We start from the raw sequence: 56012 nt of genomic DNA, 5'->3' as shown, positions 1-56012 counted from the left end.
GCCAAGGCCGTGGCGGCAGGCCTGACGGAAGAACAAGTAGGAGCCTTCCTGGCCTCCACGGTCAGCCCCATTCCGGCCGGTACCGTTCGGATCGAGACCAACGACTACCCTGTGCAGATCGGTGAGGGCACGCGCTTTACCAGCATTGCCGCAGTTCGGGCACTCCAGCTTCCCACAGCCCGTGGCGGCGTGGCACTGGAGACGATTGCCGCCGTCGAGCAGGTTGACACCCCGGTGTCCATCACCAGCAGCAACGGGCAGCGAACCGCCAAAGTGACCGTGACGCCGTCCGGATCCAACCTGGGCAGTGTCAGCGCAGCGGTGCAGGAGCGGCTGGCGGCTGTGGACTTGCCTGCGGGGGTCACCGCCACCATCGGTGGTGCCACAACGCAGCAGGCGGAGTCTTTCCGGCAGCTTGGCTTGGCCCTGCTGGCGGCAATTGCCATCGTCTACGTGATCATGGTGGCCGCCTTCAAGTCCCTCATCCAGCCGCTCATCCTGTTGGTTTCTGTACCGTTCGCCGCGACCGGCGCCGTGGGACTGCTGTTGATCACCGGCGTTCCCTTGGGGCTGCCGTCACTGATCGGCATGCTGATGCTGGTGGGCATCGTGGTGACCAACGCCATTGTGTTGATCGACCTGATTAACCAATATCGCAAGCCACATGACGGCTCTCCGGGCATGAACGTTGCCGATGCCATCACACACGGTGCGCGCCGGCGCCTGCGGCCCATCCTCATGACCGCCTTGGCGACGGTGTTCGCCCTGACTCCCATGGCTTTAGGCCTTACTGGTGGCGGCGGCTTCATTTCCCAACCCCTGGCAATCGTGGTGATCGGTGGCTTGGTTTCGTCCACGGCCCTGACGTTGGTCCTGGTTCCGGTGCTCTACAAACTCGTGGAGGGGCGCCGGGAAAAGAAGGACCTGCTGAAGGCTTTGCAGGACAAGTCCACGGCTGCTCCCGGCGACGGACCCGGTGGGAACGGCGGCTCCGCATCGGGAGATTTCCAGGACTGGACCACGGGCATGATTCCACGCGTCACTGGCCGCCGTGCGGCCCATAATCCCGCAGAATAGCGGGCTCCCCCAACAGAAGCACTGGTAGTGGACAGGCCCGGGAACAATTCCCGGGCCTGTCCTGTTACAGGTATCGATACATGCAAATGCATCTAGTTTGAGGTACACTGTTTACAGAGCCCGGGACTTCGGGCAGGGAGAAAGGCACATCATGCAGATCGGCGTATTCAGCGTCAGCGACATCACCACTGACCCCACCACGGGCCGCACGCCCACGGAAAACGAGCGCATCAAGGCCTCCGTCGCCATCGCCAAAAAGGTCGAAGAAATCGGCATGGATGTGTACGCCCTGGGCGAGCACCACAACCGGCCCTTCTTCTCCTCCTCCCCCACCACCACCCTGGCCTACATCGCAGCCCAGACCGAGCGCATCACGTTGTCCACGGCAACCACCCTGATCACCACCAATGATCCGGTCAAGATCGCCGAAGACTTCGCCATGCTCCAGCACCTCTCTGATGGCCGCGTGGACCTGGTGCTCGGTCGTGGCAACACAGCTCCGGTGTACCCCTGGTTCGGAAAGAACATCCAGGACGGCATCGAGCTGGCTATCGAGAACTACAGCCTGCTCCGCAAGCTGTGGGACGAGGACACCGTCAACTGGTCCGGCAAGTTCCGCACACCCCTGCAGAACTTCACCTCCACGCCGCGTCCGCTCGACGACGTCGCCCCCTTCGTGTGGCACGGTTCCATCCGCACGCCTCAGATCGCAGAAGTGGCCGCCTACTACGGCGACGGTTTCTTCGCCAACAACATCTTCTGGCCTAAGGAGCACTACCAGCAGCTGATCGGCCTGTACCGTGAGCGCTACGCACACTACGGCCACGGAACTCCGGAGCAGGCAATCGTTGGCTTGGGCGGACAGTTCTTCATGAGGAAGAACTCGCAGGACGCCGTGAAGGAATTCCGGCCATACTTCGACAACGCGCCCGTCTACGGGCACGGACCGTCCCTGGAGGACTTCACCTCGCAGACTCCCCTCACCGTGGGCAGCCCGCAGGAAGTCATCGAGAAGACGCTGACCTTCCGCGAGGCCTTCGGCGACTACCAGCGCCAGTTGTTCCTGATCGACCACGCCGGACTGCCGCTGAAGACCGTCCTGGAGCAGTTGGATCTCTTCGGCGAAGAGGTGTTGCCGGTTCTTCGAAAGGAGTACGCCGCCATGAAGCCTGCGAATGTGCCGGACGCACCCACGCACGCCTCACGGGTTGCCGCCGCGTTGGAGGCCAAGGTCAGCGCGTCCGCTACTGCTGGTGCTGGTGCTGCGGGGCAGGACGCCTGATGTCCAGCCTTTCGGCATCCTCCGCCGTGCGCCTCGCCGCCGAAACCTGGGAGTCGTTGTTCCGTTCCCAGGTGGCGGTGATGCGGAAGCTTCAGTCCGGGCCGGCGTTCAAGGCACTTCCTGTCAAGGAGTACGACGTCCTGTTCACGCTTTCCCGCTGCCCTTCGGGCCAGCTGCGCCTGAATGAGATCAATGACAAGGTCCTGCTCAGCCAGTCCAGCTTAAGCCGCTTGGTGGACCGCCTGGAGAAGCGCGGCCTGGTGGAGCGGACCATAGCGCCCGACGACGGCCGCGGAGTCCTGCTCTCACTCACCGAAGCCGGAAGCGAGCTCCAAAAGGCCATCGGCCGCGAACATGTCCGCGACATCGCCAACTTGGTGGCGCCCGCGCTCACGGCCGAGGAGCAGCAGGAGCTTCTGCGGCTCACGGAGAAACTCCGCGCCTCGGTGGCCGGACACTAGCGCAAGCTGATGAGCTCCCGGGGGTCCTCCACCGGGAGCTCCCCGTTGACCGATGCGCTGACCTTGAGCGTTTTGAGGGTCAGGCTGCCGCCCACGGTGGACAGGAAGGCCGTATCCGAGGAGTCCCGGCCTGCGGTGATGCGAAGCATGGATTCGCGGGGCGCGAGACCAGTGGGATCAATGATGTGCCAGGCGCCGTCGATGTGCGCCTCCGCAACAGCATGGAAATCCATGGGACTTAGCCCGGGGGCGTACACCGCCGCCAACCGCGCGGGAACATCCTTGGACCGCAGGAGGGCAATGGCAAGGTGTGCGAAGTCGCGGCACACACCTTTGCGGTGCAGCAGGGTTTCCACGGCGCCGTCTGTCCCCCGGGAGGACCCACTGACGTAACGCAGTTCCCCGTTGACCCAATTGCGGACGGCATGGAGCAGCTCGGCACCGTGCAGGCTTCCAAACTCGGCATAGGAGGTAGGCAGCAGCCTGTCCGACTCCGCATACCGGCTGGGCCTGACGTACCTGATGAGTTCCATCGGACTGGATGTATCCGGCTCCCCAAAGCCATGAACCGTTGCCCGGTAGTCCACAGTCACCTCGCTCGGCTCGCTGAATTCCAGGTAGTGAAAGCGGCCGCCGTGGTGATCGCTGAGTTCAGCAAAGGGGACCTCGGCACCACCGCTGGTGATGGACAGGTTTTCGTTCACAGAGCGGTAACCACGATTATTGGCCACGGCTATGGCCATGGCCACCTTGGTGTTGGCTGCAGTCTTGAACACGAGTGAGGCAGCAACATTGCGTTCCATTGATCTCCGGGGTGGGTTGCGGCGGACAGCCCCCATTGCCGCCATTTATGTGAATCAGCCAATCGCAGAGCTACAGATTAACCTTCAGCGACAGTAGCATCCGCTGGACATTGGCGAATTCAGAACCGTGGACCGCATACTTTGCAGCCAGGTCCAAGGTATCGAAAGACTTGGCCGGTGCCACCTTCTCATCAGCGGCAAAGGCATGGATGACCGGGACATCCCCAAAGGTGATGTCGCCCTTGCCGGCTGGGCCCTGAACCCGGTTCCTCAGTTCGCAGGCCTGTCCGTCCACTCCCGCCACCATATTGGTGATGCCGTAAGAGCCGAAGAACTTGTAGCCCTGAACCACGCGGAAGACTACTCGCGGATCAATGGTGTCCTGGCCATCCGAGTGGGGAATGTCCAATGGCACACTGCTGATCACCACATAGGGGCGTGCCTGACCGGCCGGGCAGGCGGCAGGCGACGTCGTAGGCAACCCGGTGTGTAGCGTGGCTATGTACCGCCCCTCGGCATCCTTGACCTCCACCTTCACAGCGTTGGCCAACGATCCCGCCTCCGGCGTTACCGACTGGGCTATCCACTCCTGAGGTAACTCGAAGCTGACGGTTTTGGCGGAGTCCGTGTACGTCTTCCAGGACACCGCCGTCGCCACCGGGCTTGACCCGGGGCTGGCCGAAGTACTCCCGCCGGTGCTTGGAGTTTCGCCGGTGCCTGTCGCCGGCGTCGTGCTGCCCTGTGTTGCCGTTCCCGATTCCGAACTATTTGGTTGGGAGCCGGTAGTGGAGTTGACTTGCGGGCCCTTGTTCTCGGCGGAGCAGGATGCTGTGCCGGCGAGGACTGTGACCGCCACGGCAAACACGGCAAGCCGCATCGGATTGCAGCGCAGGTTCAGGATGCCCTTCATGCCCACAGCCTATCGGCGGCAGTCCTGCGACACGCACAGGACTAGGCTGAGTGTATGGCTCCTGACCAGAAGGACTATTTCGAAGACGACATTCCCGCCATGTCAGCTATTGATATTGCTGATTGGCGCCTGCGGACGTTCGCCCTCTACGACAAAGTGCGCCAGCTCGCGGCCACCAACCCGTTCGACGCCCACGTGTTTTGGCGGCAGGAACGGGACCTGATGTTCGCTACGCATCCGGCTTCAGCGCTCACCGCCGATATGAAGGCTTCCTTCTCCGGACTGCCAACAGCTGACTACGATTCCTCCTTCCGGAGGTACGCCGCCTTGTCACCCGAGGGAGCCGGCCAGGAAATGAACGTTGAGACGGGGACTGACGGGTTGGTGCCATTCGTCCGAATCGGCACTTTCGACCTCCCCGGGCTGGGCTCGTTGGCGGCCTGGAAGCTCAGGAGCTACGGGGGCGGGATCTTCGTGCCGTTCCGCGACGCCACTGCAGGCAAGGACGGCGGAAGCTACGGCGCCGGACGGTACTTGGTGGACACGGTCAAGGGTTCGTTCCATGGGACGCGGGGATCCGGCGCAGACCAAGAGTTTGTCCTGGACTTCAATTTCGCGTACAACCCATCTTGCGCCTACAACGAGGCCTGGGCGTGTCCGCTGGCGGGACCAGCAAACCGCCTGGCTGCCGAGGTCCCAGTGGGCGAACAGTATCTCGGCTAACCAAACACCCCTCCGGGGCCGACAACTGCGAGGGCCGCAATGGCCGCCACTATTGTCAGCGGCGCCACCATCAGGCCGAAGACCGCGTACCCCCTCCACTTGATCAGTACATTCATCCGCACCAAGCGGTCGTGCCATAGCAAGGTGGCCAAAGAGGCCCACGGAGTGATCAGGGGTCCCGCGTTCACCCCCACCAACAGCGCAGCCATCCTGGTAGGAGTTCCGGCCAGTGGCTCGGCCAGAAGGTAGGCCGGCAGGTTGTTGACGACGTTTGAGCCAAGGGCGCCTGTCATGGCCAGCCTCAGCAGCTCAAGGAATCCGTTCCCCTGCCCTGCCACCTGGCCAAGCAGCACTGATGCGCCAAGATATTGCGTTGCTTCCACTACAAGGAAGAGGCCGCAGGTAAAGAGCAGCAGGGACCACGGGATCAAGGCCACCTTGAGCACCTTGGGTCGGCGGACGGCGAAGGTCACGGCGAGTATCGCGGCAGCCAACGCGGCGGGAATCCAAATGGCGACTCCGGATACCAACGCCGGCAACAGCAACACCAGGACGATCGCACTGACCAGGAGCAGGACTTTGTCCGGCGCTGCCGTGGATGAGGTGGTCGGGGCCGGACGGGCGGAATCGAGCGCGTAGGTTTTGCGAAGCTCCCGCCGGAAAACCACAGCAACAAATGCCAAGGGCACCACAATTGCCGCGAGCGAGGGCGCCCACATCAGTTGCGCGAACTGTGCCGGGCTGATGCCACCGAGATTGTGCTGCGCCAAAAGGTTGGTCAGGTTGGAGATGGGAAGCAACAAGCTGGCAGTGTTGGCCAGCCAAACCGTGGTCAGGGCGAAGGGCAGAACGGGGAGGCCCGCCTGGCGGGCCACGGTGACCACCACCGGGGTGAGCAGCACCGCCGTCGTATCCAGTGACAGGAAAATGGTACTGAGTGTGGCAAACAACGCCAACAGCAACCACAGCATGACACTGCGTCCACGCCCCCACCCCCGCACATGGCGGGCAATCCACTGGAAGGCGCCGGCCTCACTGACAAGTTCCGTAACCACCGTCATGGCAATGACAAAACCCAGGATGGGTGCCACCCGGTCTGCAAGGACTGCCACCTCCTGCCAGGGCAGGACACCCGTAACCACTGTGACCCCACCAGCCACAAGGAGGACCAACCCTATAATCGCCAGACGCATGGAACGGATTCTAAGCCCGGGTCCTGTGTTCATCCTGCACGGCGCTTCCTTCTGCACAGGAGTTCCTTCCACGGCACTGGAAGAAGGCGTCACCGGCCTGTAAGCAAAAGAACCCCCAAAGCCCTGCCGCGAAGCCTAACTTTGAAGCATGAACAGACTGCAGCGCATGATCCGGGCCCACAGGATCCTTGCGGTTGTGGCAGGGGTGGTGGTCCTTTCCGTAGTGGTTGTGGGGGCCGCCCTGTTCCAGCCGTGGCGCATCTTCACCAGCAGCAGCGTCTACGAAGCCCTGCCTGCCGCGCCCGCTCCCGCGAGCGCACAGGCTCCCGCTCCCGCGAGCGCACAGGCTCCGGTAACGCCCCCACCCGCAACTCCCGAGGCACCGGTGGTTCTTGGCTCGGGCACTTTCCAATCCCAAGAGCATGAGACCACAGGCACTGCCCAGTTGGTGAGACTTGCAAATGGCAGCCATCTGCTGCGGCTCGAGGACCTGGCCAGCAGCGACGGCCCGGACGTCAAAGTCTGGTTGAGCAGCCTGCCGGCCGGCGGCGACTGGTTCAAATACCGGTCCGGCCGATACGTGGATCTCGGTGCGGTCAAAGCCACGCACGGCAATCACAACTACCTACTTCCGCCAGGAACGGACATCACGGGGCTGACATCCGTGGTGCTGTGGTGTGACCGCTTCAGCGTGGCATTCGGATCCGCGCCCCTCACCTGATGCGTTGTGAGGCCCGCTCTGCTCGCTAAGGGAGTGGCAAAGCATGCAGAGCGGGCCCCACAACGCAAACCACCGGCCAGGAAGGACGTAGGATGTCATCATGACTTCGCCTTTTTCCCGTCGCATCGCCCGAGTCCGGCCCGTCCCGATCGCAACTGCCACCGATCAAACTTTGGCCCGCCAGTCTCCTGACGAGCAGTTCTTTGTGGCCAACGACGCCCGGGATTTCGACTCGGTGGAAGGCACACAGTGGACTGTGGTGGAGTCCCCCTTCCCGACGTCGAGGGCCAATGCCAGCAGCCCGGCCAGAAACGGGTGGGAACCCGGGGCGGTGGTCAGCCAGGATGCGTTCACTTTTCTGGCCCCCTCGGTACCTGCAAACGTCTTCGGCATGGCGCACAACACCGGGCAGCCTGGCCGGGACCTGCCGCCACAGGCCTTCCACAAAGCAGCATCAAGCGTGATCGGACCGGGCGAAGCAATTCAGTTGAGCTCCACCGTTGGTTACGTGGACCCGGAGGCTGAACTGACGGTCGTCGTCGGCCGTGCCTCCCGAGGCCTGACCTTGGAAACAGCGAGGTCGGCAATTCTCGGATACACCATCGGTAACGACGTCTCCGCCCGCGACCTCCAGAAGTCCGACGAACTCTGGATCAGCGCCAAAAGCCAGGACACCTTCACTCCCGCAGGTCCGTGGATAGTCACCAGCCTGGATGACTCAAACCTGGAGATCGGGATTGTGCATAACGGCAAGGAGCTGCAGACTGCGAGTTCAGCGGACCTGGGCTGGAAAGTGGACGAAATCATGGTCTATCTGAGCTCACTCATGACGCTCCACCCCGGCGACCTTGTGCTCACAGGGTTCCCCGCGGAGTGCGCACGAATCCAACCGGGAGACACCGTGGTGTGCCGCGTGGAAGGAATCGGCGAGCTTCACAACCCCGTCACCGGTGCTTCATGGGAGCAGCAGCCTGCATAGTGTGTCAGGCTTAACCCCATGGAGATAGCTGCGGAGGCCACTGAGCTACGCCCGTCTCCCTCTCAAAAGCCCCCGCGTCAACGCAAACGGCACCGCGGCGTCCTGAAGTACCCAGTTGTGCGGCAATTAATCCGCTTCACCGGAGTCGGAGTGGTGTGCACGGCGAGTTCGCTCGCCATTTACGCTGTGCTGCGTCCGTGGATCGATCCCCAGCTGGCCAACGCCGTTGCCCTTGTTCTGACGTCGTTGATGAACACGGCCCTGAATCGACGGTTGACGTTCAAAATCACCGGCCGCAGGAAACGTGCGCAAGACCACCTCAGTGGGGTTATTGTGATTGGCATCGCGCTGATCATCACCGGCGGGAGCCTGGGTGTTTTGCATCTTCTTCGGCCCGAAGCCACGGTCACCGAAGAGTTGTGGACCACCACGTTGTCCGGTTTCGTGGCCACGGCGGTCCGGTTTACCCTGCTGCGGCATTGGATTTTCAGGCGCGCGCGGCACGTGTGATCACCCAGGTAGTAATTACTGCTTTTCTTGCGGGACAGCCAGGTTCCGGACGCGTCCGACGGCGGTTTCCACGGCAACGGCTGCCTGTTCCAGTTCGGCGTCGGTGACAGTTGAGGTGAAGCTAAAACGCACCGCCGTCTGGGCCGTTTCAGGGGCGATACCCAGGGCCAGGAGCACCGGCGAGGGTGCGTCGGATCCCGCCGCGCAGGCCGATCCACTGGAACACACCACGCCGAGCCGCTCCAGCTCAAGCAGCACAGACTCGCCGCTGGTTCCGGGGAAGCAGAAAGAAGCTACGGAGGGCAGGCGTTGGATGGGGTGTCCGGTGAGCAGGGCGTGAGGTACGGTGGCGAGGATCCGCTGGATGAACTGATCCCTGAGATCCGAAACGCGCGCTGCTTGATGGGGCTGCTCGGCGTGGGAGAGCTTGAGCGCCGTGGACAACGCAACAGCCCCTGCCACGTTCTCTGTGCCCGAGCGCTTTGCCTTCTCCTGGCCGCCACCGTGCACCAGGGGCTCCACCCGAAGCCGCCCCTTGGTGAACAGGACACCGGATCCCTTGGGCGCACCAAGTTTGTGTCCGGAAATACTCAACGCGTCCACACCGAGCGCTTTCACGTCCACCGGCAACCACCCAGCGGCTTGCACTGCGTCCGTGTGGAACGGCACTCCGTGTTCCCGGGCCACTGCGGCCAAGGCTGCAATGGGCTGGACGGTTCCGACCTCATTGTTCGCGTACATGACACTCACTAGAGCGGTGTGGGGGCCTATGACCGACCGTAAGCCATCAATGGAGACCAGACCTTCCCCGTCCACGGGGAGCACATCCACGGTGAATCCATGCACCCGTTCCAGGTAACGGGCTGATTCTTCCACTGCGGGATGTTCGATGGCACTGATCACCACACGGTTCAGCGACGGATCAGCCGCCTGCCGCGCCAACGCTATGCCTTTGACGGCAAGGTTGTCCGCTTCCGTGCCGCCGGAAGTGAAGGTCACCTCGCCGGCACGGCAGTTCAGGACCTTCGCGACGCCGGAACGGGCTTCGGCAAGCGCACCCGCTGCCGTTTCGCCCAGGCTGTGGTGGCTGGAGGGGTTGCCGAACTCGCCGCTCAGGTAAGGCCACATGGCTTCAAGGGCCTCACGGCGAACCGGAGTGGTGGCTGCGGCGTCAAGGAAGATCATGGGATGGTCAGGCTGTCTCTAGAACGACGTCCAGCCCCAGGTCGAGGGCGCTCACGCTGTGGGTCAGGCCACCAATGGAAATAACGTCCACGCCGGCGGAAGCGATCTCGGTGACGGTATTGATGTTCACGTTGCCGCTGGCTTCCACGATGGCCCGTCCGTCCACCTGTTTGACCCCGGCACGGAGCTGTTCGATGGAGAAGTTGTCCAGCATGATGGTGTCCACACCGGCAGCCAGCACGGGTTCAATCTGCTCGGCCCGGTCCACTTCCACCTCGAAGTGGGTGGTGTGGCCAAGCTGGGCTTTGGCTGCAATCAGCAGTTCGGTCAGTTTGCTGGAGTCGCCTCCAGTCATGACGGCCAGGTGGTTGTCCTTGGCCAGCACGGCGTCGGAGAGGCTGTAGCGGTGGTTGGCTCCCCCACCACAGCGCACCGCATAGCGCTCCAGCACACGAAGTCCGGGGGTGGTCTTGCGGGTGTCCGTGATCCGGGCGCGCGTCCCTTCCACAAGCCGCACGAATTCCGCCGTTTTGGTGGCTATGGCGCTCATCCGCTGCACCAGGTTCAGGCCCACCCTTTCGGCGAGGAGCACCGAGCGGGCGCTGCCGCTGACCCGCGCGAGGTGTGTTCCGGCGTCGAACGCTTCACCGTCGGCGAGGAGCAATTCCACGTCCGTGTCCGGGTCCACGAGCTTCATGGCATCACGGAAAACGGGACCGCCGCTGAAGACCCCGGGGACTCGCGCATTCAACACTGCAGTTGCCCGGGCGTCGGCGGGGATCAGTAGCTGCGAGGTGATGTCGCCGCTGGGCGCGTCCTCCGCGAACGCCCGTTCCAGGATGTCCCGGACGGGGGCAGCGGGGAGGGTCAGGTTAGTCATGGACGAGGCTCACTTTCCGGCTCATGGTGTAACGCTTGTCAATATCTTCGACGACTCCGGGGTCCTCCCAGCTGTCGCTGCGGTAATGCGCCCCCAAGGACTCACGCCGTTCCCGGGCAGCATGCACCAGCAACTGCGCCGCCAACAGAAGGTTGGAATCCTCATGCTCCCGGACGTCAAAGGAATCCGGCACGTTCAAGGGAACGACAGCCTCTTCCCATTCCCCCAAGGCCTCTGCGGCCTCAGCCAACAACTCCCCGCTCCGGAGCACGCCGGCCTTGGCGGTCATCAGCCGCCGAAGTGCCTGCCTCGAGAACCCGTCATGACCGGCCATGTGAGCGGACACATGCCCTTCCACCTCAACCAGCGGGGCCGGAGGTTCCGACAGCGCCGTTGTCGCGTGAGCGCCCGAACCGGCCGCCGAGCCTGCGAGGCGATCGCCGGTACGAGGCGCGAGCGCAGGCGCCAAGGGGCCTGCGGCGTCGCGGTCACCAAGGAGCAACGCTTCAACAGCCCGTCGCCCGAACACGAGGCCCTCGAGCAGGGAATTGCTGGCCAGCCGGTTGGCACCTTGCACCCCGGTACACGCCACTTCGCCGGCGGCCAGTAGCCCGGGAACAGAGGTGCGGCCGTAAAGGTCGGTGACCACGCCGCCCATCCAGTAGTGGGCCGCGGGTGCTACAGGAACAAGCTCGGTGGTCCAGTCAACGCCGGTTTGGCGGGTGCGTTTGCTGAGGGTGGGGAAACGTTTGGCCAGGAAGCCTTTTCCTCGGCTTTCCTCAATCACGGTGGCGTCCAGGAACACGTGGCCGTTGGGGTCGCCGAGTTTTGTGAGGTGAAGGGCGATGCTGCGGGAGACGACGTCCCTGGGTGCGAGTTCGGCATCAGGGTGGTAGTCGGGCATGAAGCGGTGACCGGTGGCATCTACCAGGATGGCGCCCTCGCCCCGTACCGCTTCGGAGATAAGCAGGGGGTCGTTGTTGCCTTCTGCTTCCCGTGCCTCAGTCGGGAGAACCATGCACGTTGGGTGGAATTGAAAGAACTCAAGGTCTGCCACAGCCGCCCCAACACGCCACGCCAGGGCCAGGCCATCCGCTGTTGCCACTGAGGGATTGGTGGTTTGGGCGAACAGCTGGCCGGCTCCCCCGGTGGCGAGCAGCACAGAGTCGCCGTGGACGCCGAGGTGGCGGCCATCGTGGAGGAAGTTCGCTCCCACTACACGGCCGCCGCCCGGTCCCCCCAAGGAGAGCGATGTCACGTGGGCGTGCCCTATGACCTGGACCTTTCCTGCGGCTTGGAAGTCCAGCACGGTTTTGATCAGCGCGGCCGCCACTCCGGCTCCTGTAGCGTCGCCACCGGCGTGGAGGATGCGGGGAGCTGAGTGGGCGGCTTCTAGACCCAGCGCGGGATCACCGTCGTCGTCAAGGTCGAAGTGGACGCCGAAACGTGCCAGTCCTGCGATGTCCAACCGTGCCTCGGTGCACAGCACCCGTACTGCTTCTTCATTGCAGTGGCCGGCCCCGGCTTTAAGTGTGTCCGCGATATGGGCTGCCACAGTATCGCCGGGGGCCGGCTCGTCCAGCACAGCGGAAATCCCGCCTTGGGCGTAGTAGGTGTTGCTGTCTGCGAGCGCACCCTTGGTCAGCAGCACCACTTCCGCGCCGGCATCGGCAGCAAGAAGGGCTGAGTACAGTCCTGCGATGCCGCTTCCGACGACGACCAGCCTTTGGGGGGCGGCCCCGTCGGTAAGGCTCTCTGTAGTCATATGAGGCTCGATTCGGCTAGACGGGTGTTGATGTGCCCGGACGGTGATGCCGGCTTTGTGGTGCCGTCGGTTTTAGGCAGGTTTGGCTGCCAGCATGCGTTCGAGCGCAATTTTGGCGTTGTCCTGCACGGAGTCGTCAACGGTGATGCGGTTGACGATGCGTCCTTCCACGAGTTCCTCCAGGACCCAGGCGAGGTATCCGGGGTGGATGCGGTACATGGTGGAGCAGGGGCAAATGACGGGATCGAGGCAGAAAATGGTGTGCTGCGGATATTCGGCGGCGAGCCTGTTCACCATGTTGATCTCGGTGCCGATCGCGAACGTGGTGGGTTCGGTGGCGGCGGCGATGGCCTTCTTGATGAAGTCGGTGGATCCTGCGGAGTCTGCGGCGTCCACTACTTCCATGGGGCATTCGGGGTGGACAATCACGTTGACGCCCGGGAAGTCCTGCCGGGCTTTCTCGATCTGGCCCACGTTGAAGCGCTTGTGGACTGAGCAGAAGCCGTGCCAGAGGATGACCCGGGAGTCCTGCAGTACCTGTTCGTCATTGCCGCCAAGTTCCTTGCGCGGGTTCCACATGGGCATCTGCTCAAGCGGGACGCCCAGTGCCTTGGCGGTGTTGCGGCCCAGGTGTTGATCGGGGAAGAACAGAACGCGCTGACCGCGTTCGAACGCCCATTCCAGAACCACTTTGGCGTTGGACGAGGTGCAGACGATCCCCCCGTTGCGGCCACAGAACGCCTTGAGTGCTGCAGAGGAGTTCATGTAGGTGACAGGGATGACGGGTACCCGGCCGGAGCCATCCGGGTCCGTGCCGAAGATTTCTTCAAGCTGCTCCCAGCATTCCTCCACGGAGTCTTCATCTGCCATGTCAGCCATGGAGCATCCCGCGGCAAGGTTTGGCAGGATGACGGCCTGTTCGGGCGTGGAGAGGATGTCCGCTGTCTCGGCCATGAAGTGCACACCGCAGAAGATGATCGCTTCGGCGTCGGGCTTGGTCAGGGCAGCGTTGGCGAGCTGGAAGGAATCGCCCACGAAGTCCGCGTACTGGATGACTTCGTCACGCTGGTAGAAGTGGCCCAGGATGACGGCCCGGTCCCCGAGTGTCGCTTTGGCGGCCCGGATGCGGGCGTCAAGTTCGGCGTCGGTGGCTTTTTTGTACTCATCGGGCAGCTGGCCCTGGCGCGGTGTGGCTTTGGGAGCGACATCCTCGCTGGAAGCACCCGGGCCATAAGCAGGTTCGCCGGCAAGTGCTTCGGCGAGGTCGTACTCCCATGGGCCCCTGGCCAAGGCCGGGCTGCACGTGGCCCCTGCGCGGGAGAGGCCTTTCTCGGCTTCTTCGCGAGTGATCAGCTGGACGGCAGTGTTAACGCTGCTCATGGTGTACTCCTGTTATCTGGCCCGAGGCCGGGCGTGCCGGTGAAGCGGTAGAGGCGTGGCGGGCGGTGTTTTCCGCCTTGAAGGTATTCACCGGTTTCTTCGATTTCCGGTGTTGCCTTGACGTGCCTGCGAAAGTTAGCGGGATCGAGCTGGCGGTCCAGCACGGCCTCGTAGACTTCGCGGACCTGGGCGAGGGTGAAAAACTCTCCCAGCAGGTGGTAGGCGATGGTCCCGTAGGCCATCTTGTTGCGCAGCCGCCACAGGGCGTAGTCCACGATTGCGTTGTGGTCGAAGGCCAGTTTGGCGAGCTTGTCTGCCCGGAACCAGCGCACATTCTCGGACTCGTCAGCGAGGGCAGCTTCAGTGGGTTGCACCAGTGCCCAGTACACGATGGAGACCACTCTTTGGGTGGGCGATCTATGGAGGCCGCCGAAAGCGTAGAGCTGCTCAAGGTAGTGAGGCGCCAGGCCGGTGGTTTCGCGGAGGTTCCGCGAAGCCGCATCCTGGAGGGATTCGTCGTGGGCCAACGGTCCACCCGGGAGCGCCCACATGTCTTTGTAAGGCTCACGGATACGCCGTACCAACGGCAACCACAGGGTTGGGCGCCCGGATGTCTCGCTGGGGCGGAGGGCGAAAATCACCGTTGAAATAGCCAGCGACGGCGGTGCAAGCCGCCGCTCGGCAACGTTGGCTGAGTTGGTGTTCACGGCGTTCACCTCGCTTCATCGCCGTCCGAAACGCTCCCCGGTCAGTGAAGCGCTAGTTAAAGTCATGTTGACTAGAACTAATGGTACGGCTCGATCGACGCGGAGCAAAATGCTTTACGTCACACTGGCTTGGCGGCAGCTTCCATCAGCGGGAGCGTGCGGCCTTGGATGTGGCTGTTCAGGACGATGACCGACGAACACCGGACCACGGACTTGGTGGCGATCATGGCATCAAGGACGCGTTGCATATCAGGGTTGGACCGCGCGGCGATCCGCACCATCAGGTCCGAATTTCCCGTGACAGTGTGAACCTCGATAATTTCCGGGATGGCACTGAGGCTTTCGATGATGGCATCGTGGCCGATTTCCTGGGTGATGGTCACCGAGCAGAACGCCACCACCGGAAAGCCGAAGTTGGCGGGATCAGGCTGGGGAACCCAGGAACCGATGACCCCGTTTTCAATCATTCTGTCTATCCGGGACTGCACCGTCGCCCTGGCAACCCTGAGCACGCGGGAAGCTTCCAGCACTGAAGATCGCGGTGAATCAGTGAAGAAACGTACAATTTTTGCATCAAGCGCATCCACCAGCATCAAAGTTCCTGTCCCCGGGGTAACTTACCCATCACATCGCTACAGCAAAAAGTGATGTATCTTACAAACTGCGAGAATTATTCCACGGCTCTTGCTGCGTCGTCGACGCCCGCGTGCCAAACCCATGAGGCCAGCACGCCAAACCAGCATGTAATCCATAGAAGGTAGACACGTATGACAACGAAGTCCATCGCGGCTCCTGCGCCAACATCCGGCCTCGGCCATTCGCTCAAGCCGCGCCAGCTCACCATGATGGGGCTAGGCAGCGCGATCGGCGCGGGCCTCTTCCTCGGCTCGGGGGCAGGCGTTCAGGCGGCCGGTCCGGCAGTCCTTATTTCCTACCTCGTCGCCGGTACGCTGATCATCCTGGTCATGTGGGCCCTTGGCGAGATGGCGGCAGCCAACCCGAACAGCGGCGCGTTCTCCGTGTACGCGGAGAAGGCCATGGGCAAGACCGCCGGCGGAACCATCGGCTGGTTGTGGTGGTTGCAGCTGGTAGTAGTCATTGCAGCCGAAGCCATCGGAGCAGCCGGTCTGCTGTTCTCGATCTGGCCCGTCATCCCCGTATGGGTCCTAGCGTTGGTCTTCATGGTGGTCTTCACGGGCATCAACCTTGTGGGCGTCCGCAACTTTGGTGAGTTCGAGTTCTGGTTCGCCATCCTCAAGGTCGCAGCGATCGTGATCTTCCTACTGATCGGCGCAGCCCTGCTCTTGGGTTGGCTGCCTAACGTGCCCTCCCCCGGGTTCTCAGCGTTCAGCGACTTTGCCCCCAACGGCATCGGCGGCATCGCGGCCGCCTTGTTCGTCGTGATCTTCGCCTTCGGTGGAACCGAGATCGTCAGCGTCGCCGCCGCCGAAACCGAGAACCCCGCCCACAGCGTAGGCAAGGCCATCCGTACAGTTGTTTGGCGCATCCTGGTCTTCTACATCGGCTCGGTGTTCGTAATCGCAGCCGTCCTTCCGGTGGGATCGGAAGGATTGAAGTCCCCATTCGCCGGAGTTCTGGACCTTGCCGGAATCCCCGGCGCCGGAGCGGCCATCACCCTGGTAGCCGTCGTCGCCCTGCTGTCCGCCCTCAACGCCAACCTCTACGGCGCCTCCCGCATGATTTTCTCCCTCTCAGAGCGCGGCGAAGCTCCACGCTTCCTGTCCCGCCTGAGCGGTTCAAAGGTTCCCGTCGCCGCAGTCGGCATCTCAGTTGCCTTCGGCTTCATCGCCACGGTCCTTGAGTTGCTGTTTCCGGAGAAGATCCTGCCGGCTCTGCTGAACCTTGTGGGATCCACATGCCTCGTGGTGTGGGGCACCGCACTGGTCTCGCAGTTCATCCTTCGCCGCAGGGCTGACCGGGACGGCACCGAGCTGCCGCTGCGCATGAAGGGATTCCCCTTCCTCACCATCGTTGGCCTTGTCCTGCTGGGCCTCATCCTGGTGGTGGGCTTCGCCAACCCGGAAAGTGCCGGGCAGCTGATCGGAACGTTCATCCTGATCATTCTCATCGCCGCCGGCTGCTTCCTCAACGCCAGGGCCAAGGCTGGCAGGCAGACCACGCCGGTCGAGTAGCCAGCTGCTCATCCTCATCAAGAAGCCCTGCACAGTTTGTACTGTGCAGGGCTTCTTTGTGTGCCCAAAATGTACAAAGTGTGCCGCTAGAACTGCACTGATTGCGCACAGGCGCAGTGGGTGACTAGGGTCACAGCCATGACTACCAAAGCCGTGCTGGCCGCCGTCGATGATGACGCGGCCCCGCTCACCCACCATCAACTCCGTGAGCTGTACACCCTGATGGCAGCCGTCCGGCATCTGGACACCTCAGCCGTCGCCTGGCAGCGCCAAGGCATCATCCCGGGATACGCCCCGGAGCTCGGCCAGGAGGCCGCCCAGGTAGGCAGCGGCTACGCCGTTGACCGGACCCGTGACTTCGTCTTCCCCACCTACCGTGAGATGGGCGTTGCCCGGGCGATGGGCCTGGACATGGTGGGCTACATGTCCACCCATAAGGCCACGTGGCACGGTGGTATGTACAACCCGTTGGAATCCAGGTTCGCACCCATTCAGGCCGTGGTTGCGGGCTCCGTCCTGCACGCTGTCGGCTGGGCCCATGGCCAAACCCTTTCCGGCCACGCGGAGGGTGAAACGGGCGTTGCCATGACGTACTTCGGCGACGGCGCCTCCTCGCAGGGCGACGTCCACGAAGCCATGAACTTCGCGGCAGTCATGAAGGCTCCCGTGGTGTTCTTCATCCAGAACAACGGCTGGGCCATCTCCGTCCCCACGGAACGCCAGGTAGCCGGCGGATCGGTCGCGGCTCGCGCTGCCGGGTACGGAATCCCGTCCCTGCAGGTGGACGGAAATGACGTGGTAGCTGTTTTCGAAGCCACTCGTTCCGCTTTAGCGCACTGCCGCGCCGGCAACGGACCCGTGGTGATTGAAGCCATGACCTACCGCCGCGGGCCGCACTCCACCGCCGACGATCCCGGCCGCTACCGCACGCTGGACGAGGAACGCACCGACGCCGGCGAGGATCCGCTGGAGCGCTTCAGGCAGCGGCTGCTCGACGAAGGGGTTGCAGACGAGGCTTTCTTCGCCGAAGCGCAGCGGAAGGCCGAAGAAGAAGAGGAAGCCATCCGTACCGGCATCGAAGACCTGGGCCCCCGACCCGGCGCCGAAATGTTCGGCCTGGTTTTCCAGGAACCAACGCCCGCACTTCAATCCCAGGCCACCGCGTGGCGCGAGGAGTCCGAACATGTCTGAGACCATGACTGCCTTGCCAGGCATTGAAGCTGCCGCAGCTGGCGTTCAGCAGCTGTCCATGCAGCAAGCACTCAACCGTGCCCTCGATGAGATCCTGGCCGGGAACCCCAAGACGGTCATCTTCGGCGAGGACTGCGGCCAGCTGGGCGGCGTCTTCCGCATCACCGACGGCCTCCAGGCAAAACATGGCGAGGACCGCGTCTTCGACACCCCGCTTGCCGAATCCGGCATCCTCGGCATGTCCGTGGGCCTGGCCATGGCAGGCTTCCATCCCATCCCCGAGGTCCAGTTCGATGGCTTCGCCTACCCGGCCATCAACCAGATCGTCTGCCAGATCGCCCGCATGAACTACCGCAGCCGCGGGACCCTGCCCATGCCCATCACCCTGCGCGTGCCCAGCTTTGGCGGTATCCGTGCACCCGAGCACCACGGAGAGTCCTTGGAGGCGCTCTTCGCCCACGTTCCGGGGCTCAAAGTGGTATCACCGTCCACCCCGAACGATGCCTACCACCTGCTCAAGTACGCGGCAGCTCGACCGGACCCGGTCATTTTCATGGAACCGAAGTCCCGCTATTGGCAGAAGGGACCGGTGGACCTCACCTCGGTGGATGCGGCCACTGCAGCGCACGACGGCGGAGCGGACAACTGCAGCAACCTCACCGGCGCCCGCGTGGCGAGGGAAGGCAGGCACCTGACCCTCGTGGCGTGGGGCGCCATGGTGGCCCGTTGCCTGCAGGTTGCCGAACTGGCGGCCGAAGACGGCATCGACGTCGAAGTCCTGGACCTTCGCTGGCTGAAACCGATCGACGCGGAAGCGTTGGCGACCTCCGTCGGGAAGACGCGCCGCGCCGTCGTCGTCCATGAAGCGCCGCTGACCTCAGGCCTGGGCGCCGAAGTGGCCCAACTCATCACGCAGAGCTGTTTCGCGACGCTCAAAGCGCCGGTGGAACGCGTGACGGGCTTCGACGTGCCCTATCCCTCCGGAGACCTGGAAGACGAATACATCCCCAACATCGACCGCATCCTCTTTGGGATCCAACGCGTACTGGAGTACCGCCGTGGCTGAAATTTCCTTCCCCCTTCCGGACCTCGGCGAGGGCTTGATTGAGGCAACAGTGCTGGACTGGCTCGTGGAGCCCGGTCAGCAGGTGGAACGCAACCAGGCGATCGTGGAGTTGGAAACCACCAAGTCGGCCCTCGAATTGCCCAGCCCGCAGGCGGGTAAAGTGGTGCGTATTCACGGAGCGCCCGGTGACACCATCAACGTTGGCGAGCCGCTGATCGTGTTCGAGGTTCCGGATGACACTGCCGGGATCGTGGGCACTGTTCCGAAGGACGAAGCACCCAAGCGCCGGGTCCGCCTGAGCGCCGTACTGGATGAGGACTGACGTGATGACCGGAAGGCACACCATGGAACAGCACGGGCACACAGTGGAGGGCACCGACCCCGGACTGTTCGTGGAAGTCCATGAGCCGGCTACCGACGCCGGGCTGCGCCCCGTCCTGCTGATCCATGGCTTCTCTTCCTCCACGAAACTGAACTGGGTGGACAGCGGTTGGATCACCACGCTTCAGGACGCAGGGCGCCGGGTCATCACCGTAGACCTGCCCGGTCACGGCCGGAGCCACTCCCCTGAGGACCTGGATTCGTACACGCCCAGCCGCATCCGCGCCGACCTTCTCCAAATAGTGACCGACGCCGGCGCCCGGCCCCTGCGCGAAGGCGATCCTTCCACGGGACTGGACGTCATTGGCTACTCGCTCGGTTCCAGGCTGGCGTGGGAGTTCGGCGCCACCCAGCCGGACCTCGTTCACCGCATCGTCCTGGGCGGGCCGAGCTCGGCGGATCCGTTGGCAGCTTTCGACCTCGTGGCCGCGCAGCGGCATCTGGCCGACGGTACACCCATCGAGGACGGGTCCACGGCAGGCCTGCTGAAGATGGCCCAAATGCTTCCAAGCAACAACCTGTTTGCCATGTTGTCGCTCATCGAAGCCATCAAGGGCGAACCTTTCGATCCTGCAGAGGCCGCCCCTCACATGCCACTGCTGCTCGTGGCAGGAGAGAAAGACGAACGGGCAGCCACCATGCCGGAGCTGGCCTCCATTGCCGGCAAGCGTGGCGGCATGGTGGAGACCCTGGTGATCCCGGGACGCACCCACACCAATGTCATTACTAGCCGGGCTTTCAAGGAAGCTGCGGTCGAGTTCCTCGGCGTGTAGGTCTCAGCGGGCCAGTCGCTCCGCGTTCAGGCTCATGCGCTCCAACACGCTCAGGGCCATCGCGTACTCGTCAATGCCTATGCCCATGGACAGGTCCTGACGCGCATCTTCCACCAAGCGCTGGGCCTCGTGGTATTTCTCGCGGCCCCGGTCGCTCAGCGCCAGCCTGTCGTCGATCATGATGATCATTCCCCGCCCCACCAAGGCCGCAAGTTCGCGTTCGCGCAGCCGGGAATCGCCGCCCCACAGCGGCTGCAGGATGTCCTCCAATCGATCCGGCCGCATGGCACCCTCCGATAGCGTGCCCAAGGTGTGCCATTGGCGCCGGGTGAGTTTGATCCTGGCCAGGGTGGCGTCCAGCTGTATTTCCAGTGCGGCGTCGAGCCTCTTGATCCAATATCCGATGGGCTTGTTCACAAGGCCATGCTTTCAGTGGGCGCGCCACCGGGCAAGGTGTGGACTGTAGGCTTGGGAGTGCAACGAATTACGTGGAAGTGGAGCAGATGGGCATGCGTTTCAAGGACCGCGCGGAAGCCGGTCGACGCCTGGCTGAAGCACTCCCCCAACTGAGGGAACGGCCAGACACCATCGTCCTGGGCCTGGCCCGTGGTGGAGTCCCGGTAGCCGCAGCCGCGGCCGCAGAACTGTACCTGCCGTTTGGCGCCATGCTGGTCCGAAAATTGGGGATCCCCGGCCGTGACGAGACCGCTTTCGGGGCGCTGGCGTGGTCGCAGGGCGACGTCCTGCGAATGGTCAACAGGCCCCTGAAGGAGCTCATTCTCGCGCACGGAATCTCCCAGTCCGCTTTGGATGCCGTGGAAACCCATGAACGTTCCGAACTCATCCGCCGTGCCCACAAATACCCCGGCATCGAGCACGATCTTCGCGGAAAAACAGTGGTGTTGGCCGACGACGGACTGGCCACCGGCGCCACCATGCGGGCAGCCGTGGAGGCCGTCCGGGCCGGCGGGGCCGGCACCGTCATCGCTGCAGTGCCGGTCGCCTCCCTGGAGGCCTCAACCTCCTTGGCCCGGGTCTGCGACGTCGTGATCGCGTTGCACACGCCCGGCAAGTTCCATGCAGTTGGCGCATTTTATGAACGCTTCGAGCAATTGTCCGACGCCGACGTCGTAGGCCAGTTGGAAGGTGCCGGTGCCAGCGGCCGTAAGTAGCCGCCGTCGTAGTCTGAACGCAAAGACGGGCGCGGTCCCTGTGGACCACACCCGTCTTTTGTTTGCCATTTGTTAGTGGTGGACGCTGTACCCCAGCGGACGGCCACGGGTTTCCTTGGCCAAAATCACGCCAATTGCGGAGATCACGCAGAGAACCATGATGTAGATGCCCACCGATCCGGACCACTTGGTGGTATCCAGGAGAGCTTGGGCAATGAGCGGAGCGAAAGCGCCGCCCAGGATTGCACCGAGCGCGTAGCCGATGGAAATTCCCGAGTACCGGACCTGGGCCGGGAACATCTCCGCATACATGGCGGACATTGGACCGTAGGACAGACCCAGTCCGATAGTGAGGACGAACAGTGCAGTTCCGTAAAGCACGATGTCCTTGGAATCGATCAGCACGAACATGGGAATCATCCACGCGAAGACCAGGCCATAACCGATCAGGAACGTCTTGACGCGACCAATCTTGTCCGACAACCAACCGCCCACCATGGTGAAGATGAGCCACCCGAAGGACGCAATGGTGGTGGCCAGCAAGACCTGAGGCGTAGGCATCTTCAAGGTACGTGTGGCGTAGGAGATGAAGAAGGCGATCAGCAGGTAGCCGGCAGCGTTGTTGGCGATGAAGATCAAGGCAGCAAGAACAACTTCTTTCTTGTTCTTACGGAACAGTTCACCCAGGGGCGCCTTGCTTTCAGCCTTGCGCTGGGCGATCTCCTTGAAGACGGGGCTCTCACCAACGGCGCGACGGATCAGGTATCCCACCACGATGAGGACCACGGACAGCAGGAACGGCACACGCCATCCCCAAGAGGCAAAGTCTTCCTTGGACATCCCCGACTGCAGCAGGAACAACAGCCCCGTGGCCAGGATCATGCCGATCGGAACACCGATCTGCGGGTAGGCGCCGAAAAGCCCGCGCTTCTTCAGAGGTGCATGCTCCACGGCCATCAGCGCAGCACCGCCCCATTCCCCACCGGCCGAGAATCCCTGGACAACGCGCAGGGTGATCAGCAGGACGGGGGCCCAAAGGCCAATAGTGGCGTAGGTGGGCAGTAGGCCGATCAGCGCAGTGGCAGCACCCATCATCACCAGCGTCATGACAAGCACAGCCTTGCGGCCCATCCTGTCGCCGAGGTGTCCGGCCACAAAGGCCCCGAGGGGACGGAACAGGAAGCTGATGCCGATCGTGGCGAAAGACAGGAGCTGGGCTACTCCCGGGTTGGACTTCTCCAAGGGAGAAAGGAACAACGGCGCCAACAGGGTGGCGGTGAGCTGGGCGAAAATGAAGAAGTCGTACCACTCAATGGTGGTGCCCACCAACGTCCCGGCCAGTACCCTGCGCTCCTCGCGCTTGCTGCTGGGTCCTGACGGAGAGTCGACAGTGGAAGTTGCGGTCATTGGAACTCCATGGGGTGAGAGTGACTGGTCGGCGCTTGACTTGCATTAACCGACAGAACGGTCAGTTAGGAAAGAATACTACAACCTGTGAGCCAAAGCACAGACCCCTGCGGTGTGGGCCACCATAGAATGGTTCGCATGAACCCCCGCAGCGACGTCAAGGGCCCAACGGAAGCACCAACGCAAGCTCCGCCGTCGCAAACCCTCTCACGCGGAATCCGCGCGCTGGAGATTCTGGCGGCCGCCGAAAGGCCCCTCAGCATCGCCGAACTCACCGAGGCCCTTGGCGTACACCGTTCCGTGGCCTACCGGATCCTGCGGACGCTGGAAGACCACTCGCTGCTGGTGCGCGACGACTCCGGGCGCGTTCAACCCGGCCCGGGCCTGTCCGTCCTGGCCCGCGGTGTTTCAAGAAGCCTGCAAACTGCGGCGCTGCCCGAGCTCACCCAACTTGCCAACACGCTGCATATGACCGCCTTCGTCGCAGTGTGGGACCACCAGGAGTGCGTCAACCTTGTCACCGTTGAACCGCGGCACTCCGGCGCCGCCCTGGCCCAGCACCCGGGCAACCGCCACCCCATCGCCACCGGCGCCCCCGGGATCGCCATCCAATCAACCATGACCGAAGAGCGCTGGCAGCAGGTAGGCGCTCCGAACCCCTACCGCGCCGAAGCCCACGAAGCCCGCCGCCTGGGGTACGCCACCAGCCACGACGAAGTCATTGCAGGATTGTCCTCCATTGCCGCCCCCATCAGGGTCCCGGGCGGGCGGCCGGCAGCGATCGCCGTCGTCTATATCCGCTTGGATCAGGACCCCGACGAAGTCGGCAAAGCGCTCGCTGACAGCGCTGCCCGAATCGAAAGCCAACTGGCCTGAAGCTGCGTTAACCCTCCGAGCCATGGCCGATCCGGGCGTATACGTCAGGCTGCGAGCCCCGGAGCCGCAATCCCCACGCGACGCCAACAAGTCCAGGCAGCAGCACCAGCATCGGGAGGACGAACGTCGCCGCCGTTGACTCGGTCTGCCCCAGCAAGACGTTGAAGTTGGCCATGATGAGCACAAAGACGATAGCCAGAAGCACGAACCCCAGGCCGGGAGCGATCACCCTGACCCACAGGCTCGCCCCGTGCTGCTGCCGGCGGAAGAACCCGATCACCGCCACCGACACTACGGTCATGAGCAGCACGAGCCCCATGGCTCCGCTGTTGGTGAGCCATGTGAACATGGTCAGCACGGGGTACAGCTCGCCCAGTTCGGAACCCGCACCGGCAATGGCAAAGGCGACGGTTACGACGACGGCAATCACCGTCTGCGCCAGCGAACCGGCGAACGGCGCCCCGCTTTCGGTCCGCACCTTCGCCAGCGCAGACGGCAGGACACGCTCGCGACCCAGGGAGAAAAAATAGCGGGCCACCGCGTTGTGGAAGCTAACGAGTGCGGCGAAGAGGCTGGTGACAAAGAGGACCTGGGCGATGTCGCTGAGCAACACGCCACCGTGGTCGCCCAGGAAGGCGAAGATCATGTCCGGGCCATTGGTGGTGGCAGTCTCAATCACGGCTGACGGTCCCGCTCCCACGGTCATGGCCCAGGCAGAGACTGCATAGAAGACAGCGATGATGCCAACCGCAGCAAACGTTGCCCTTGCGACCGTGCGCTGTGGGTCCTTGGACTCTTCACCATAAATGGCGGCGGATTCGAATCCCATGAAAGCGGCGATGCCGAAGGAGAGTACCGCTCCGATACCGGGAACGAACAGGCTTTCGGGGCTCAAAGTTGCAGTGCTGATACCTTCTGGAGCCACCGCAAGGCTGATGACGTCGTACACAATGACCACCAGGAACTCCAGGGCAACCAGGACGCCAAGGACTTTAGCGGACAGGTCCACCCTGTTCACCCCCAGCCATCCGACAATCGCGATGCACACCAGCACGGGGATCCACCACGGCATGCTGATACCAAGGCGGGCGGACAGCAGTGACGAGACCGTAAAGCCGAACAGCCCGTAGATGCCCACTTGCATCAGGTTGTATGCCATGAGGGCGATCAGTGACGCGCCCACCCCGGCTGGCCTTGAGATGCCCTGCGCAATGTATGCGTAAAAAGCTCCTGCGTTGGTGACGTGCCGGCTCATGGCGGCGTATCCCACGGCGAAAAGCGCCAGAATTGCACCAAGGATCAAGAAGGACAACGGCACGCCGGTGACCCCGGTGACCGCGAAAGTGGTGGTCACGCCGCCCGCCAGCACGGTCAGCGGCGCCGAGGCCGCGATAATCATGAAGGTTACTGCCGGTACGCCGAGTCGACCCTTGGTGCTTACGGCTCCGGCGGCTCTGCCCTTGACGGGGTTGTCCACGCTCATAGTGTGCTCCTGCCTCGGTGCCGCTGGAGATTGCGCGGCACGGTGTGTGTCATTCCGCAATCTTCCACCGCAGCGGCGTCGCGTGACTTGTCTCACACGGCAGGGTGTTTGTCGCTGCACGCAAGCACGAGCCCACGCAGGCGCCGGTGTAGAATCGTGGGCAAGCTCACGCCCGCAAACCCGGCATTCCCTGCCCCAGTGGCACCGGCGCCGCGGGCCACTGAAAAGGAGTTTGATGACCGTCGCGGCTGATATGGGCCCCGCAACTGTGGAAACCATTGTGGCGGAGTCGTTCCAGGAGTGGAGCAAAGCAATCTCCAGCTCTTTCGTGCCCCTGCTGGCTACGGGCCCCAACAGCTCTTCCTTCCCGGGCACTGACTTCCACGGCATGATGAGGGCACGAGTGCTGGGGCAGATCTCCGTGGTGGAGATTACAGCCGGGCCCCACACTGTGCTTCGCACGCCGGAGCTGATTGCCAAGTCCACGGGGCGCTTTTTCAAACTCAGCATCCAGCTCGGTGGATCGGGCCGCCTGGTTCAGGACGAGCGCGAGGCCGTGCTCCGCCCCGGGGACCTCTCCATCTACGACACCTCGCGTCCGTATCAATTAACCTTCGACGACGACTTCCGCACGTTGGTGCTCATGTTCCCGCACGTTTTGTTGGACTTGCCCGCCGAAGCCATGGGACATGTGACAGCCTTGCGAATTCCGGGCGATGAGGGCCTGGGCGAGCTCATCAGCCCCTTCCTGGTGAAACTGGCCGACAACCTTGAGGCCCTCTCCGGGGCCAATGGACTCCGGTTGGTCCACAACGCCTTGGACCTGGTCACTACACTTTTCAACGGTGAGCTCGATCAACTGATCGAGACGGGCAGGGATCCGCATCTGCTGCTGCTTGGCCGCATTCACGACTACATCGAGGCCAACCTCGGTGATCCCGGACTCTCCCCCGGAAGCATTGCCGCGGCCCACTACATCTCAACGCGGCATCTGCACGACCTCTTCCAGGAAATCGGGACCACGGTAGCCTCCTCCATCAGGCAACGGCGACTGGAACGGTGCCGGCGGGACCTTAGAGATCCTGTGCTGGCCGATCGACCTGTAACAGCCATCGCGGCGCGGTGGGGGTTCACCGATGCAGCCCATTTCAGCCGCATCTTCCGCGCAGCTTTCGGGAACTCCCCCACCGGCTACCGCAGTGCCGCATAGCGGTTACCCCTGAGGTTGGCGCATCATCACCAAGGATGTGAGGACACCCAGCAGCAACAGCCCTGCTGCAGCCGCCATCGAGACGACAAAGGCTGCGCCCGGCCCCTGCGTTTGCGCCAATTGCCCGGCCAGGTAGGAGCCCAACGCTGTTCCTGCCACGATTCCGCTGGCGAGCGCCGTCATCACAGTGGCCATGCGACCGGCTGGAGCCACCACGCCGCCGATGCTGAAGACGGTGACCATCACTGGCCCCACGGGGATTCCTAGTATCAGCAGGACAAAGATCATGGGCCAAATACCAGCAGGGAGAAGCAACAGGAGCGACAAAACGGACATCGCCAGCGCTGCGGCGACCCAACGGGAAGCCAGACTGAACCGTTGCGGCCAGAAAGCTACAGACAGCGCCGCCACAGCTGAACTAAGCCCCATCACTGCATACAGCAGTCCGGCGATCTCGGCCGTAGCGTACTGCGCCGAGAAGGCACTCAGCGCGTTCTGGGTAGCTCCAAAGAACGTACCCATGCACACCATGGCCACCACGGGAACGGCCACCACGGCTCCGGCCCAACGATGACGCCGCTGCGCAGGGACTTGGGCGGAGTGCTCGCCAATAGAGGCTTGTCCATTGGAAGGCGCGACGCCGGTACGCGGCTTGCGGGGTGCGGGCACCACCGCGTGTTGGCTTGGATGGACGGCGAAGGCCGGAACCAGGGTGATGGTCATGACAGCGGCCAAAGCGAGCGGCAACCAGGGTGCCACCAAGCTGGCAAGAACACCCACCAAGGCGGGGCCCAGGACAAAAGTGACCTCGTCAGCGGTGCCTTCATAGGACAGAGCGGTATCAAGGTCGGCCCGGTTGGCTGCTACGCTTCTGGCCCCGTTTGCTGCAGCCGGGGACAAATTACGGGTGGTCAGCGCCATCCACCGAACACGGGCCATGGGCCCCACCTGGGGACAACTGGCGCCAGCGAGAAAGGCCACAATGAGGACACCAGCCGCCTCGCCCACGGAACCGTAACCGGTAGTGAGGTACGCAGCAGCAAGGAGCCCCACTACAGCAAGGGTGTTGACCACTGCCGCCACAAGCAGCACGATCCGTTGCCCGGCTCTGTCGGCCAGGGAGCCCAGGACGGGAGCCCCCACCGCCGAGCCGATACCGACGGCTCCGGCTGCCATGCCGCCGATGGCGTAGGAGTGGCTGACGGCTGTGACCAAGGTCAGGGTGCCCACGGTCAGCATGGCCAAGGGTAGCCTGGCGAAGAGCCCCAAGGGCAGGAAACCAGGTCCCGCCAGTTCAGGCAGCCGAGCGAAACGGCCCGGCAGGCGGGAGGGGCGGGAGGGAGCCTGGGGTGCAGGCTGTGACGTTACAGAAGTTTTTTCCATCAATCCGGGTTCGCTAAAGGATGCGCATCGTCCCTCCTCCCGATGCGCGCGACCCGGTGTAACGGGTTAAGTCTATCGGATACGTCTCAGACCGGTACAGCGTCGGCAATCCGCACGCTGGAACCATGCCTGCCCTTGATCACCTGCAGCTGGTTGGTGATCCGTTGCTTCATCTCCGCGACGTGACTGACAAGGCCAACAACCCTGCCGCCGTCGCGCAGTCCCTCAAGGGCGTCCATCACTTGCTCCAGGGATTGCTCATCCAGGCTGCCGAAGCCCTCGTCCACAAACAGCGTCTCAATATCGACTCCGCCGGCCTCCTGCTGCACTACATCGGCGAGGCCCAGCGCCAGGGATAATGACGCCATGAAGGATTCACCGCCCGACAACGTGGAAGTGTCCCGCCGCTGACCGGTCCATTCATCCACGACTTCCAGCCCAAGGCCCGACTTTGCGCCTCTGGCGGCCTTGGCGTCCGTATGCTGCAAGGTGTATCTGCCATCACTCATGGCCACGAGCCGCTCGGAGGCTGCAATGGCTACCTGTTCCAGCCTTGCCGCCAGGACATAAGTGTTCAGACTCATGCGGTAGTTGTTATCACCCGAGCCCCTTACGGTGTCGGCCAATTCTGCGAGCATATGTGCCCGGCGCCGAGGTTCCCTTCCCGATTGGGCCAGGGTCCGGTACTCCTTCCCCAGGCGGGCAACAGCGTCCGCTGACTTGCCGGCAAGGCCGGCTGCCAATTCCTTGGCCCGTGCGTCATCGGCGGCCTTTGAAGCAAGAAGCTTCGCCTCGGCAAGCTCGGCTTCGGCCAAGGGGAGTTCGCCGATGCTGGCTTCCTTGGCCGCAAGGATCAGGTCCTCACCGGCAAACAGCTCATCCAAGCGGGACGATTCGGCCTCGAAATCGGCCAGATCCTTTTCCAGGCCCACCACATCTGCGGGCGGGAGGATCTCCCGGCGGGCTTCGTCAGCCGAAGCAAATCCGGATTCCACCAAGGCGTTGTCAAGGGAAGCGGCTGCGGCTTCGCAGGCTTGTTGTGCCTGTTCCAGTTCCCGCTCTGCATCCACGGCCGCCTGCAGAAGCCCGCGCTCATCGACGAGTGCTTCCAGCCGCTCGCGAAGGCTGGGGAAGCCGTCCTTCAAACCGGCAAGTTCTACTTCAAAGGCAGCACACTGCTCCTGAAGCAGCTGTGCTGCCGAAGACCCCTGGGCCGCAGCGTTCGCGGAAGCGTCGTGTTCTTGTTGCACCAGGGCGATCCGCTTGCTGAGGGCCTCGTGCCGGGCGCGAAGCTTCTCCAATGTCACCGCCGCCTTGCGAGCCGTCGAGGCAGCCTCCTGGGCAGACGCCCGCTTGGATTCTGCTTCAGCAGCATCCACTGCACCTCCCTGGGCCACCAGTCCGGCGAGCACCTGCGCTGCGGAGGAGAGCTGCTCAGCGAGGAGCGCCAAGGCTTTTTCGCTGGCCTCAAACCGATCCTTGGCTTCTTCCTCTTCCTGGGCGAGGGAGAGCGCCGTTTGCACGGCTTCGGCTGGGTTGGGATGTTCCTCACTTCCGCACACGGCGCACGGCTTACCGCTTTCCAACGCCGCAGCGAGCTCCCCCGCAGCGTTGGCCAAACGCAGTTCACGGACATCAAGCCATTGCTGCCGGAGGTCCTGCGATTCGGTCCGAGCCTGAAGATGCTTCAGGGTGATCCCGTCCAACTCGTTGGTGGCCGTTGCGTGGCGGGCCACAATCCCTACCAGCTCGGCGGCACCAGCAGCCTCCCGCTCCAGTTCCGCGAGCTGGCCAGCCAACGGTTCCAGAGGCTGGATCTCTGCTTCCACGGTGGACACGTCGGAGCGCAACTGTTCCAGTAGACCGGCCGAAGCGCCGGCAGCGGCCTGCTGTTCGGCGATATCACCACGCATGGTTGCCAAACGTGCCGTGATGACTTCCAGACGTTGTTCATCGGGCAGCCGTGCCTCAACCACTGCGCAGACGGCTTTAACGGCTTCCAAAGCTACATCCGTAGTAGCGGCGTCCAGGCCAGCTGCACCAAGCTTCCCGCGCACACCGGCAGCCCGCTCTGCGGCGGTTTCGAGTTTGCGCGCCGTCGAATCGACAGCTTCGAGCTGGCCGCTGAGAACGGCGGCACGCCGGTGTCTGCCCAGCATCTCCTTGTTCTCCAGCGCTCGGGGCGCTGCCAGTTCAAGCAACACCCGCCGTTGCATCGCAGCGCCCAGCCGACCATGCCTGAGCGACCTCTCCTGAGCCTCGTGGAATTGTTCCAGCAGGCGGGTGGCCGCTGATTCTGCCTCCGCTGCCTCGTCCTGCCGACGCTGCCATTCAGAGTGAGTTTCAGCCTCCATGACGGCCAGCCAAGCTTCCGGTTCCTTGCCTGGTTCCGGCGTTGGCTCTTGTCCCGGCTCCTGGTTTGGCTCCTTGTCGGCAGCCGGAGTAGCAGCTGCAGGAAGATCCAGATGGTCATGCTCAGATGCGACCCGGTCAAGTAGCTGCTGGAGTTCGGAGGCATTGTCCTGCACAGCGCGGGCGGCATCGGCGGCTTGCTGCAGGAGCTGGCGTTCCACCGCTTCGAATCGCTGCGTGCCGAACAATTTTTGGAGCAGGTCCAGTCGGTCGTTGGCCTTGGACCTCAGGAAAGCGGCAAAGTCGCCCTGTGGCAACATCACCACACGGGTAAACTGCTCCCGGTCCATTCCCAGGACATCCGAAAGCTCAGCCCCTACCTCGTCATTCCTGGACGACTTCTCCTCCCAGCTCCCGGCTACGCGTTCCCTGAGAAGGGTCTTGGCCTGCTGGGTAGTGAATCCATTGCGGCCGCGGGCGCTTGGACGGTCCCACGCCGGGGAGCGCGTCACTTCAAAACGGCGGCCACGCGCAGAGAACTCACACACCACCCGCGGCTCAGCACCCGGCGCAGCATGATCGCTTCGGAGCCGTTTGCCTTCCTGGCGGGCGCCGGGAACGGACCCGTACAGGGCGAAGCAGATGGCATCCAGAATGCTGGTCTTGCCGGCGCCTGTGGCGCCGTTAAGGAGGAAAAGGCCCTGCGCACTGAGCTGGTCAAAGTCAATGTGTTGGGGTGTTGCAAACGGACCGAAAGCTTCGATGTCCAAACGATGAATCCTCATAGCTCAGCCTCCTGCAGCCGGACGGCTTCAAGTGCTTCCGTCAGGGCAGCTTCTTCTGCACCGTTTGCACCACGTTCCCGGACATGTTCCAGAAAACCGCAGCAGACACCGAGGTCGTCTTCTGCCGCGGCGAGGCGGTTGCTGTAACTGGTGGAGGGCCGTGACTGACCACCTTGGGGATCGAAGGAGAGGACCAAGGTGTCCGGGAAACGTGTGCGCACCTTCTCCATGGCCTGCCCAGGACGTTGCGCGTCCGTCAGCGTGATCTGGCAATAGGCTGTCTCTGCCCACGCGTGCTCTTCACCGCCCAATAGCTCCTCCAGCGTTCCGCGCAAGGTGGCCAACGCTTTGGGAGCCTCCCACAGGACCTCGTCAACGGCGATCGCGCCGCTGGCGTCGAGGTCTACCAGCCAGGCACCCTTGTGGTGTTTGGCTTCCGAGAACGAATAGGCCAAGGGAGAACCGGAGTACCGGACATTGGGTGCCAGCTCCTGCCGCCCATGGAGGTGACCTAAAGCTGTGTAGGCGAAGTCTTCAAAGAGATCCAGGGGAACCGCGCCCAAGCCGCCAATGCTCAGATCCCGTTCGCTTTCCGAGGTAATGCCCCCACTGGCAAAGGTATGCGCGAGGACCACCGGATACACCGGTCCTGATGCACGACGCGCCTGAACATCACGCCGGATCCGTTCCACTCCGGCCAGGGTCACATCAAAATGGTTGGCGTTCTCAGCTCCCAACCGCTCAGCCACAAGCCGCGGTTCAAGATAGGGGATGCCGTAGATCGCCACTTGGCCGTTCCCCACGCCGTCTTTGCCAGCCCCTTTGTCTGCCAACGGGAAAAGCACCGGTACGTCGAGTTCCTCCACCTTGGTCCTGAGGTGGACGCCTCCGCGTTCCAACAAGCGGGAAGCGAAGCCCAGCCTGATCGCGGAGTCGTGGTTACCGCTGGTCAGGACCACTGCGGCTCCTGCCTGCGTGATGCGCACCAGTGCGTCATCGAGCAGCTTGACCACATCCAATCCGGGCAAAGCACGATCATAGACGTCCCCGGCAATCAGCACGACGTCAACGGACTTGGCTTCCACCAGTGATACCAACTGGTCCACAAAGCTCCGCTGGGCATCGAGCATGCCAACGCCGTGGAAAGACCGGCCAAGGTGCCAATCGGAAGTGTGAAGTAGCCGCATATTTTTAAGCTAACCGGGGGCACCGACAATAAAGCGCAGGCGAGCCGTCCGCCGTCGAGCCCGTAGGGTTATTTGCCCTTTTTGCCGTCGAAGAAGTCCCGGGCGTCATCATTGACCGGCGTGGCCGGCACTGCGCGGGAAGGGGAACCGTCTGCTTCCGCAGCAGCGTCCTTGGCCCCGATGTCCTCGTCCGGCTCATCGTTGGCATCAAAAGAGTCGTTGACGCCATCGCTGCCGCCTTGAACGTCACCAGGTGCCGCCATGGCAGTAGTGGAGAAGCCTTGGAAGCCGCGGAAGGCAAGGCCTGCAAGCGCGGCGCCCATCAGCGGGGCCGCCCAGAAGAGCCACAGACTCTCAAGCGCCCAGGACGAGCTGAAGAATGCCTGAGCTGTTGCCCGCGCAGGGTTGAAGGGAAGGTTTCCCAGTACCTGTCCGAGCTGGAGCAGGACAGCCATAGCCAAGCCAACGGCGAAGGGGGCCATAGCCGGAACAGCGTGGCGGCCGGCGGTCGCGCCAAGAAACACAGCCACGATGAGAGCTGCACCCAGGACCTCGACCAACAGAACCCCGGCGAGCTGTGTTTGGGCGGCAGCGTGGTCGCCATAACCTGGTGCAACGACGTCAAAAGCGGCCCTCGCGTCCGTAAGGACGGGCACCGTGCTCACCACAAAGTAGATCAAGGCAGCACCAACCACGCTGCCGATAATTTGCGCTGCTACATAGCCCAAGGCCGCAACGGCCCGGACTCGACCGGCTATCAGATTGCCCACAGTGATCACAGGGTTGAAGTGGCCTCCCGAGACATAGCCGAAGGCCAGCATGGCCACTGTCACCGCAAGGCCGGTTGCAAGAGCAACAGGCACGGGGGCACCACCAGGATTGGAGAAAATCCCGACTCCCGCCGCGACAACCACAACGAACATCGATCCCAAAGCTTCAGCCGACAACCGGGCAACAAGTCCCGGTTGGGGTTCAGGTGTGGCCTGTACAGGAGAGGTCATGTCCAAGGAGTCCTTCGGTTGGTGTGGATGCCGGTATGGCCGGCTTCGGTCGCGGCGGACGCTGATGCTTGGCACCGACGCTGCAGGGGTCATGCAAGCTCAAGGCCACTGAGCATTTTGTCAGCCGAGTCTGGGCGCCAGCTGAATCCCGCCTCCGAGCTTATCCGCCCAAGGCGATCGCTGCGATCGCGGTAGCACCGAGCCCCACCACAGCCAACATGCTGACCCGGACCAGCCGGGCCGAAGCAGCTCCGTTGCCGGCGTGGAGTTGCCGTGAGCGAACCCACACCACTGCCGCCACCACGATGGTGGCTGCAGCCGCCACGAGAGCGCAGATGCCTTGGTAATCAAGCCCGGGAAGGCCCGCGACGAGATGGCCGGTTGAGGGCTCAGACGTCAGCCAGCTTCGCCAAATGAACAAGTCCACCACCACCAGGGAGATCAGCGTCCGGCGCCATGCCAAGATAGTGCGCTCAGGCTGCAATCCGGGGTCACGGACTTCCATAGTTACCGCGCCACCAAAATCAGCACCGCGAAAGCGAAGGCCGCCACGGCAACCACGATGGTCATGAACAGCATGACCCGGGAGAAAGGGAGCGCCTGATCATTGCGCATCGCCGCTTCCATCTGACCCCAACGACGATACGAAAGTGCCGCCAACCCCGCACCAACCAAGGCAAGCAAAACACAAAGAACCAGCCGCACCGGGGTGGGCGCGATGTTCGGGGCCAACTGGTCTACGGCAACCGCCCCGGCAAGCAGTGCCAAGGATGTGCGGATCCATGCGAGGAAAGTACGTTCGTTGGCGAGAGAAAACCTGTAGTCGGGCGTCCTGCCTGTCCGTCGCCACTGGGGTTCACGCGCCATGTCTCTCCAAGTTTTGTCAGTGCCGGGCAGCTTCCCCACCATACCAGCGGGGTCTCACGGCACGGTAAGTTACTGGCATGAGTGTTGAACCTAAATCGCCCGCTGATCCATCCTTCGAGTCCCGTGTCCATGGGTCACTTTTGGGAGGGGCACTGGGTGATTCGCTTGGCTACGCAGTGGAGTTCGACTCCATCGCCGCTATCCGCGCACGGTATGGTTCCGAGGGCCTGAAGACTTTCGGTCAGCTCGACGGCGCCAGCCACTTCTCGGACGACACGCAAATGACGCTGTACACCGTTGACGGCCTGGTGGAAGCACTCGAATGGGCCAACGATGGCGTAGCTGCGGACGAGATCGCCTGCCTATGGCTTGCCTACCTGCGTTGGCTCGCCACCCAGGACGTTGCTGTTGACTCCGCCGCTCCCGTGCCGCAACCGCGGTGGATCGATGCCCAGGAGGTCCTGCGCCACCGCCGCGCACCCGGTAACGCCTGCCTCAGCGGTTTGGCAACGGGCACTATGGGAACGGTGGCCCGTCCGGTCAATGCCGACTCCAAAGGGTGTGGCACCGTGATGCGTTCAGCCCCGTTTGGACTAATCCCCCACATTTCACGCGAAGCCGTGTACAAGCTCAGTTCGGACGCCGCGTCGTTGACGCACGGACACCCTTCAGCACGGCTCAGCGCAGCCGCCTTCAGCCTGCTGATCCACAACATCGTGGCCGGTATGGACGTCCGCACCGCAGCAACCGAGGCGCTCAACTACGTCAACGCAGTTCCTACCAAAGCACCCGAACTGGCGGAGCGTCTTGAAGGAGCCTTGCAGTTGTCCCTGCGGCCCGCCCCTCTGGACCCGGAAGAACTGACCACAGCACTTGGTGAGGGTTGGATCGCCGAGGAAGCGCTCGCCGTCGGGCTTTACGCGGTGCTGGCAACCAAAGGCGGCACGCCGGCTGAGCACTTCCGCAACGCAATCGCCGTGGCCATCAATCACAGTGGCGACAGTGACTCCACAGGGTCCATAACCGGGAACATCCTGGGCGCCTACTATGGTCTGGCATGCTTGCCGGCCGATTGGCTGGAGGCCCTGGAGGCCCCGGAAGTCATTCGCGGCATGGCGGACAGATTGCTTGCCGTCACCACCGGGTAGGTAGTGGCTACGCCTTGCGGAGCGTGACGTTGTTGCAGGCTTCGCACACGTCCTCAGGGATAAAGCCGCGGCGCTGCAGGAAGCCAAAGATCGCGCATCCGAGGCAGAAGCCCACGAATGCTTCCAGCGAAGCCGCCACGATCAGCAGCGTCAGCAGGATCCAGGCGGCGGGCTGGAAACCGGTGAAAAACAGCACGACGGCGGCACTCGTCAAGGCGGCACCGATGCCTTGCGCGAAACGCTTTGGTGGACCGGCAACGAGCTTGGCGTGTCCAAGCCGGGGTGCCAACACCTTCACTGACAGAAGTGCGAGCGGGGAGATCCGCGGACCGAACAGCACACGGAGCCAGAAGCCCACAGCCAGAGCCACCAGCCCCCAAGCCCAGCCGGTCAGGAGGGTGGCGACGGCCACCGCCACCACCAAGCCGGCCGTGATCCGGGCGGCGTACTCGTTAACCGGGTTGGGGAAAGCAAAAACTGCCCGCCAGTCCACCCCGCCGCGTTGAGCAGCGCCGGCAGAAGTAGCAGCGCCAGCAGAAGTAGCCGCAGCGGCAGGCTGGCGAGCGGGTGCTTGGGGAAGGACTGGTTTGGCCATGCCCCAAGGCTAGGAGTGCGGCTCTCCCAGCGGATAGCATTGTTGCGCAGTATGAACTGCTGACCGTGTGGTGGAGGCTATGCGCCGCCCACCATCTGCAGGAATTCACCTTCGGAGACAACCTCGATTTGCTGGCCCTTGGCGTGCAGCTCCAGGACGCGCTTGGCCTTGCCTGTGAGGCGGCCTGCGCGCAAGTCACCTGCCACGAAACCGTCACCAACTATCAGCACAGTAGTCCGCGCTGTTACCCGGCTTTCGGGACGTGCTCCCATGTCCGCGGCCCGTGACTTCGCCTCCGGCCTGGTGATGGCGAGGTCGCCCGTGAACACCACGGTCTGCCCGAAAAGCGGATGTCCGGGTTCCGCGGACGGGTTGGGCAACGGGTTGGGGCCCTCCTCCGGCCAGGCCTGGAAGCTTCCTGCAACGCCCAGTGCGCGTTCGACCGTGCGTTCGGCGGCGCTTCCGGTCCGTGCCGCGAGCGCGGACATGGTCGCCTTGGAGAGGCCATGCGCGGGATCGAAGGCGGGTTGCTGTGGCAGGTTCAGGCCGAGGGATAGGTAGAGTTCGGCGATGCTGTTGGCGTTGTTCCGCCTGGCGATGTCCACCAGAATGCCGGCGCAAGCGCGGGCATCTTCCGCGGCGTCGTGGTGGTTGACCAAGGGAACCCCGGCTTCCTCGGCGGCGTACGGCAGGGAATTTGAAACCAGTGAATAGCAGCGGCGGGAGAGCATGACCGTGCACACATAGTCGTAAGCGGGTCCGGCAAGGCCGGAGACTTCCAGTCCTGAGCGAATCACGCCGAGGTCGAAGGCTGCATTGTGGGCGGCGAGTACGTCGTTGCCAATGAAGGCGCCGATTTCCGGGAAGAGTTCACCGAAGCGGGGGCGCCCCGCCACGTCTTCGGCGCGGATCCCGTGGATTCGGGTGTTGTGGAACTCGAAATGATCATGGTTCTCCGGCGGGCGCATGAGCCAGGAGGCTTCCTCCACCACGACGCCGCCACGGACTTTGCTGAGGCCCACCGAACACGGCGACCCCCGGAAGCCGTTGGCTGTTTCAAAGTCGATCGCCGTAAAGTCCAATGCCACTGGACAAGATTACAGCCGAAAAAGGCCGCCCTTGCCGATTTGCACGGCGGGGCGGCCCTTCCGGCCTGCATTGTGGTCAACGTGACATTTGGGCCTCTATGGAGTGGCCCTGCGCAGGGTTGCATAGGAACCTGCTGCGAGGACTACGCAAAGGAGCGCCGTCCATCCGCTGATGCTCAGGGGCGACTGTTGGGCAAACCAGTTGCCCACGTACCCCCACCATTCGGCCAATGTTGCCAAAGCTGCCAGGCCAATCAGGACCAACCCCGTGCCCAGGGTTGAGATGAGGGTGCCTGTGGTTCCCCAGCGCTTGAAAATGGTGGCGAACCAGAATCCGACGATGAACATGAACATCATGACCACGAAGAAGAATGCTGCGGTGGAGTACCAGGGGCCCTCGGTTACCCATGGAATGTTGAAGAAGTACCCATATACTCCCCAGCCGGTGGTTGCCTTCTCAATGACGCCACCGATCAGGTACAGCGCCGTCATCCCCAGGGCAATGAGGGAGAACAGGCCCAGGGTCCCCAGGTAGAAGGCCCTCCGGCTGATGCTCAGACCCTGCGAAAACGGGAAGACCAAGGTCATGCTTTGGATGCCGAGGACCAGGAAGTACCACAGGGGTGCCTGGCTTCCGCCACCGTTTTTTCCTTCGGTGACTGGGATCAGCGCGAAGATGGCGATCGACATCAGGAACGATGCCGCCAGGATGGTCAAGGGCCATCCGATGTATGTCCACTTGTTGATCAGCTGCATCCGGGCAACTGCTACGGTCCTGCTCATCGCCTTGCCTCCAACGTGTCATCGGCGAAATCGTTTGTTTTTGACGCGGCTCCGGTGGCTCCCGGTCCCGCCATGGTCTTGCGGACTACCAGCTGCTGCAGGGAGACGGGCGAGAGCTCCAGGCCCAACTCCTGCGCTTCGGCACGATCGCGGCTGCCCAGCGCCTCATCCACAGTCACTGATGCCAGGGAACCGAGGGTTTCGCGATGCAGGATCTTCCGGCCGGCCAGGAACGTGTCCACCTTTTCGGCGGAGCCCGAGACAGTCACAGCCGAACCCCGGATTTCTTCGGCGTCGGCGTCCATGATGATCCGTCCCCTGTCAATGACCACAACATGTTCCAGGAGGTTCGCTACCTCGTCGATCAGATGGGAGGACAGGATGATGGTCCGCGGGTGTTCTGCATAATCTTCCACGAGGCGGTCGTAGAACAGTTGGCGGGCCACGGCGTCAAGGCCGAGGTAGGGCTCATCGAAGAACGTCAGCTCGGCGCGCGAGGCGAGGCCGATGATGACTCCCACCGCGGACAACTGGCCGCGGGAGAGTTTCTTGATCCTTCGCTTGAGGGGAAGCTGGAAATCTTCTGCCAGGCGGTCAGCGAAGTCCTGGTCCCAGTTCTTGTAGAAAAGTGCGGCGGAGCGGAAGGCGTGCTGCGGATGGAAGTCCTCAGGATACTTCTGCGATTCCCGGATGAAGCAGATCCGGGACAATACGGCGTCGTTCTCGTAGGCGCTGGCGCCGAAGACGAGCGCTTCACCGGACGTGGCAAAGGCCTGCGCGGTCAGAATGGACATCAAGGTGGTCTTACCTGCGCCGTTGCGCCCAAGCAATCCGTAGATGCGGTTGGCCGTCAGGCTCAGATTGACGTTGTCCAGCGCGTTGAGTTCCTTGTAATGCTTGACCAGATGACGGGCCTCGATGATGGTCTCGTTCACAGGGCCGCGCTCCTTTCCTTGTCTGTCCCGGTGTCCGGGGCCAGCCCGGAATTGCGTTCGATCATGGTGTTCAGCTGCTCTGCCGAAATGCCCAGTTTCCGGGCCTCCACTGCCAGCGGCTTGACGTACTGCTCAACAAACTCTTCGGTGCGGCGCGCTATCAGCTGGGCGCGGGCTCCTGTGGCGACGAACATCCCTATCCCCCTGCGTTTGTAGAGAATTCCCGAATCCACCAGCACGTTCACGCCTTTGGCGGCGGTTGCCGGGTTGATGCGGTGGAAGGCCGCGAACTCATTGGTGGAGGGCACCTGGGATTCCTCTGCCATGGTGCCGTCCACGATGCCGTTCTCGATGAGTTCGGCGATCTGCATGAAGATCGGCTTGCTGTCATCGATCATGAGTTCCACCGCCTCATTGGTTCATTACTCATGTAACTAACCATACAACTGACAAACCTAGTGTCAAGAGGTCCCCGGGAAAAATACGACGACGGCCGTCAAGTAGGCTTGATGGGTGATCTTCTCTGCGATAAGCGACCTTGCCGTATCCACTTTCGGGGGCGCGGGCCCGGTACAGCCGCCTATGGCTTCGTTCCTGCCGGACTGGTTGAACCCCGACGTCTTCCTCCGTGATTCACCCCTGGGGCCGTGGGTGGTCCTTCTGGTCTGCGCCATTGTGTTCGCAGAAACGGGCCTCCTGGTGGGGTTCTTCCTTCCCGGCGACTCGATGCTGTTCACGGCGGGACTCCTGGTCTCCACGGGTGCCATCGAGTTCAATCTTTGGGCCATGTGCGGCATGATCATCGTGGCCGCGATCATTGGCAACCAGACCGGCTATCTCATTGGGTCCAAGGCCGGCCCTGCCATCTTTAATAAGCCGGATTCCAGGCTTTTCAAGAAGGAAAACGTGGAGAGCGCCCACGCGTTCTTCGAAAAGCACGGCGGCAAGGCCTTGATTCTGGCGCGCTTCGTGCCCATCATCCGCACGTTCGTGCCGGTGATCGTGGGCGTGGCTCAGATGGACAAGCGCAAGTTCTTCCTCTTCAACGTCATCGGTGCCGTCCTGTGGGGCGGCGGCGTTACCCTGCTCGGCGCATGGCTTGGCCAGTTTGAGTGGGTTGGAAACAACATCGACATCATCTTCATCGTCATTGTTCTGATCTCGGTCATCCCGATCTTCATTGAGATCGGGCGTGGATTCATGGCAAAGCGCCGGGCCGCTGCCGAAGGCACAGACCCTGTGGAGGAATTCATCGACGAACACGAGGGCGGCAAGCACAGCGAGCACTAAGCTCCCTGAACCCTGAACACAAAAGGCACCCCGCTGCTGCGGGGTGCCTTTTCGCGTAGGGGAAGAAGCTACGTGGCGTTGGGCCCGGACAACGCCGCGACGATCGCGGGAAGCAGCGCACGGAACGCCTGTCCACGGTGGCTGATGGCGTTCTTCTCCTCCGAGCTCAATTCCGCACAGCTGCGGTCCATCCCGGCCGGCTGCAGTATGGGGTCATAGCCAAAGCCACCTTCGCCACGGGGTTCACGCAGCAACGTCCCTTCCAACTGGCCGTACTCCACCGTCTCGTGGGCAATGCCGTCCGGACCCGGCACCGCCAATGCAGCAGCGCATACAAACGCAGCTGAGCGGAAAGCGTCCGGAACATCGGAGAGCTGTGCCAGCAACAAGTTCAGGTTGCCGATGTCATCACCATGCGTGCCGGACCATCGCGCCGAGAAAATACCCGGAGCCCCGCCCAGGACATCAACGGCCAATCCCGAATCGTCGGCGATGGCCACCAGGCCGGTCGCCTCCACCACCGCCCTGGCCTTGAGGAGGGAATTCTCAGCAAAGGTGACACCGGTTTCGGCAACATCCGGGGCACCTGCCGCAGCGGCGTCCACCACTTGGGTGTCGACGTCGAGACCCGGCACCTGGCCCCGCAACAGTTCCCGGAGTTCCTTCAGCTTGCCCTTGTTGTGTGTTGCCAGGACGAGGCGTGGAGCACCAGAGGCCTGTGCGCTGCTCACGGGGCTTCGGCCAGCGTCTCGCGCTGGATGGCGGACAACTGGGTGGTGCCCAGCAGTGCGAGGTCCAACAGGGCGTTGAGCTCGTCGCGATCGAACGGAGCGCCTTCCGCAGTGCCCTGAACTTCCACGAACTTCCCCGAACCGGTCACCACAACATTCATGTCCGTCTCCGCGCGAACGTCTTCCACATACGGCAGATCCAGCATGGGAACGCCGTCAATGATGCCCACGGACACTGCCGCAATGGTGTCCACCAGGGGCTCCGCGTTGCGGGCAATGAGCTTGTTCTCCCGGGCAAAGCGGATAGCTTCCGCCAGCGCCACGTATGCGCCGGTGATCGCGGCGGTGCGTGTGCCACCGTCGGCCTGCAGGACATCACAGTCCAGAACGATCGTGTTTTCGCCCAGTGCCTTGGTGTCGATGATGGAGCGCAACGAGCGGCCAATGAGGCGCGAGATCTCATGCGTGCGCCCACCGATCTTGCCCTTGACGGATTCACGGTCCGAACGGGTGTTTGTGGCGCGCGGCAGCATGGCGTACTCGGCCGTGACCCATCCGCGGCCTTCGCCCTTGAGCCAACGGGGCACACCTTCAGTCAGGGAAGCGGTGCACAGAACCCGGGTGTTGCCGAATTCGATCAGTGCCGAGCCCTCGGCCTGCTTCGACCAGCCGCGGGTGATGCTGATGGGTCGCAGTTGATCGGGGGTCCGGCCATCGGCGCGGATGACGGGAGTGGCTGTAGCTTCAGAAGTCATGGTTCAAGCTTAGCCAAGCTGACGCCACCACCCCGACGCCGGGTAGGGCTGAACATGGTGTGAGGCTAGATCGTGTAGTGGACTCCGGCAACCGCCACTGCCACGTCACCGGTGAAGACCGGTTTAGCTTCGGACAACACCTTGGTCTGCGAGGTCCATACAGGGATGTGCGTGAGGAGGAGTCGCTTGGCACCGGCATTCATGGCAGCCTCACCTGCACGCTTGCCCGTGAGGTGGACGTCCTTGATGCCGTCATCCCTGCCTTCCTCGAATGCCGCCTCGCACAGGAACAAGTCCGAGCCCCTCGCGGCGTCCTCGAGTCCCTGGCAGGAATCCGTATCCCCCGAATAGGTCAGGACCTTGGTGACGGGAAGGCCGTCCTTGCCCGGTTCCGTAGCGGTGACGCGCAAGGCATAGGCCTCTTCAACGGGGTGGTTGACGGCGAAAGGGGTCACGGTGAAGGGACCCACCGTCACCGGCTTGAGCTCGGTCCAGTTGGTAAAGTCGAATTCCTCGTGCATGCCGGGATCGAGATCCAGCCCATAGGCGGTGGCCATCCTGTCCGCGGTGGCTGCAGGTCCCCACACCGGCAGGCGATCCCTGCCCCAGCCGCCCGGCTTCCAACGAACCGCGACGTGAAGGCCGCAGAGGTCCATGCAGTGATCAGGATGCAAGTGCGTGAGGAAGATCGCGTCGATGTCTTCCAGATCCGTATAGCGCTGGATGGCACCCAAAGCTCCGCTGCCCAGGTCCATCACGATCTTCCACTCGCGCTCACCGTCGTGCGCTGTCACCAGATAGCACGACGCCGGCGAGCCAGGGCCGGGGAACGAGCCCGTGCAGCCCACGATGGTCAGCTTCACAGGTCACGTCCCATGGTTGTTCCGGTGCCGCGACTTAGCGTCTCATCGGGCTGGACGAAGTACGAGCGGCGGGAGAGCCCGGATCCGGACCGTGCTGCTTCGAGCATCTCGGGAGTTATTCGAGCCAGGCTGCCTGTGGGGTACTGGGCCGCGACGTGGTCCACATGCTTTACGGAGAGGACTTCCGGCCCCAGGAAGCGGCGGGCCAGAGTCTCGAATTGGGTAGCATCACCGGTAGCTATGAATTCGTGGCTCGGTGCCCGCGTCTCTGTCCGCTGAATGCCGTGGTTGGCCAACGCGCGGTAGACGTCTTTGGCCGTCTCCTCGGCACTGGAAACCAGCGTGACGTCCTCCCCCATGACGAATGAAATGACACCAGTCAGCAGCGGGTAGTGGGTGCAGCCAAGGACAACAGTGTCCACTCCGGCGACTCTGAGGGGCTCGAGGTACTCATTGGCAGCAGCCAGGAGCTCGGGGCCCGTGGTGATTCCGGCTTCCACGAACTCCACGAATGCCGGGCAGGCCACGGACGTGATGCTAAGGTCCGGGGCGGCAGCAAAAGTGTCCTCATAGGCTCTCGAACCCACGGTGGCCGAGGTTCCAATAACACCAATCTTGCCGGAACGGGTGGCCGAGACAGCGCGCCGGACTGCCGGCTGGATCACTTCGATCACCGGGATGCCATAACGGGCGGTATAGCGTTCCCTGGCATCGCGGAGCACCGCGGCGGAGGCTGAGTTGCACGCAATGGTCAGCAACTTAACGCCCGAATCCACGAGCTCGTCCATGACGCCCAGCGCGTTCGCGCGAACTTCGGCAATAGGCAGCGGACCGTAGGGGCCGTTAGCGGTATCGCCCACGTAAAGGATTGATTCGTTGGGGAGCTGGTCAATGATGGACCGTGCAACAGTCAGCCCGCCCACGCCTGAATCAAAGATGCCGATCGGACGTGTCCCTAGGAGTTCCCCATTGCCAATGGGGGCATTACTGCCCAACGCGCCGATGGGTGAGCCCGAATCTGAAGTCATAATTATTCGAGAATAAGGCTTCCCGTGGTGTGCGGCCATTACCTGTGCTCTCCGCCTCGTGTCTGATGTGTCACACGGTGTGAGGAGCATCCCGCCACCCGGATCAGGATTTCGCCTGTCGTGCAGCCATCATCGCCTGCACCAAAGACTCCTGAAGCCAGGTGGTGAAGTTGTAGACGAGGGCCAGGTAGCTCTCCACGTCCTCTGCCTGGCTCCAGTCCTGCATGCTGTGGATGTGCTCGGCATCGGCTTCATCGCGAATATCCAGGCGTTCGGCCAGCACGAGCCGGACATCGTTTAGCGCCATGGACCAGCGGGTCGCGTCCTCGGGGGTCAAAACGAGGTCGTTCTTGTCCAGGCCCAAAGCCGCAGCCCTCAGGGCACCGATTTTGTTTTCCCGGACAGAGCGTTCGGTGAGTTGGCGGAATTCCAGCGAGCCGTCGTCGTCGTCCTTCATGACGTTCGGCAAGAGACGCAGCAGGGCGCGGTCGCTGGGCTGCTGGACGTCCATATCCAGGCCGATCAGCGCAGCCAGCGGATCCTCGTTCTCCCGGGCGTCCGACTCCAGCATGGAAATGACGTCGTCCAGCAATCCCCGCAGGAGGTCACGCTCCGCGGGCTCCAGGTATCCGCTGATGCCCTTGAGTCCGTACTTGAATGCCTTAGCCACGCTGGCGGCCGCCCTTCCCGGGTGTCTCGTTGCCGCTCGCGGCCTTTTCAACCGTGGCCCACAAGCCAAAGCCGTGCATGGCTACGGCATGCTGCTCCACTTGTTCCTTGCTGCCATGGGCAACAATGGACCGGCCCTTCTTATGGACCTCCATCATGAGCTTGTGGGCTTTGGATTCGGAGTAGCCGAAGTAACTCTGGAACACAAAGCTCACGTAGCTCATCAGATTCACGGGATCATTCCAGATCACAAGGTTCCACGGGATATCAGGGGCTGTCAGGACATCGGTGGAGGACTGCTCTGCAGCTTTGGTCCGCTCATCGATGTCCGTGCCGTACGCAACGCTAGGGCTCATCTGTCCATTCTAGGGCGGCTCGCACTAGAGTGAATTCGTGAGTAGAGCCTCGTCGTGGGACCACCCCGCAACTTCCTTGTACACAGACCACTACGAACTGACCATGCTTCAGGCAGCCTTGCACTCGGGCGCCGCGCACCGCCGCTCGGTGTTCGAAGCATTCGCCCGGCGACTGCCGGATGGCCGCCGGTATGGTGTGGTAGGCGGCACGGGACGCCTTTTGGAGGGCATAGCGGACTTCCGGTTCGGCGACGCCGAGCTCGCATTCCTTGAGCAAAACAAAGTGGTCAACCAGGAGACCCTGGACTACCTGGCCGACTACAAGTTCAGCGGCGACATCTGGGGCTACGCCGAAGGTGACGCCTACTTCCCCAACTCCCCCATCCTCATTGTCGAATCCACGTTCGCCGAAGCCTGCATCCTGGAAACCTTCATCCTGTCGGTCCTCAATCACGACAGCGCCATTGCTTCGGCAGCCTCGAGGATGACCTCGGCAGCCGGCACACGCCCTTGCATCGAGATGGGTTCCCGGCGCACCCAGGAGGAATCGGCGACGGCGGCAGCCCGCGCCGCCGTGATTGCCGGCTTCGCCAGCACGTCCAACCTCGAAGCCGGACGGCGGTACGGTATCAGGACCGTCGGCACGGCAGCGCACTCCTTTACGCTCCTTCATGACACCGAGCGTGAAGCATTCGAGGCACAGATCGCAGCGTTCGGCCCCGGTACATCCCTCTTGGTAGACACTTACGACGTCGAGACCGCGGTGCGTACCGCCGTCGAGCTGGCCGGCGATAAACTCGGCGCCGTCCGGCTGGACTCCGGCGACCTCATTGCGCAAGCACAGTGGGTCCGGCAACTTCTTGATGACCTCGGCAACGTCAACACCCGCATTGTGGTCACCTCCGACCTCGACGAATTCGCCATCGCCGCCCTGCAGTCCGCCCCGGTGGACTCCTACGGTGTTGGAACGTCGTTGGTCACCGGATCCGGTGCTCCTACGGCCAGCATGGTCTACAAACTCGTCAGCCGCACCAACGATGCCGGCGAGTTCATCTCGGTAGCCAAGGCCGCCAAGAACAAGGCAAGCGTCGGAGGTCGCAAATACGCCCTGCGGAAGCTCAACGAGCGCGGGCGGGCCACCCAGGAAGTCGTGGGGATCGGCCACCGCCCCGAAGATGACGGCAACGACCGCGAACTGCTTCACCAGTTCGTCAAGAACGGTGAGGTGTTGCCCGGGTGGACCGGACCCGAAGGTGTCATCCGCGCCCGGGAACGGCACGCTGCCACCATGGCCGAGCTGCCCGCCGTCGTGAACCGACTCCAGCGAGGCGAAGCTGCCATTCCCACCATCTACGAGGAGAACTGATGTCCAGGGCCCTGATTATCGTCGATGTTCAAAATGACTTCTGCGAGGGCGGAACGCTTGCTGTTGAAGGTGGCGCCGCCGTTGCAAGTGCCATCACCGAATACATGGACGCCAACCAACAACATTTCGATCACATCGTGGCCACTCAGGATTGGCACGTCGAGCCCGGCGACCACTTCTCAGATAACCCGGACATGGTGGATTCCTGGCCTCCGCATTGCAGGGCCAGGAGCAAAGGTGCCGAGCTACACGAAGACCTGGATCCCGAGTACATCCATGCCTACTTCCGGAAAGGTCAATTCACCGCGGCCTACTCCGGCTTCGAGGGCGTCCTGGCTCCTGAGGATGATGTCCCCACCGGCGACCTCAAAGCAGGCACCACCGTAACTGAAGTCCTCGACGAAGACGCGATCGGACTCGACGATTGGCTCCAAAGCCACGACGTCGAGGAAGTGGTGGTGGTAGGACTTGCCACGGACTACTGCGTGAAGGCTACGGCGCTGGATGCGGTCCAGGCCGGATACACCACCACGGTGATTGCCGGGCTCACGGCAGGAATCGCCGATGACCTCAGCGATGCCTATGACGAAATGGAAGCCGCCGGAGTGGAAGTCGAACGCGACTGATTCGTGAATTCCTGGAAACAGGGAAGGGCGCCGCAACCGCGGCGCCCTTCCCTGTTTCAGCTGCTAGTGGTTCCAGCTACTTCCTGCCGATGAACCAGTCCTGAAGCTTGCGCAGGCGGGCCTGCAGCTGCTCCTCGTTCGCTTGGGCGACAGCCGGGCCACCACACACTTCACGCAGTTTGGTGTGAACCACACCATGGGGCGTGCCGGTACGGGCAGCCCAGGCAGCCACGTTTTTGGCCAGCTCGTTGCGCAGGTCCATGAGCATCCGGTGGTCAGGCAGAGCCGGCGCGGCCGCAGCCGCCAGCGGTGACTGGCGTTTCTTGCGGGACTGCTGATCGTGCTGGCGTTGGCGCAGCAGTGTGCCCACTTGCTCTGCGTCCAGGAGCCCGGGAATGCCAAGGAAGTCCAATTCATCATCGGAACCGATGTCCGCTCCCGTGCCAAACTCACCACCGTCAAAGAGGACGCGGTCAAATGACGCTTGGGAATCCAGAGCCTCGAACTTGCCTTTGGTGAGCTCGTCCGACGCTTTGTCTTCCCGATTGGCCTCTGCCATGAGGTTCTCTTCGGGATTGAAGAGGCCGTCTTCGTCCTTCTCCGGGCGGTCCAACGCGTGGTCCCGCTCTGCCTCCATGGTGTTGGCGAGAATCATCAGCGGCGGCACGGAGGGCAGAAAGACCGACGCCGTCTCGCCCCTCTTGCGGGCACGCACAAAACGCCCCACGGCCTGAGCGAAAAACAGAGGTGTGGAGGTGGAGGTGGCATAGACGCCCACCGACAGCCGCGGCACGTCAACGCCTTCGGACACCATGCGGACAGCAACCATCCAGCGCTGTTCACCCGCGGAGAATTCCTCGATCTTGCTCGAAGCCTTGGAGTCGTCCGAAAGGATCACCGTGGGCGACTGGCCCGTGATCTTCCTGAGCTGGCCCGCGTAGGCCCGGGCGTCCTCGTGGTCTGTGGCAATGACCAGGCCACCGGCGTCCGGCACCGTCCTCCGGACCTCGCTGAGGCGCTTATCCGCCGCAGCCAGGACGGCAGGAATCCACTCGCCGGTGGGGTTCAACGCCGTGCGCCAGGCCTGGGAGGTGATGTCCTTGGTGACAGCAGCTTCACCCAGCGAGGCAGCCATCTCGTCACCTGCACTGGTACGCCACCGCATCTGGCCCGAATACGCCATGAAAAGTACGGGGCGCACTACGTGGTCCCGCAGCGCATTGCCATAGCCGTACGTGTAATCGGCTTTGGAACGCCGGATGCCGTCCCGGTCCTCAGCGTAGTCAACAAAGGGAATCGGCGAGGTATCCGAGCGGAACGGAGTACCTGTCAGTGATAGGCGCCTGGCGGCCGGATCAAAGGCCTCGCGCAGGCCATCGCCCCACGATAAAGCTTCGCCGCCGTGGTGGATTTCGTCCAGGATCACCAAAGTGCGTGCCGCTTCAGTTTTCGCCCGATGCAGCATGGGCTTGCTGGCTACCTGTGCGTACGTGACGGCAACGCCCACGAAGCCACGACCATGCTGGCCATCGGAATTCTTGAAGTTTGGATCAATGGCGATTCCCACTTTGGCTGCGGCATCCGCCCACTGACGTTTCAAGTGGTCCGTAGGTGCCACGATGGTGATCCTGTTGACCACCCCACTATCCAGCAGCGTGGTGGCGATGCGAAGGGCAAAGGTGGTCTTACCGGCGCCGGGGGTTGCCACGGCGAGGAAGTCCTTGGGATTGCGGTTCATGTAGAGGTCAAGTGCCTCCTGCTGCCACGCACGGAGCTTGGGCGCTGTACCCCACGCAGCACGTTCCGGGTACGCCGGAGGCAGGGACGGTCCACCAAATAGTGTTTCTGTCATGCTGGCTCCCCCGGGCTGATGGCAGCGATGATCATTTCCGGATTTCCGGGCACGCCAAAGCTGACGGGCAGGAGATGATCAGATAGGGCCGGTGTTCTCTTCCCACCCACTACTTGGAGTTGCCCGGGCCGCCGTTGTTTCCACCGTCGTTGCCGGGGCGGAGGCCGTCGTAAATCTCCTTGCACTCCGGGCAGACCGGGAACTTTTTGGGATCGCGCCCCGGTGTCCAGACTTTGCCGCAGAGGGCAATGACTGGCTCACCGCTCAGGGCCGACTCCATGATCTTTTCCTTGCGGACGTAGTGCGAAAACCGCTCGCGGTCGCCGGGTTCCACTTCCTGGCGCGTTTCCTCGCGCTCAATGGTGGCAGTGGACGTTCCGGCTCCGGAAAGCTCTCGCATGGGGTCGTTTTCGAATGGATCCGGAGGAAGCGTAGTCATGCCAAACATCTTACCGTCTACAGTCCCTGCCACTCCGGCTTGTTGTCGTAAGTGTGCCGATAATAATCAGCCAGTTTCAGCGATGACGCGGCTGCCTCATCCACCAAAATCGTGGCGTGCGGGTGCATCTGAAGGATTGATGCTGCACAAATTGCAGCTACAGGTCCCTCCACGAAATCACGCACAGCCTGGGCTTTCTGCGCCCCTGTTGCGACCAACACCACATGCCGGGCGTCCATGATGGTTCCCAGTCCCTGGGTGACTACGTGGTGGGGCACGTCGTCGATGCTGTCGAAGAAGCGGGCGTTGTCCTTCCGGGTCTGCTCGATCAGCGTCTTGATGCGCGTCCGGGATGCCAGGGAGGACCCGGGCTCGTTGAAGCCAATGTGCCCGTCTGTCCCCACACCCAGGATCTGGAGATCCACTCCACCCACGGCTTTGATGGCATCCTCATAGGCCTGGCATGCTGCCTCAAGGTCCCCGGCTGCGCCGTCGGGTCCATGGACGTTTTCCGGCTTGATATTCACGCGGTTGGTGAACTCGCGCCGGATGACCTCGCGGTAGGACTCGGGATGTCCCGCTTCAAGCCCCACGTATTCGTCCAGTGCGAATCCATGCGCCTGGCTGAAGTCCAATCCCCCGGCCTCGTAACGGCTGGCCAACTCGTCGTAAATGGGCAGAGGGGACGAACCCGTTGCCAAGCCCAGTACAGCATTGGGCTTACGGCGGACCAGCGCTTCGATGGCATCGGCTGCAAGTGCACCGATCTGTTTAGTGCCAGGGAGAATGACAACTTCCATCGTCACGGCCTTTCTAGTTGTGGTCGTCGAGCTATCTGACAAAGACGTTATCCCATGTCCCACCTACGGGCACGGTTGTTACGTGGTTATCGGTTTGCGCTGAGCTGGGCGAACATCTCCGGCCCCCTGGCGTCCAACCACTTTCCACCAAGGCGGACGCCCACCACGAACAGGATAACGCCCAGTACCGGACCTACTGCCAAGTTGATCCATCCAGCTTCCGAACCTCCACTGAACGCCTGAACAGCCACCAGCGCAAGCTCCGGAACCAGTAGAAGAGCCAAAAGACCCATACCAACTGCCTGAACTGCGAGGGTCTGGGCGACATTTCCCGGGGGTTTCTTGAACGGGCTGTCCCCCGGCAAGGGCACGGCGATGTTGTAACGCGCTGAAATCACGGATGAAAGCCCCAGCCCGGTCAAGAGCGTGCCCAACGACAAGCCCAAGAGATTGGGCAGCCATTGCCAGTCACCGGTGACAAAAAGCGGCCCTACGGTGAACACCAGCACCACCGGAAGGGAAAGTGCCAGGCAAGCCAACGCCCGGCCCAGGCGGTCATCGATGCCACGGACACCTGCTGCGAGGTGAAGCGCAAAAGCTGTGTTGTCGTACGAGACATCAGCGCAAATCGACCAGGCCATCACAAAGGCCGTCAGCGGCCCCAGGATCATGAGCATGCCGTAACTGCCGCTCTGTGAGCCGCTGAAGAAAAAGATGACAGGAAACAGGGGAACAATAACCAGGGATGCCGCGTACCGCGGATCCTTCATCCAATAGACCAGAGCCCGGGCAGCAACTGCACCTGCCGGTGTTCCGGGAAGAAGACCGAACAGTCCAAGTTTTCCACCCTTCTTTGCTGACCCTCCGGAGTACGGAGGCGTCACCAACGCCCGCTGCAGCAGAACATGCCAGCACAGGAGCAGGGCGACGATGGTTGCTGCCGCAATGAGCAACTTGAGCCCCGCGGCGGCCACATTGCCTGATTCGAGGTCTCCGCCCAGAGACCACGCTGCACCCAGCGGCGTCCAGGAAACAGCCCTGGCCAACACGGGGAGGTAATCAGCACTTCCGCGAACGCCGTCAATAATTCCCATCATGATGGGGCCTAGCAACACCAGCGGAATGAACACAATAATGCTGCTGGCATCTTTGAAACGCCGCGACGTCGCAAGGCCGGCAGTCGCCGTCGTGACTACTTTGGACAGGACGATGCACGTTATGGCACCCAGAACCGCACCCAACAAGGCACCTGCCACCGCTGGAAAACTACGCCACCAGGTCCCTACCGTCCCGAGCGCAGCCAGCAAAGTGGCCAGACCGGGAATACCGATGAAGCCCGCGAGGGCAAGGCCGGTCAAGAGTTGTCTAGGCGGTATGGCAAAGGTGGTGAACCGGGCAGGGTCCAAGGTCATGTCCGCGGCCGAAGCAACAAGCGGAATGATGGCCCAACCCAGGACAGCGGCCGCTCCACCCAATACCACTACAGTGTGGGCGATCTCCGGATCAGCCCACCGCAGCGCTATGAGGCCTCCAACCAGGAGGACCAGCAATCCCAATGCATAAACGAGCCCCAACGCCATGCCTACCAGCTGCCACGGGCTGCGCTTGAACCCGTTCAGGAGCAGGCGCCACTTGAGGTTTAGAAGGTGCGCAACCATTCCAAGCCCTCCGTCCGGTGTCCGCCGCCCACCAACTGGACGAAGCGTTCCTCCAACGTGGAACCATCGCGGACCTCGTCCACGGAGCCCGCGGCCAAAACACGCCCACCAGCCACAACTGCTACGTGGCTGCACATGCGCTGCACAAGATCCATGACGTGGCTCGAAACGATGACCGTACCGCCGGAAGCAACATACCCCTCAAGGATGCCCCTGATATTGGCGGCCGACACAGGATCCACCGACTCAAAGGGCTCGTCAAGGACAAGCAGACGCGGAGCATGGATCAGCGCTGAGGCCAAGGCAATTTTCTTGGTCATACCTGCCGAGTAGTCCACAACCAATTTGCCGGCGTCCGCTTGGAGATCCAAGGCAGCCAGCAATTCAGGCACCCGGGAGCCCACCACTTCACGGTCCATACCGCGGAGCAGACCCGAGTACGTCACCAGCTGTTCGCCGGTCAGCCGATCAAACAGGCGCACGCCATCAGGCAGGACGCCCATGAGCTTCTTGGCCTCCAGCGGCCGCGACCAGACGTCAACCCCGTGGATCAAGGCTGTGCCAAAGTCCGGCCGCAGCAGTCCGGTGGCCATGGACAACGTGGTGGTCTTTCCTGCACCGTTAGGCCCGACCATCCCGTAGAAGGATCCGGCAGGGACTTCCAGGCTCACGCCGTCGACGGCGATTTTCTCGCCGAATCGTTTGGCCAGGCCCCGAATGGACAGCGCAGCCAAAGGCTCGCTCCCGGGCGAGTCCTCCGAGGGCATCGAGTGAGCGGCCACCTGCGGTGGCTCGGCAGCTTGTGGCGGCTCGGCAGCTTGTGGCGGCGCGGCAGCTCGTGGCGGCTCGAATGTGGGCATGGGTTCATGGCGTGGTTCCGTCATGAACCCAGCCTAACCTTGCAGGCGGAAACCTGGAGGAGGTCCTAGAAGCCGTGGCGGGGAACGGCCCGCTGGTACTGCGGGACCCACGCAATGTCATGGCCTAATTCGTAGGCGGCCCTCAGCCACCAGTGCGGATCACGTAACGCGGCACGGGCCATGAACACCGCATCAGCCCTCCCGTTGGCCACAATGTCCTCCGCCTGCGTAGGACTCGTCAACAAACCAACCGCACCGGTGAGGACCCCGGCGTCGTTCTTTAACTGCTGGGCGAACCCTGCCTGGTAACCTGGCACGGCCCTGATCTGTTGATGCGCTACCGCGCCGCCACTGGAGACGTCCACCAGATCAACGCCACGTTCAGCAGCGGCGCGAGCCAAACGCACTGAGGCCTCCACGTCAACCCCGCCCTCGGCCCAGTCCGACGCCGAGATACGGAGCAGCAGCGGCATCGAATCCGGGATGACTTCCCTGACCGCGTCCACCACCGCGAGGATCAGCCGGTTGCGCCGTTCCTCGCTGCCGCCCCAAGCGTCTGTCCGGGTGTTGATGAGCGGGCTTTGGAACTGGTGAAGGAGGTACCCGTGGGCACCATGGATCTCCACGGTGTCAAAACCCACGGCCACCGCGCGCTTGGCAGCAGCGGCGTAGTCGGTCACCACGGCTTGGATATCCTCTTCGCTCATCATTCTGGGCGAAGCATAGCCGTCAAAAGGAGCGCTGCCGGGCCCTACCGTGAGCCAACCGCCGTCGCTTTCCGGAACAGAGCCGGAGCGTTCGGAAAACGGCCAGTAGGTGGACGCCTTGCGCCCGGCATGGGCCAGCTGGACACCGATCTTGGCATCGACGGCGCCATGCCGGTGGACAAAGTCCACAATCCGTTCCCACCCCGCGGCCTGGTTATCGGAATACAAACCGGCGTCCAGCGGGCTGATCCTGCCCGCCGCGTTCACTGCAGCTGCCTCGGTAAGGATTAATGCGGCACCACCGGCTGCAAAAGAACCCAGGTGCATCAAGTGCCAGTCGTGCGGGACACCTTCTCCGGTCTCCGGGTGGCAACTGTACTGGCACATGGGCGATACCCAGCCGCGGTGTGCAACGGTGAGTGCACGCAGCTGCAGCGGCGTGAACAGCGCGGACGGCTCTAGAAGAGGACCCTCGCGAGTCCTTGGCGGGCCTTAGCCACGCGCTCGTCCTGTGTCCCTACCACCTCGAATAGCTCCAGGAGGCGTACCCGGGCCGTCTCGCGCTCCGGACCGAAATTCCTGCCGATAAAGCTGATGATGCGATTGAAGGCGTCATCGATGTGGCCGCCGGAAATGTCGAGGTCAGCAACCGTCAACTGAGCCTGAATGTTGTCGGGTTCTGTTGCGGCGAGGTGGCGGAGGCTTTCAGCCTCAGGCGCGGAGAGCTTTTCCAGCCTTGCCATCAGCTCCACCTGCACCAGACCCGCTTTGGCGTCGGTGTCTGCGGGTTGTTCGAGAAGCGCCTGCTTGTAGGCCGCTATGGCCCCCGCATAGTCGCCGGCCTCGATCGCATCAATGGCTGCCTGGTGCAGCGGCGGGAGCGGTGCGGGCTCCGGGTCCTCACCTGGCTCACCGGCCTCACCTATGCTGCCGGTGACACCGTTGGCTGCAGCAACCTTAAGAAGTTCCTCCACCAGGTTTCGGATCTGTTCATCATCGGCAGGTCCCTGGAAAAGCGGTACAGGCTGTCCTTTGACCACAGCAACTGCTGTGGGAACGGCCTGAACCTGGAAGGCCTGCGCCAGCTGGGGGAAAGTATCAACATCGGCAGCGGCCAGCACCAGCCGGCCACCATAGGTTTCCACAACGCGTTCGGCTGCTTCGAGAACCGCGGGTGACTCCGGTGCGTAGCGCGACCAAAGAAGGAAAAGCACGGGGATCTGCGCAGACAATTGCACCAGATCCTGGAAATTTGTTTCGGTGGCATCCACTCGGAGTGGTGCTTTGCCGTTTTCGCCCCCTTGGGGCGTGCCGGCCGCGGGCGATCCGCCGTCCGCCGAAGCGGAGGGGGAAGGCGCCGGCGGGGCGGCCGGGCGGCGCAGCGACGATAGGTCGACGGCACCGCGAAGATTGAGCTGGCTGGCAGCGGCTGGAGTGGGTCGGTATCCGGGCGAACTCATACCGTCCACTCTAGCCGCTGCCCTGCCATGGGTTAGCCCTACTTGAAGCTGGCTCCGACCAGTCCGCGGGTAGCTGCCACGAGCTTCATGGGGTCTGCAGAACCAGCTGGCGGAATGTACACCGCCACGGACTCGGCGAAGTTCAGGACCATGCCCGTGGTGGTTTCCTTTCCACCGGCGAAGACAGCGGAATCGTCCTCAAGGAGAAGCTTGTCTCCTGCCGCCTTGGGCGTGCCTTCGAAAGCGAAGTCCAACCGTCCCACAACCACGGCACCGCCGTCGGCAGTACGGAGCACCACGGTCTGGTTGGTGACCGGAGTGTGGGTGAACTTGAAGTTGGCGCTTGTTCCGTTCTTCACGGTGTCCGCCTGGTACGCCAGTGCCCCTGCGATGTACGGGGAAGACTGCCCGTCAGCCAGCTTGCTGCGGTTGGGAGACTCCGGGTTGGTGAGCATTTCACTCAGGATTTCCAGAGCCTCGTTACCGCTGTAAGCCAGTCCGGTGCTGTCACTCGCCGGTACAGGTTCGGTACCCTTGCGCGGAATCGGGAATGAGGGGAAGTTGGTCCCGGGCTGAAGCGGGGCACTGCCCCACAACTTGTAGTTTTCGCGGGGTGAAAGCTGCACCAGGGTCAGAACCTGCGGCACAACATTGCCCTCACCCTGCGTGAGGGCAAAGACCGTGCGGGGCCAGTCACGCTTGGTGCTGATCACACTGCTCTGAAGCTTGGTGGCACGGACCGGCATGCGCGGCTCATAGGCGGAAACCGCGGACCGGATCTTGTAGTTCTGCGTCCGGATCTGGAGTTCCATTTTGTCTACGCGCGGAGCCAGCTTGGCCGCATCCTTGGCCGCATCGGCTGCATCCACAGTGCTGGCGACCTGCTCAAGAATCCGCTGCAACTGGGATTCCAGCATGACCGGCGTTCCACCGTCGGCAGCAGCTGCGGCCGAGGATGTGGACGTGGCCTCGGGTGTGGTGGTGGCTTGGGCAGCAATGGCTGTCCCTCCCACCATGACTGCTGCCATTGTGGCGGCAAGGGCAGTGATCCGGAGTGCCGAACCTTCGGTGCCCGCGCCACGACGGCGGCCTTCGTCACCCGTGGGCGACTGGACTTCAGTTGACTGTTTGGCTGAGGGTTGAACCGGCAGCGTGGTGGTTTCCCCACCATCGCGCGGCTCATCGTCATCACGGTCCTTGCGTCGATTGCTCATTGCCTTGGCGATGAACGGCAACGCCGCTCCCACCAAGATGATGATGATGCCCACAACAATCAGCGGCACGGCCCAGGGGGTGGTGGCGTTGTTGGGGAACGTCATGGAAATTGACGACGGCGCGGGCTTGGTACCGTCTCCGGCTACCAAAAGGGACCACTCGCCGTCAGCGGGAGGGTTCCAGGTGTAGTCAAGATCTCCGCTGGCATCCTCAGTGCTGACCCACAAATCGGATCCAGCCGGGGACGGCGCCGTGGCCTCGCCATCTGCGGAGGACACCTCCAGCGACTTCTGGTCAGCAGAGACACCGGTCAGCGTGTTGTGGGCGGTCTCACCGACCCACGCTTCCACATCGTCCGGTCGTCCGGTGGCTACCATGAAGTTGCCTTCACCCTGGATTTTGATCTTCACCGGCCCGTCATGGAGAGCGATCAACTTTTGGTCAATCACGGTCAGCGGGGCAGCTTTGGTATCGCTCGGAACCGAAGCCGTCACGGTCTCAGCGGGGGCCCAAAAAGTCAGCTGGCCTATACCGGCCAGCATCGTCAGCAGGCCCAGCAGCACCAGCAAGGCTGCAGTCTTCAAACGCACAGGATCACCTATCATCAGCGGTCGTTGAACTTCAAGGGTAACCGTTTTGTTATCAGAGAGTCAGATCGAGGTGATCTCCCCGACACCCCGAAAAGCCCGCCACCGCGCCGCTCCGGCGCCATTACGCGGTCCTGATAGTGTGGCGATGATCATGATATACGGGCCTCCCAACGCCTAAGTCCACCTTGTACCACCACTGAAAAGGCAGCTAAACCGCGTGAAAGACCACATGGAGCCCCGTCCCGTCGAAGAGTCAGGGTCAGGTGCGGTGGATTCCCCTTCCGGGGGTGGCACCGCTACTTCCGAGGGCCCTGCTGCAACGGTTCCGGTCCGCA

General features: G+C 62.8%; 57 protein-coding genes (2 of these 57 running past the window's edge). 20 read left to right on the top strand and 37 right to left on the bottom strand.

From position 1 onward, the window contains the following. From MOD31_RS02560 to MOD31_RS02550, 3 genes are all read left to right on the top strand, one after another. Window positions 1-1077, top strand: the 3' portion of a protein-coding gene (locus tag MOD31_RS02560) for an efflux RND transporter permease subunit (protein WP_166840268.1). 2148 nt of this gene lie to the left of the window's left edge; only the last 1077 of its 3225 coding nucleotides appear in the window; its start codon lies beyond the left edge, outside the window; its stop codon occupies window positions 1075-1077. A gap of 151 nt (window positions 1078-1228) precedes the next feature. Continuing rightward, window positions 1229-2359 (top strand): LLM class flavin-dependent oxidoreductase, encoded by a 1131-nt coding sequence (locus MOD31_RS02555; RefSeq protein WP_142938717.1) that lies wholly within the window; start codon window positions 1229-1231, stop codon window positions 2357-2359. Next, window positions 2359-2820 carry a MarR family winged helix-turn-helix transcriptional regulator gene (locus MOD31_RS02550; protein WP_223940482.1) on the top strand — a complete coding sequence of 154 codons (462 nt, stop codon included), beginning with the start codon at window positions 2359-2361 and terminating at the stop codon, window positions 2818-2820. Before MOD31_RS02555 ends, MOD31_RS02550 begins: the two co-directional genes overlap by 1 nt. Here MOD31_RS02550 and MOD31_RS02545 read toward each other — a convergent pair. Together MOD31_RS02545 and MOD31_RS02540 are read right to left on the bottom strand one after the other, a co-directional pair. After that, window positions 2817-3623 carry a transglutaminase family protein gene (locus MOD31_RS02545; RefSeq protein WP_142938715.1) on the bottom strand — a complete coding sequence of 269 codons (807 nt, stop codon included), beginning with the start codon at window positions 3621-3623 and terminating at the stop codon, window positions 2817-2819. The genes MOD31_RS02550 and MOD31_RS02545 overlap by 4 nt on opposite strands. A 70-nt stretch (window positions 3624-3693) precedes the next feature. Beyond that, the gene (locus MOD31_RS02540; protein ID WP_166840262.1) at window positions 3694-4533 is read right to left on the bottom strand and encodes a hypothetical protein; all 840 of its coding nucleotides are present in this window, start codon (window positions 4531-4533) and stop codon (window positions 3694-3696) included. A gap of 54 nt (window positions 4534-4587) precedes the next feature. Between MOD31_RS02540 and MOD31_RS02535 the strand changes: the two genes are divergently transcribed. Then, entirely contained in the window at window positions 4588-5256 is a 669-nt protein-coding gene (locus tag MOD31_RS02535; RefSeq protein ID WP_166840260.1) for a DUF1684 domain-containing protein, read from the top strand. Here MOD31_RS02535 and MOD31_RS02530 read toward each other — a convergent pair. Further along, window positions 5253-6449, bottom strand: a complete 1197-nt coding sequence (locus MOD31_RS02530; RefSeq protein WP_250819763.1) for an SLC13 family permease — start codon at window positions 6447-6449, stop codon at window positions 5253-5255. The genes MOD31_RS02535 and MOD31_RS02530 overlap by 4 nt on opposite strands. 148 nt (window positions 6450-6597) lie before the next feature. On the opposite strand from MOD31_RS02530, the gene MOD31_RS02525 reads away from it, so the two are divergent. The 3 genes from MOD31_RS02525 (at window position 6598) to MOD31_RS02515 (ending at window position 8659) form a co-directional block, all read left to right on the top strand. Further along, window positions 6598-7170 (top strand): DM13 domain-containing protein, encoded by a 573-nt coding sequence (locus tag MOD31_RS02525; RefSeq protein WP_250819762.1) that lies wholly within the window; start codon window positions 6598-6600, stop codon window positions 7168-7170. A 100-nt stretch (window positions 7171-7270) separates the two neighbouring features. Continuing rightward, entirely contained in the window at window positions 7271-8149 is an 879-nt protein-coding gene (locus MOD31_RS02520; RefSeq protein ID WP_250819761.1) for a fumarylacetoacetate hydrolase family protein, read from the top strand. An 18-nt stretch (window positions 8150-8167) separates the two neighbouring features. Beyond that, window positions 8168-8659 (top strand): GtrA family protein, encoded by a 492-nt coding sequence (locus MOD31_RS02515; RefSeq protein ID WP_142938709.1) that lies wholly within the window; start codon window positions 8168-8170, stop codon window positions 8657-8659. Window positions 8660-8674: 15 nt separating this feature from the next. On the opposite strand, the gene MOD31_RS02510 is transcribed toward MOD31_RS02515, so the two are convergent. The 6 genes from MOD31_RS02510 to MOD31_RS02485 all read right to left on the bottom strand — a co-directional run bounded on the left by MOD31_RS02510 (window position 8675) and on the right by MOD31_RS02485 (window position 15169). Then, window positions 8675-9844, bottom strand: coding sequence for a cysteine desulfurase family protein (locus MOD31_RS02510; protein ID WP_250819760.1), 1170 nt, complete (start codon window positions 9842-9844; stop codon window positions 8675-8677). 7 nt (window positions 9845-9851) lie between these two features. Further along, window positions 9852-10724 (bottom strand): carboxylating nicotinate-nucleotide diphosphorylase, encoded by an 873-nt coding sequence (gene nadC / locus MOD31_RS02505; RefSeq protein WP_142938707.1) that lies wholly within the window; start codon window positions 10722-10724, stop codon window positions 9852-9854. Continuing rightward, window positions 10717-12489: an L-aspartate oxidase gene (locus MOD31_RS02500; protein WP_250819759.1), complete on the bottom strand. Its 1773-nt coding sequence runs from the start codon at window positions 12487-12489 to the stop codon at window positions 10717-10719. The genes nadC and MOD31_RS02500 overlap by 8 nt, the downstream gene beginning before the upstream one ends. A gap of 72 nt (window positions 12490-12561) precedes the next feature. Then, the gene (gene nadA / locus MOD31_RS02495; protein ID WP_250819758.1) at window positions 12562-13869 is read right to left on the bottom strand and encodes a quinolinate synthase NadA; all 1308 of its coding nucleotides are present in this window, start codon (window positions 13867-13869) and stop codon (window positions 12562-12564) included. After that, a complete protein-coding gene (locus MOD31_RS02490; protein ID WP_250819757.1) occupies window positions 13866-14585 on the bottom strand; it encodes an NUDIX domain-containing protein in 720 nt (239 codons plus the stop codon). Before MOD31_RS02490 ends, nadA begins: the two co-directional genes overlap by 4 nt. Window positions 14586-14695: 110 nt before the next feature. Next, the gene (locus tag MOD31_RS02485) at window positions 14696-15169 is read right to left on the bottom strand and encodes an Lrp/AsnC family transcriptional regulator (protein WP_014922130.1); all 474 of its coding nucleotides are present in this window, start codon (window positions 15167-15169) and stop codon (window positions 14696-14698) included. Between the two features lie 174 nt (window positions 15170-15343). On the opposite strand from MOD31_RS02485, the gene MOD31_RS02475 reads away from it, so the two are divergent. The 5 genes from MOD31_RS02475 (at window position 15344) to MOD31_RS02455 (ending at window position 20140) form a co-directional block, all read left to right on the top strand. Next, on the top strand, window positions 15344-16729 hold the full coding sequence (locus MOD31_RS02475; RefSeq protein WP_250819756.1) for an amino acid permease: 1386 nt from the start codon (window positions 15344-15346) through the stop codon (window positions 16727-16729). A 138-nt stretch (window positions 16730-16867) separates the two neighbouring features. Beyond that, window positions 16868-17920: a thiamine pyrophosphate-dependent enzyme gene (locus MOD31_RS02470; RefSeq protein ID WP_250819755.1), complete on the top strand. Its 1053-nt coding sequence runs from the start codon at window positions 16868-16870 to the stop codon at window positions 17918-17920. Beyond that, entirely contained in the window at window positions 17913-18986 is a 1074-nt protein-coding gene (locus MOD31_RS02465) for an alpha-ketoacid dehydrogenase subunit beta (RefSeq protein ID WP_250819754.1), read from the top strand. Before MOD31_RS02470 ends, MOD31_RS02465 begins: the two co-directional genes overlap by 8 nt. Next, window positions 18979-19308, top strand: a complete 330-nt coding sequence (locus MOD31_RS02460; protein WP_014922133.1) for a biotin/lipoyl-containing protein — start codon at window positions 18979-18981, stop codon at window positions 19306-19308. The genes MOD31_RS02465 and MOD31_RS02460 overlap by 8 nt, the downstream gene beginning before the upstream one ends. Window positions 19309-19312: 4 nt before the next feature. After that, window positions 19313-20140 carry an alpha/beta fold hydrolase gene (locus tag MOD31_RS02455; RefSeq protein WP_250819753.1) on the top strand — a complete coding sequence of 276 codons (828 nt, stop codon included), beginning with the start codon at window positions 19313-19315 and terminating at the stop codon, window positions 20138-20140. A 3-nt stretch (window positions 20141-20143) separates the two neighbouring features. Here MOD31_RS02455 and MOD31_RS02450 read toward each other — a convergent pair whose 3' ends face one another. Further along, window positions 20144-20557, bottom strand: coding sequence for a MarR family transcriptional regulator (locus MOD31_RS02450; protein ID WP_142938695.1), 414 nt, complete (start codon window positions 20555-20557; stop codon window positions 20144-20146). A gap of 86 nt (window positions 20558-20643) precedes the next feature. On the opposite strand from MOD31_RS02450, the gene MOD31_RS02445 reads away from it, so the two are divergent. Beyond that, a complete protein-coding gene (locus MOD31_RS02445; RefSeq protein WP_250819795.1) occupies window positions 20644-21312 on the top strand; it encodes a phosphoribosyltransferase in 669 nt (222 codons plus the stop codon). A gap of 72 nt (window positions 21313-21384) precedes the next feature. Here MOD31_RS02445 and MOD31_RS02440 read toward each other — a convergent pair whose 3' ends face one another. Continuing rightward, complete coding sequence (locus tag MOD31_RS02440) at window positions 21385-22719, bottom strand: MFS transporter (RefSeq protein WP_142938693.1); 1335 nt, start codon at window positions 22717-22719, stop codon at window positions 21385-21387. 129 nt (window positions 22720-22848) lie between these two features. On the opposite strand from MOD31_RS02440, the gene MOD31_RS02435 reads away from it, so the two are divergent. Then, window positions 22849-23595 (top strand): IclR family transcriptional regulator, encoded by a 747-nt coding sequence (locus MOD31_RS02435; protein WP_142938706.1) that lies wholly within the window; start codon window positions 22849-22851, stop codon window positions 23593-23595. A 7-nt stretch (window positions 23596-23602) separates the two neighbouring features. Here MOD31_RS02435 and MOD31_RS02430 read toward each other — a convergent pair whose 3' ends face one another. Beyond that, window positions 23603-25078, bottom strand: a complete 1476-nt coding sequence (locus MOD31_RS02430) for an APC family permease (RefSeq protein ID WP_250819752.1) — start codon at window positions 25076-25078, stop codon at window positions 23603-23605. A 235-nt stretch (window positions 25079-25313) separates the two neighbouring features. On the opposite strand from MOD31_RS02430, the gene MOD31_RS02425 reads away from it, so the two are divergent. Continuing rightward, window positions 25314-26288, top strand: coding sequence for a helix-turn-helix domain-containing protein (locus MOD31_RS02425; protein WP_142938691.1), 975 nt, complete (start codon window positions 25314-25316; stop codon window positions 26286-26288). A 3-nt stretch (window positions 26289-26291) separates the two neighbouring features. Here MOD31_RS02425 and MOD31_RS02420 read toward each other — a convergent pair whose 3' ends face one another. The 6 genes from MOD31_RS02420 to MOD31_RS02395 form a co-directional block, all read right to left on the bottom strand. Next, entirely contained in the window at window positions 26292-27671 is a 1380-nt protein-coding gene (locus MOD31_RS02420; RefSeq protein ID WP_250819751.1) for an MFS transporter, read from the bottom strand. Between the two features lie 86 nt (window positions 27672-27757). Next, window positions 27758-30808, bottom strand: coding sequence for an AAA family ATPase (locus tag MOD31_RS02415; RefSeq protein WP_250819750.1), 3051 nt, complete (start codon window positions 30806-30808; stop codon window positions 27758-27760). Beyond that, window positions 30805-31995 (bottom strand): exonuclease SbcCD subunit D, encoded by a 1191-nt coding sequence (locus MOD31_RS02410; RefSeq protein ID WP_250819749.1) that lies wholly within the window; start codon window positions 31993-31995, stop codon window positions 30805-30807. Before MOD31_RS02410 ends, MOD31_RS02415 begins: the two co-directional genes overlap by 4 nt. Window positions 31996-32063: 68 nt before the next feature. Further along, window positions 32064-32996 (bottom strand): aquaporin, encoded by a 933-nt coding sequence (locus MOD31_RS02405; protein ID WP_250819748.1) that lies wholly within the window; start codon window positions 32994-32996, stop codon window positions 32064-32066. 160 nt (window positions 32997-33156) lie between these two features. Next, window positions 33157-33501 (bottom strand): DUF202 domain-containing protein, encoded by a 345-nt coding sequence (locus MOD31_RS02400; RefSeq protein WP_142938686.1) that lies wholly within the window; start codon window positions 33499-33501, stop codon window positions 33157-33159. A 2-nt stretch (window positions 33502-33503) separates the two neighbouring features. Continuing rightward, window positions 33504-33863 carry a DUF202 domain-containing protein gene (locus MOD31_RS02395; protein ID WP_284705199.1) on the bottom strand — a complete coding sequence of 120 codons (360 nt, stop codon included), beginning with the start codon at window positions 33861-33863 and terminating at the stop codon, window positions 33504-33506. 77 nt (window positions 33864-33940) lie between these two features. Between MOD31_RS02395 and MOD31_RS02390 the strand changes: the two genes are divergently transcribed. Beyond that, window positions 33941-35011: an ADP-ribosylglycohydrolase family protein gene (locus MOD31_RS02390; RefSeq protein ID WP_250819747.1), complete on the top strand. Its 1071-nt coding sequence runs from the start codon at window positions 33941-33943 to the stop codon at window positions 35009-35011. Window positions 35012-35018: 7 nt separating this feature from the next. On the opposite strand, the gene MOD31_RS02385 is transcribed toward MOD31_RS02390, so the two are convergent. The 5 genes from MOD31_RS02385 to MOD31_RS02365 all read right to left on the bottom strand — a co-directional run bounded on the left by MOD31_RS02385 (window position 35019) and on the right by MOD31_RS02365 (window position 38810). Next, on the bottom strand, window positions 35019-35606 hold the full coding sequence (locus tag MOD31_RS02385) for a DUF4395 domain-containing protein (protein ID WP_166840233.1): 588 nt from the start codon (window positions 35604-35606) through the stop codon (window positions 35019-35021). A 77-nt stretch (window positions 35607-35683) separates the two neighbouring features. Beyond that, window positions 35684-36694 carry an exonuclease domain-containing protein gene (locus tag MOD31_RS02380; RefSeq protein ID WP_142938682.1) on the bottom strand — a complete coding sequence of 337 codons (1011 nt, stop codon included), beginning with the start codon at window positions 36692-36694 and terminating at the stop codon, window positions 35684-35686. Window positions 36695-36790: 96 nt separating this feature from the next. After that, window positions 36791-37477, bottom strand: coding sequence for a hypothetical protein (locus MOD31_RS02375; protein WP_166840229.1), 687 nt, complete (start codon window positions 37475-37477; stop codon window positions 36791-36793). Beyond that, window positions 37474-38412, bottom strand: a complete 939-nt coding sequence (locus MOD31_RS02370; protein ID WP_142938681.1) for an ABC transporter ATP-binding protein — start codon at window positions 38410-38412, stop codon at window positions 37474-37476. The genes MOD31_RS02375 and MOD31_RS02370 overlap by 4 nt, the downstream gene beginning before the upstream one ends. After that, entirely contained in the window at window positions 38409-38810 is a 402-nt protein-coding gene (locus tag MOD31_RS02365) for a GntR family transcriptional regulator (RefSeq protein WP_208095788.1), read from the bottom strand. Before MOD31_RS02365 ends, MOD31_RS02370 begins: the two co-directional genes overlap by 4 nt. A gap of 130 nt (window positions 38811-38940) precedes the next feature. Between MOD31_RS02365 and MOD31_RS02360 the strand changes: the two genes are divergently transcribed. Next, window positions 38941-39702 carry a DedA family protein gene (locus MOD31_RS02360; RefSeq protein WP_187697156.1) on the top strand — a complete coding sequence of 254 codons (762 nt, stop codon included), beginning with the start codon at window positions 38941-38943 and terminating at the stop codon, window positions 39700-39702. A 68-nt stretch (window positions 39703-39770) separates the two neighbouring features. Here MOD31_RS02360 and rdgB read toward each other — a convergent pair whose 3' ends face one another. From rdgB to clpS, 6 genes are all read right to left on the bottom strand, one after another. Next, window positions 39771-40433, bottom strand: coding sequence for an RdgB/HAM1 family non-canonical purine NTP pyrophosphatase (gene rdgB, locus MOD31_RS02355; RefSeq protein ID WP_250819746.1), 663 nt, complete (start codon window positions 40431-40433; stop codon window positions 39771-39773). Then, a complete protein-coding gene (gene rph, locus MOD31_RS02350) occupies window positions 40430-41188 on the bottom strand; it encodes a ribonuclease PH (protein ID WP_011775233.1) in 759 nt (252 codons plus the stop codon). The genes rdgB and rph overlap by 4 nt, the downstream gene beginning before the upstream one ends. A gap of 65 nt (window positions 41189-41253) precedes the next feature. Next, window positions 41254-42051, bottom strand: coding sequence for an MBL fold metallo-hydrolase (locus tag MOD31_RS02345; protein ID WP_142938677.1), 798 nt, complete (start codon window positions 42049-42051; stop codon window positions 41254-41256). Beyond that, on the bottom strand, window positions 42048-43118 hold the full coding sequence (gene murI / locus MOD31_RS02340) for a glutamate racemase (protein WP_166840221.1): 1071 nt from the start codon (window positions 43116-43118) through the stop codon (window positions 42048-42050). The genes MOD31_RS02345 and murI overlap by 4 nt, the downstream gene beginning before the upstream one ends. A 64-nt stretch (window positions 43119-43182) precedes the next feature. Further along, window positions 43183-43749 carry a DUF2017 domain-containing protein gene (locus tag MOD31_RS02335; RefSeq protein WP_223940503.1) on the bottom strand — a complete coding sequence of 189 codons (567 nt, stop codon included), beginning with the start codon at window positions 43747-43749 and terminating at the stop codon, window positions 43183-43185. Continuing rightward, window positions 43742-44104 carry an ATP-dependent Clp protease adapter ClpS gene (gene clpS / locus MOD31_RS02330; protein ID WP_024817261.1) on the bottom strand — a complete coding sequence of 121 codons (363 nt, stop codon included), beginning with the start codon at window positions 44102-44104 and terminating at the stop codon, window positions 43742-43744. Before clpS ends, MOD31_RS02335 begins: the two co-directional genes overlap by 8 nt. Before the next feature lie 37 nt (window positions 44105-44141). Between clpS and MOD31_RS02325 the strand changes: the two genes are divergently transcribed. Then, a complete protein-coding gene (locus MOD31_RS02325) occupies window positions 44142-45470 on the top strand; it encodes a nicotinate phosphoribosyltransferase (RefSeq protein ID WP_142938674.1) in 1329 nt (442 codons plus the stop codon). Further along, a complete protein-coding gene (locus tag MOD31_RS02320) occupies window positions 45470-46096 on the top strand; it encodes an isochorismatase family protein (protein ID WP_250819745.1) in 627 nt (208 codons plus the stop codon). The genes MOD31_RS02325 and MOD31_RS02320 overlap by 1 nt, the downstream gene beginning before the upstream one ends. A 76-nt stretch (window positions 46097-46172) precedes the next feature. Here the strand turns inward: MOD31_RS02320 and MOD31_RS02315 are convergent, their stop codons facing one another. The 8 genes from MOD31_RS02315 to MOD31_RS02280 all read right to left on the bottom strand — a co-directional run bounded on the left by MOD31_RS02315 (window position 46173) and on the right by MOD31_RS02280 (window position 55692). Further along, on the bottom strand, window positions 46173-47948 hold the full coding sequence (locus tag MOD31_RS02315) for a DEAD/DEAH box helicase (protein WP_250819744.1): 1776 nt from the start codon (window positions 47946-47948) through the stop codon (window positions 46173-46175). Window positions 47949-48057: 109 nt separating this feature from the next. Further along, window positions 48058-48396, bottom strand: a complete 339-nt coding sequence (locus tag MOD31_RS02310; protein WP_142938704.1) for a DUF3039 domain-containing protein — start codon at window positions 48394-48396, stop codon at window positions 48058-48060. Window positions 48397-48404: 8 nt separating this feature from the next. Beyond that, window positions 48405-49187: a glucosamine-6-phosphate deaminase gene (nagB, locus tag MOD31_RS02305; protein WP_142938671.1), complete on the bottom strand. Its 783-nt coding sequence runs from the start codon at window positions 49185-49187 to the stop codon at window positions 48405-48407. Between the two features lie 86 nt (window positions 49188-49273). Further along, complete coding sequence (locus tag MOD31_RS02300; protein WP_250819743.1) at window positions 49274-50845, bottom strand: transporter; 1572 nt, start codon at window positions 50843-50845, stop codon at window positions 49274-49276. After that, window positions 50827-51729, bottom strand: a complete 903-nt coding sequence (locus tag MOD31_RS02295) for an ABC transporter ATP-binding protein (protein ID WP_374206960.1) — start codon at window positions 51727-51729, stop codon at window positions 50827-50829. The genes MOD31_RS02300 and MOD31_RS02295 overlap by 19 nt, the downstream gene beginning before the upstream one ends. Window positions 51730-51770: 41 nt before the next feature. Further along, window positions 51771-52859: an NADH:flavin oxidoreductase/NADH oxidase gene (locus MOD31_RS02290; protein ID WP_284705214.1), complete on the bottom strand. Its 1089-nt coding sequence runs from the start codon at window positions 52857-52859 to the stop codon at window positions 51771-51773. An 11-nt stretch (window positions 52860-52870) separates the two neighbouring features. Beyond that, window positions 52871-53872 carry a tetratricopeptide repeat protein gene (locus MOD31_RS02285; RefSeq protein ID WP_250819741.1) on the bottom strand — a complete coding sequence of 334 codons (1002 nt, stop codon included), beginning with the start codon at window positions 53870-53872 and terminating at the stop codon, window positions 52871-52873. A gap of 38 nt (window positions 53873-53910) precedes the next feature. Continuing rightward, window positions 53911-55692 carry a hypothetical protein gene (locus tag MOD31_RS02280; protein ID WP_250819740.1) on the bottom strand — a complete coding sequence of 594 codons (1782 nt, stop codon included), beginning with the start codon at window positions 55690-55692 and terminating at the stop codon, window positions 53911-53913. 202 nt (window positions 55693-55894) lie between these two features. Between MOD31_RS02280 and MOD31_RS02275 the strand changes: the two genes are divergently transcribed. Beyond that, window positions 55895-56012, top strand: partial view of an AI-2E family transporter gene (locus MOD31_RS02275; protein WP_142938639.1) — the 5' end (the start) only. It continues 1196 nt past the right edge of the window; 118 of the gene's 1314 nt are visible here — the first part of the coding sequence; the start codon lies at window positions 55895-55897; its stop codon lies off the right edge, out of view.

Source organism: Paenarthrobacter sp. TYUT067 (assembly GCF_023656375.1).
GTDB lineage: Bacteria > Actinomycetota > Actinomycetes > Actinomycetales > Micrococcaceae > Arthrobacter.
The sequence above is the reverse complement of the archived record's forward strand: the minus strand, read 5'-3'. Positions and strand labels throughout refer to the sequence as shown.

Excerpts from the sequence above, each read along its gene's own strand:
- MOD31_RS02555 (WP_142938717.1), top strand. The coding sequence starts at position 1,229 with ATGCAGATCGGCGTATTCAGCGTCAGCGACATCACCACTGACCCCACC.
- MOD31_RS02550 (WP_223940482.1), top strand. The coding sequence starts at position 2,359 with ATGTCCAGCCTTTCGGCATCCTCCGCCGTGCGCCTCGCCGCCGAAACC.
- MOD31_RS02545 (WP_142938715.1), bottom strand. The coding sequence starts at position 3,623 with ATGGAACGCAATGTTGCTGCCTCACTCGTGTTCAAGACTGCAGCCAAC.
- MOD31_RS02540 (WP_166840262.1), bottom strand. The coding sequence starts at position 4,533 with ATGAAGGGCATCCTGAACCTGCGCTGCAATCCGATGCGGCTTGCCGTG.
- MOD31_RS02535 (WP_166840260.1), top strand. The coding sequence starts at position 4,588 with ATGGCTCCTGACCAGAAGGACTATTTCGAAGACGACATTCCCGCCATG.
- MOD31_RS02530 (WP_250819763.1), bottom strand. The coding sequence starts at position 6,449 with ATGCGTCTGGCGATTATAGGGTTGGTCCTCCTTGTGGCTGGTGGGGTC.
- MOD31_RS02525 (WP_250819762.1), top strand. The coding sequence starts at position 6,598 with ATGAACAGACTGCAGCGCATGATCCGGGCCCACAGGATCCTTGCGGTT.
- MOD31_RS02520 (WP_250819761.1), top strand. The coding sequence starts at position 7,271 with ATGACTTCGCCTTTTTCCCGTCGCATCGCCCGAGTCCGGCCCGTCCCG.
- MOD31_RS02515 (WP_142938709.1), top strand. The coding sequence starts at position 8,168 with ATGGAGATAGCTGCGGAGGCCACTGAGCTACGCCCGTCTCCCTCTCAA.
- MOD31_RS02510 (WP_250819760.1), bottom strand. The coding sequence starts at position 9,844 with ATGATCTTCCTTGACGCCGCAGCCACCACTCCGGTTCGCCGTGAGGCC.
- nadC (WP_142938707.1), bottom strand. The coding sequence starts at position 10,724 with ATGACTAACCTGACCCTCCCCGCTGCCCCCGTCCGGGACATCCTGGAA.
- MOD31_RS02500 (WP_250819759.1), bottom strand. The coding sequence starts at position 12,489 with ATGACTACAGAGAGCCTTACCGACGGGGCCGCCCCCCAAAGGCTGGTC.
- nadA (WP_250819758.1), bottom strand. The coding sequence starts at position 13,869 with ATGAGCAGCGTTAACACTGCCGTCCAGCTGATCACTCGCGAAGAAGCC.
- MOD31_RS02485 (WP_014922130.1), bottom strand. The coding sequence starts at position 15,169 with ATGCTGGTGGATGCGCTTGATGCAAAAATTGTACGTTTCTTCACTGAT.
- MOD31_RS02475 (WP_250819756.1), top strand. The coding sequence starts at position 15,344 with ATGACAACGAAGTCCATCGCGGCTCCTGCGCCAACATCCGGCCTCGGC.
- MOD31_RS02470 (WP_250819755.1), top strand. The coding sequence starts at position 16,868 with ATGACTACCAAAGCCGTGCTGGCCGCCGTCGATGATGACGCGGCCCCG.
- MOD31_RS02465 (WP_250819754.1), top strand. The coding sequence starts at position 17,913 with ATGTCTGAGACCATGACTGCCTTGCCAGGCATTGAAGCTGCCGCAGCT.
- MOD31_RS02455 (WP_250819753.1), top strand. The coding sequence starts at position 19,313 with ATGACCGGAAGGCACACCATGGAACAGCACGGGCACACAGTGGAGGGC.
- MOD31_RS02445 (WP_250819795.1), top strand. The coding sequence starts at position 20,644 with ATGGGCATGCGTTTCAAGGACCGCGCGGAAGCCGGTCGACGCCTGGCT.
- MOD31_RS02440 (WP_142938693.1), bottom strand. The coding sequence starts at position 22,719 with ATGACCGCAACTTCCACTGTCGACTCTCCGTCAGGACCCAGCAGCAAG.
- MOD31_RS02435 (WP_142938706.1), top strand. The coding sequence starts at position 22,849 with ATGGTTCGCATGAACCCCCGCAGCGACGTCAAGGGCCCAACGGAAGCA.
- MOD31_RS02430 (WP_250819752.1), bottom strand. The coding sequence starts at position 25,078 with ATGAGCGTGGACAACCCCGTCAAGGGCAGAGCCGCCGGAGCCGTAAGC.
- MOD31_RS02425 (WP_142938691.1), top strand. The coding sequence starts at position 25,314 with ATGACCGTCGCGGCTGATATGGGCCCCGCAACTGTGGAAACCATTGTG.
- MOD31_RS02420 (WP_250819751.1), bottom strand. The coding sequence starts at position 27,671 with ATGGAAAAAACTTCTGTAACGTCACAGCCTGCACCCCAGGCTCCCTCC.
- MOD31_RS02415 (WP_250819750.1), bottom strand. The coding sequence starts at position 30,808 with ATGAGGATTCATCGTTTGGACATCGAAGCTTTCGGTCCGTTTGCAACA.
- MOD31_RS02410 (WP_250819749.1), bottom strand. The coding sequence starts at position 31,995 with ATGCGGCTACTTCACACTTCCGATTGGCACCTTGGCCGGTCTTTCCAC.
- MOD31_RS02405 (WP_250819748.1), bottom strand. The coding sequence starts at position 32,996 with ATGACCTCTCCTGTACAGGCCACACCTGAACCCCAACCGGGACTTGTT.
- MOD31_RS02400 (WP_142938686.1), bottom strand. The coding sequence starts at position 33,501 with ATGGAAGTCCGTGACCCCGGATTGCAGCCTGAGCGCACTATCTTGGCA.
- MOD31_RS02395 (WP_284705199.1), bottom strand. The coding sequence starts at position 33,863 with ATGGCGCGTGAACCCCAGTGGCGACGGACAGGCAGGACGCCCGACTAC.
- MOD31_RS02390 (WP_250819747.1), top strand. The coding sequence starts at position 33,941 with ATGAGTGTTGAACCTAAATCGCCCGCTGATCCATCCTTCGAGTCCCGT.
- MOD31_RS02385 (WP_166840233.1), bottom strand. The coding sequence starts at position 35,606 with ATGGCCAAACCAGTCCTTCCCCAAGCACCCGCTCGCCAGCCTGCCGCT.
- MOD31_RS02375 (WP_166840229.1), bottom strand. The coding sequence starts at position 37,477 with ATGAGCAGGACCGTAGCAGTTGCCCGGATGCAGCTGATCAACAAGTGG.
- MOD31_RS02365 (WP_208095788.1), bottom strand. The coding sequence starts at position 38,810 with ATGATCGATGACAGCAAGCCGATCTTCATGCAGATCGCCGAACTCATC.
- rph (WP_011775233.1), bottom strand. The coding sequence starts at position 41,188 with ATGACTTCTGAAGCTACAGCCACTCCCGTCATCCGCGCCGATGGCCGG.
- murI (WP_166840221.1), bottom strand. The coding sequence starts at position 43,118 with ATGGCCGCACACCACGGGAAGCCTTATTCTCGAATAATTATGACTTCA.
- clpS (WP_024817261.1), bottom strand. The coding sequence starts at position 44,104 with ATGAGCCCTAGCGTTGCGTACGGCACGGACATCGATGAGCGGACCAAA.
- MOD31_RS02320 (WP_250819745.1), top strand. The coding sequence starts at position 45,470 with ATGTCCAGGGCCCTGATTATCGTCGATGTTCAAAATGACTTCTGCGAG.
- MOD31_RS02315 (WP_250819744.1), bottom strand. The coding sequence starts at position 47,948 with ATGACAGAAACACTATTTGGTGGACCGTCCCTGCCTCCGGCGTACCCG.
- MOD31_RS02310 (WP_142938704.1), bottom strand. The coding sequence starts at position 48,396 with ATGTTTGGCATGACTACGCTTCCTCCGGATCCATTCGAAAACGACCCC.
- nagB (WP_142938671.1), bottom strand. The coding sequence starts at position 49,187 with ATGGAAGTTGTCATTCTCCCTGGCACTAAACAGATCGGTGCACTTGCA.
- MOD31_RS02300 (WP_250819743.1), bottom strand. The coding sequence starts at position 50,845 with ATGGTTGCGCACCTTCTAAACCTCAAGTGGCGCCTGCTCCTGAACGGG.
- MOD31_RS02295 (WP_374206960.1), bottom strand. The coding sequence starts at position 51,729 with ATGACGGAACCACGCCATGAACCCATGCCCACATTCGAGCCGCCACGA.
- MOD31_RS02285 (WP_250819741.1), bottom strand. The coding sequence starts at position 53,872 with ATGAGTTCGCCCGGATACCGACCCACTCCAGCCGCTGCCAGCCAGCTC.
- MOD31_RS02280 (WP_250819740.1), bottom strand. The coding sequence starts at position 55,692 with ATGATAGGTGATCCTGTGCGTTTGAAGACTGCAGCCTTGCTGGTGCTG.